The sequence below is a fragment of the Nocardiopsis rhodophaea genome (genome assembly GCF_039530945.1).
Lineage (GTDB): Bacteria > Actinomycetota > Actinomycetes > Streptosporangiales > Streptosporangiaceae > Nocardiopsis_C > Nocardiopsis_C rhodophaea.
The window spans coordinates 111,352-169,022 of record NZ_BAAAPC010000002.1; the positions used below are offsets into that span (position 1 = coordinate 111,352).

Annotated in this window: 45 protein-coding genes and 1 riboswitch (2 of these 46 only partly in view); of the genes, 23 read left to right on the forward strand and 22 right to left on the reverse strand. The window is 71.1% G+C overall.

Translation table 11 applies throughout. From position 1 onward, the window contains the following. On the forward strand, positions 1-1,151 hold the 3' portion of the coding sequence (locus ABD259_RS02435; RefSeq protein WP_344099456.1) for a sensor histidine kinase. Its footprint begins 109 nt before the window's first position; only the last 1,151 of its 1,260 coding nucleotides appear in the window; the start codon falls outside the window, past its left edge; the stop codon is at positions 1,149-1,151. A gap of 5 nt (positions 1,152-1,156) precedes the next feature. Continuing rightward, positions 1,157-1,804, forward strand: coding sequence for a response regulator (locus tag ABD259_RS02440; RefSeq protein ID WP_344099454.1), 648 nt, complete (start codon positions 1,157-1,159; stop codon positions 1,802-1,804). Between the two features lie 305 nt (positions 1,805-2,109). On the opposite strand, the gene ABD259_RS02445 is transcribed toward ABD259_RS02440, so the two are convergent. The 7 genes from ABD259_RS02445 to ABD259_RS02475 form a co-directional block, all read right to left on the reverse strand. Then, a complete protein-coding gene (locus tag ABD259_RS02445; protein WP_344099452.1) occupies positions 2,110-2,415 on the reverse strand; it encodes a heme-binding protein in 306 nt (101 codons plus the stop codon). Between the two features lie 156 nt (positions 2,416-2,571). Next, positions 2,572-3,417 (reverse strand): helix-turn-helix transcriptional regulator, encoded by an 846-nt coding sequence (locus ABD259_RS02450; protein ID WP_344099450.1) that lies wholly within the window; start codon positions 3,415-3,417, stop codon positions 2,572-2,574. A 143-nt stretch (positions 3,418-3,560) separates the two neighbouring features. Next, the gene (locus ABD259_RS02455) at positions 3,561-4,631 is read right to left on the reverse strand and encodes a DUF6177 family protein (protein ID WP_344099448.1); all 1,071 of its coding nucleotides are present in this window, start codon (positions 4,629-4,631) and stop codon (positions 3,561-3,563) included. After that, positions 4,628-5,068: a hypothetical protein gene (locus ABD259_RS02460; protein WP_344099446.1), complete on the reverse strand. Its 441-nt coding sequence runs from the start codon at positions 5,066-5,068 to the stop codon at positions 4,628-4,630. Before ABD259_RS02460 ends, ABD259_RS02455 begins: the two co-directional genes overlap by 4 nt. After that, on the reverse strand, positions 5,065-9,078 hold the full coding sequence (gene eccCa / locus ABD259_RS02465; RefSeq protein ID WP_344159893.1) for a type VII secretion protein EccCa: 4,014 nt from the start codon (positions 9,076-9,078) through the stop codon (positions 5,065-5,067). The genes ABD259_RS02460 and eccCa overlap by 4 nt, the downstream gene beginning before the upstream one ends. Before the next feature lie 182 nt (positions 9,079-9,260). Beyond that, positions 9,261-10,097: a trehalose-phosphatase gene (otsB, locus tag ABD259_RS02470; RefSeq protein ID WP_344159895.1), complete on the reverse strand. Its 837-nt coding sequence runs from the start codon at positions 10,095-10,097 to the stop codon at positions 9,261-9,263. Between the two features lie 99 nt (positions 10,098-10,196). Beyond that, positions 10,197-10,520 carry a DUF3263 domain-containing protein gene (locus ABD259_RS02475; protein WP_344099440.1) on the reverse strand — a complete coding sequence of 108 codons (324 nt, stop codon included), beginning with the start codon at positions 10,518-10,520 and terminating at the stop codon, positions 10,197-10,199. A 308-nt stretch (positions 10,521-10,828) separates the two neighbouring features. Here ABD259_RS02475 and ABD259_RS02480 point away from each other — a divergent pair, with 308 nt between their 5' ends. Further along, the gene (locus ABD259_RS02480; protein ID WP_344159898.1) at positions 10,829-12,145 is read left to right on the forward strand and encodes a S8 family serine peptidase; all 1,317 of its coding nucleotides are present in this window, start codon (positions 10,829-10,831) and stop codon (positions 12,143-12,145) included. A gap of 72 nt (positions 12,146-12,217) precedes the next feature. Next, positions 12,218-12,829, forward strand: a complete 612-nt coding sequence (locus ABD259_RS02485) for a GrpB family protein (RefSeq protein ID WP_344159901.1) — start codon at positions 12,218-12,220, stop codon at positions 12,827-12,829. Positions 12,830-12,914: 85 nt separating this feature from the next. Here ABD259_RS02485 and ABD259_RS02490 read toward each other — a convergent pair whose 3' ends face one another. Then, positions 12,915-14,357 (reverse strand): alpha,alpha-trehalose-phosphate synthase (UDP-forming), encoded by a 1,443-nt coding sequence (locus ABD259_RS02490; RefSeq protein WP_344099434.1) that lies wholly within the window; start codon positions 14,355-14,357, stop codon positions 12,915-12,917. 553 nt (positions 14,358-14,910) lie between these two features. Then, a riboswitch (SAM riboswitch) is annotated at positions 14,911-15,054 on the forward strand. 13 nt (positions 15,055-15,067) lie between these two features. On the opposite strand from ABD259_RS02490, the gene thrC reads away from it, so the two are divergent. From thrC to ABD259_RS02520, 6 genes are all read left to right on the forward strand, one after another. Further along, entirely contained in the window at positions 15,068-16,336 is a 1,269-nt protein-coding gene (gene thrC / locus ABD259_RS02495; RefSeq protein WP_344159904.1) for a threonine synthase, read from the forward strand. A gap of 122 nt (positions 16,337-16,458) precedes the next feature. Next, entirely contained in the window at positions 16,459-16,737 is a 279-nt protein-coding gene (locus ABD259_RS02500) for a MoaD/ThiS family protein (protein ID WP_344099430.1), read from the forward strand. A 335-nt stretch (positions 16,738-17,072) separates the two neighbouring features. After that, the gene (groL, locus tag ABD259_RS02505; protein ID WP_344099428.1) at positions 17,073-18,698 is read left to right on the forward strand and encodes a chaperonin GroEL; all 1,626 of its coding nucleotides are present in this window, start codon (positions 17,073-17,075) and stop codon (positions 18,696-18,698) included. 489 nt (positions 18,699-19,187) lie between these two features. Further along, positions 19,188-20,741, forward strand: a complete 1,554-nt coding sequence (locus tag ABD259_RS02510) for a condensation domain-containing protein (protein WP_344159907.1) — start codon at positions 19,188-19,190, stop codon at positions 20,739-20,741. Further along, complete coding sequence (locus ABD259_RS02515) at positions 20,735-22,165, forward strand: condensation domain-containing protein (protein WP_344099424.1); 1,431 nt, start codon at positions 20,735-20,737, stop codon at positions 22,163-22,165. Before ABD259_RS02510 ends, ABD259_RS02515 begins: the two co-directional genes overlap by 7 nt. A 2-nt stretch (positions 22,166-22,167) precedes the next feature. Continuing rightward, positions 22,168-23,607 carry a condensation domain-containing protein gene (locus tag ABD259_RS02520; protein WP_344159910.1) on the forward strand — a complete coding sequence of 480 codons (1,440 nt, stop codon included), beginning with the start codon at positions 22,168-22,170 and terminating at the stop codon, positions 23,605-23,607. 49 nt (positions 23,608-23,656) lie between these two features. On the opposite strand, the gene ABD259_RS02525 is transcribed toward ABD259_RS02520, so the two are convergent. The 3 genes from ABD259_RS02525 to ABD259_RS02535 all read right to left on the reverse strand — a co-directional run bounded on the left by ABD259_RS02525 (position 23,657) and on the right by ABD259_RS02535 (position 30,248). Then, positions 23,657-26,092: an ATP-binding cassette domain-containing protein gene (locus ABD259_RS02525; protein ID WP_344099420.1), complete on the reverse strand. Its 2,436-nt coding sequence runs from the start codon at positions 26,090-26,092 to the stop codon at positions 23,657-23,659. Between the two features lie 458 nt (positions 26,093-26,550). Then, on the reverse strand, positions 26,551-28,443 hold the full coding sequence (locus ABD259_RS02530; protein ID WP_344159913.1) for an ABC transporter ATP-binding protein: 1,893 nt from the start codon (positions 28,441-28,443) through the stop codon (positions 26,551-26,553). Next, entirely contained in the window at positions 28,440-30,248 is a 1,809-nt protein-coding gene (locus tag ABD259_RS02535) for an ABC transporter ATP-binding protein (RefSeq protein ID WP_344159916.1), read from the reverse strand. Before ABD259_RS02535 ends, ABD259_RS02530 begins: the two co-directional genes overlap by 4 nt. Before the next feature lie 166 nt (positions 30,249-30,414). On the opposite strand from ABD259_RS02535, the gene ABD259_RS02540 reads away from it, so the two are divergent. The 3 genes from ABD259_RS02540 (at position 30,415) to ABD259_RS02550 (ending at position 32,806) form a co-directional block, all read left to right on the forward strand. Continuing rightward, positions 30,415-30,987: a TetR/AcrR family transcriptional regulator gene (locus ABD259_RS02540; RefSeq protein WP_344099414.1), complete on the forward strand. Its 573-nt coding sequence runs from the start codon at positions 30,415-30,417 to the stop codon at positions 30,985-30,987. Between the two features lie 113 nt (positions 30,988-31,100). Further along, a complete protein-coding gene (locus ABD259_RS02545; RefSeq protein WP_344099412.1) occupies positions 31,101-31,829 on the forward strand; it encodes a phytanoyl-CoA dioxygenase family protein in 729 nt (242 codons plus the stop codon). Continuing rightward, on the forward strand, positions 31,826-32,806 hold the full coding sequence (locus ABD259_RS02550) for a CPBP family intramembrane glutamic endopeptidase (protein WP_344099410.1): 981 nt from the start codon (positions 31,826-31,828) through the stop codon (positions 32,804-32,806). Before ABD259_RS02545 ends, ABD259_RS02550 begins: the two co-directional genes overlap by 4 nt. Positions 32,807-33,138: 332 nt before the next feature. Here ABD259_RS02550 and ABD259_RS02555 read toward each other — a convergent pair whose 3' ends face one another. Beyond that, entirely contained in the window at positions 33,139-34,188 is a 1,050-nt protein-coding gene (locus tag ABD259_RS02555; protein ID WP_344159919.1) for a R2-like ligand-binding oxidase, read from the reverse strand. Positions 34,189-34,371: 183 nt separating this feature from the next. Here ABD259_RS02555 and ABD259_RS02560 point away from each other — a divergent pair, with 183 nt between their 5' ends. Further along, on the forward strand, positions 34,372-34,608 hold the full coding sequence (locus ABD259_RS02560) for a hypothetical protein (protein ID WP_344099406.1): 237 nt from the start codon (positions 34,372-34,374) through the stop codon (positions 34,606-34,608). A gap of 58 nt (positions 34,609-34,666) precedes the next feature. On the opposite strand, the gene ABD259_RS02565 is transcribed toward ABD259_RS02560, so the two are convergent. From ABD259_RS02565 to ABD259_RS02585, 5 genes are all read right to left on the reverse strand, one after another. Next, positions 34,667-36,313, reverse strand: a complete 1,647-nt coding sequence (locus tag ABD259_RS02565) for a DNA repair helicase XPB (RefSeq protein ID WP_344099404.1) — start codon at positions 36,311-36,313, stop codon at positions 34,667-34,669. Between the two features lie 389 nt (positions 36,314-36,702). Then, positions 36,703-37,128, reverse strand: a complete 426-nt coding sequence (locus tag ABD259_RS02570; protein WP_344159921.1) for a hypothetical protein — start codon at positions 37,126-37,128, stop codon at positions 36,703-36,705. 113 nt (positions 37,129-37,241) lie between these two features. Then, positions 37,242-37,757: a hypothetical protein gene (locus ABD259_RS02575; protein WP_344099400.1), complete on the reverse strand. Its 516-nt coding sequence runs from the start codon at positions 37,755-37,757 to the stop codon at positions 37,242-37,244. A 53-nt stretch (positions 37,758-37,810) separates the two neighbouring features. Further along, the gene (locus tag ABD259_RS02580) at positions 37,811-38,227 is read right to left on the reverse strand and encodes a CD225/dispanin family protein (RefSeq protein WP_344099398.1); all 417 of its coding nucleotides are present in this window, start codon (positions 38,225-38,227) and stop codon (positions 37,811-37,813) included. Positions 38,228-38,388: 161 nt separating this feature from the next. Further along, the gene (locus ABD259_RS02585; protein WP_344159923.1) at positions 38,389-40,935 is read right to left on the reverse strand and encodes a helicase-associated domain-containing protein; all 2,547 of its coding nucleotides are present in this window, start codon (positions 40,933-40,935) and stop codon (positions 38,389-38,391) included. Positions 40,936-41,066: 131 nt separating this feature from the next. Here ABD259_RS02585 and ABD259_RS02590 point away from each other — a divergent pair, with 131 nt between their 5' ends. From ABD259_RS02590 to ABD259_RS02605, 4 genes are all read left to right on the forward strand, one after another. Further along, a complete protein-coding gene (locus ABD259_RS02590) occupies positions 41,067-41,888 on the forward strand; it encodes an HAAS signaling domain-containing protein (protein ID WP_344159926.1) in 822 nt (273 codons plus the stop codon). 574 nt (positions 41,889-42,462) lie between these two features. Beyond that, complete coding sequence (locus ABD259_RS02595) at positions 42,463-42,846, forward strand: cold-shock protein (protein ID WP_344099392.1); 384 nt, start codon at positions 42,463-42,465, stop codon at positions 42,844-42,846. 266 nt (positions 42,847-43,112) lie between these two features. After that, complete coding sequence (locus ABD259_RS02600) at positions 43,113-43,919, forward strand: DUF3027 domain-containing protein (protein ID WP_344099390.1); 807 nt, start codon at positions 43,113-43,115, stop codon at positions 43,917-43,919. 186 nt (positions 43,920-44,105) lie between these two features. Next, positions 44,106-47,183 (forward strand): sacsin N-terminal ATP-binding-like domain-containing protein, encoded by a 3,078-nt coding sequence (locus ABD259_RS02605; RefSeq protein ID WP_344099388.1) that lies wholly within the window; start codon positions 44,106-44,108, stop codon positions 47,181-47,183. 57 nt (positions 47,184-47,240) lie between these two features. Here ABD259_RS02605 and ABD259_RS02610 read toward each other — a convergent pair whose 3' ends face one another. Further along, on the reverse strand, positions 47,241-48,743 hold the full coding sequence (locus ABD259_RS02610) for a DUF7059 domain-containing protein (RefSeq protein WP_344099386.1): 1,503 nt from the start codon (positions 48,741-48,743) through the stop codon (positions 47,241-47,243). 212 nt (positions 48,744-48,955) lie between these two features. Beyond that, a complete protein-coding gene (locus ABD259_RS02615) occupies positions 48,956-49,261 on the reverse strand; it encodes a DUF2530 domain-containing protein (protein ID WP_344099384.1) in 306 nt (101 codons plus the stop codon). A gap of 188 nt (positions 49,262-49,449) precedes the next feature. Between ABD259_RS02615 and ABD259_RS02620 the strand changes: the two genes are divergently transcribed. The 4 genes from ABD259_RS02620 (at position 49,450) to thpR (ending at position 53,808) form a co-directional block, all read left to right on the forward strand. Then, complete coding sequence (locus ABD259_RS02620; protein ID WP_344099382.1) at positions 49,450-50,937, forward strand: NCS2 family permease; 1,488 nt, start codon at positions 49,450-49,452, stop codon at positions 50,935-50,937. 279 nt (positions 50,938-51,216) lie between these two features. Beyond that, the gene (locus tag ABD259_RS02625) at positions 51,217-51,666 is read left to right on the forward strand and encodes a MarR family winged helix-turn-helix transcriptional regulator (RefSeq protein WP_344099380.1); all 450 of its coding nucleotides are present in this window, start codon (positions 51,217-51,219) and stop codon (positions 51,664-51,666) included. A gap of 191 nt (positions 51,667-51,857) precedes the next feature. Then, positions 51,858-53,120, forward strand: a complete 1,263-nt coding sequence (locus ABD259_RS02630; RefSeq protein WP_344099378.1) for an MFS transporter — start codon at positions 51,858-51,860, stop codon at positions 53,118-53,120. A 139-nt stretch (positions 53,121-53,259) separates the two neighbouring features. Then, a complete protein-coding gene (gene thpR, locus ABD259_RS02635) occupies positions 53,260-53,808 on the forward strand; it encodes an RNA 2',3'-cyclic phosphodiesterase (RefSeq protein ID WP_344099376.1) in 549 nt (182 codons plus the stop codon). Between the two features lie 226 nt (positions 53,809-54,034). Here thpR and ABD259_RS02640 read toward each other — a convergent pair whose 3' ends face one another. After that, positions 54,035-54,760, reverse strand: a complete 726-nt coding sequence (locus ABD259_RS02640; RefSeq protein ID WP_344099374.1) for a 3-keto-5-aminohexanoate cleavage protein — start codon at positions 54,758-54,760, stop codon at positions 54,035-54,037. A 100-nt stretch (positions 54,761-54,860) separates the two neighbouring features. Here ABD259_RS02640 and ABD259_RS02645 point away from each other — a divergent pair, with 100 nt between their 5' ends. Further along, positions 54,861-55,919, forward strand: a complete 1,059-nt coding sequence (locus tag ABD259_RS02645; RefSeq protein WP_344159929.1) for a hypothetical protein — start codon at positions 54,861-54,863, stop codon at positions 55,917-55,919. Positions 55,920-55,933: 14 nt separating this feature from the next. Here the strand turns inward: ABD259_RS02645 and ABD259_RS02650 are convergent, their stop codons facing one another. Together ABD259_RS02650 and ABD259_RS02655 are read right to left on the reverse strand one after the other, a co-directional pair. Further along, the gene (locus ABD259_RS02650) at positions 55,934-56,521 is read right to left on the reverse strand and encodes a Uma2 family endonuclease (RefSeq protein ID WP_344099370.1); all 588 of its coding nucleotides are present in this window, start codon (positions 56,519-56,521) and stop codon (positions 55,934-55,936) included. Between the two features lie 184 nt (positions 56,522-56,705). Next, positions 56,706-57,671: the 3' portion of a glycerophosphodiester phosphodiesterase gene (locus ABD259_RS02655; protein ID WP_344159932.1), read on the reverse strand. The gene runs 30 nt beyond the window's last position; 966 of the gene's 996 nt are visible here — the last part of the coding sequence; its start codon lies beyond the right edge, outside the window; the stop codon is at positions 56,706-56,708.

Consider the following 57,671-nt stretch of genomic DNA (forward strand, 5'->3'; position numbering starts at 1 on the left):
TCGCGGTGCTGCGACTGTTCACCGTTCGCGAGGCTGGGCACTGGAGCTGGGCGGCGCTGGCCGGCGCCGCGTTACTCGCCGTCGTGTACACGAGCGGACCTCTGGTTTTGCGCCGCCTGCCGTCCGACCGCCTCCCCGCCCGCGCCGCCGCGCGGGTGTGGCTCGCGCTGGTCACCGCTCTGTGGGCGGTTCTGCTGCTGATCAGTCCGGACTTCTCCTGGCTCGCCTTCCCGCTGTTCTTCCTCCACCTCCACCTGCTGCGCCGCTACCACGCCGTGGTCGCGGTGGCCGTGATCACCGGTGCGGTCATCGCGGTCCAGGCACTGCACGCGCGCGACATCTCCCTCGCCATGGTGCTGGGGCCGACGCTGGGGGCCGCCTTCGCGGTCGTGATCGCCCTGGGGTACGCCGCCCTCTACGCGGAGAGCGACCAGCGTCAGCGGCTGATCGAGGACCTCCGGCGCACCCAGGGCGAACTCGCCGAGTCCCAGCATCGCGCGGGCGCGCTCGCCGAGCGCGAGCGTCTCGCCCGCGAGATCCACGACACCCTCGCCCAGGGGTTGTCCAGCATCGTCCTGCTACTGCGGTCGGCCGAGGGGGCGGTGCGCGCCGACCCGGACACCGCGCTCGCCCGGATATCCGAAGCCCGCGCGACCGCGTCGGAAAACCTGGACGAGGCGCGCGGATTCGTGCGCGGCCTCGCCCCGCCCGCGTTGGCCGCCGGGGGCTCGTTGCCCGATGCCCTGCGGCGGCTGTGCTCACGCGTCACCGCGGAGAGCGGCATCGACTGCCGGTGCAGGGTAGAGGGGGAAGCTGTGCCGCTTCCCGCCGACTACGAGGTGGCGCTGCTGCGGGCGGCGCAGGCCAGTCTCGCCAACGTCGTGGCGCATTCGAGTGCGAGGACCGCGGTGGTCACGCTGGCTTGCCTGGACACCGAGGTGACCCTGGACGTCTTTGACAACGGCCGCGGTTTCGACCCGGCACTGCGGCGGCGAACGCGTCCCGACGGCACCGGGTACGGGATGCGGGGACTGCACGACCGCATCACCGCGCTTGGCGGCCGTCTCCAGATCGAATCGGCTCCAGGGGAGGGCACAGCGGTGGCCGTTGCCCTGCCGCTGTCGGCCGACAACGGGCAGGGGGAGACGTGACCGCCATGAGCCACGAGGCCGGCGGCCGCCTGCGGATCCTGCTTGTCGACGACCACCCGGTCGTGCGGCGCGGGCTGCGCGCGATGTTCGACGAGCGCGAGGACATGGAGGTCGTGGCCGAGGCCGCCGATGGCCAGGAGGCGTTGGCCACGCTTGACGCGGCCACGGTCGATGTCGTCCTCATGGATCTGCGGATGGGGCACGGCATGGACGGTGTCACCGCGACCCGTACCATCAGCGAGCGTCCGGACGCCCCGCCGGTCTTGGTTCTGACCACCTACGACAGCGATGCCGACATCCTGGCCGCGGTCGAAGCCGGCGCCACCGGCTACATGCTCAAGGACGCCCCGCCCGAGCAGCTGTGCCAGGCGGTCGCCGCCGCGGCGCGCGGGGAAACCGCCCTGGCCCCGAACGTGGCCGCGCGCCTGATGGGCCGCCTTCGCTCTCCCCAACCCGCGCTCAGCGCACGTGAGATCGAGATCCTGGGGCTGCTGGCGCGCGGGCTGTCGAACCGGGCGCTGTCCCGCGAGCTGTTCATCAGCGAGGCCACCGTCAAGACCCACCTGGTGCACATCTACGACAAGCTCGGCGTCGACAACCGCACGGCGGCCATCTCCGCCGCCTTGGAGCGCGGCATCATTCGCCCGCGCTGAGTGCACGCCGTTCTGGTGTCGGCGGGGGTCAGCCGGCCACGGGATAGTAAGAAATGTGTCAGCATCTGCGGTCGTATGATTCGCCTTTTGGCGATAATTGTCCGCGATAAATGAGCTACCCGAACAACAATCCACAGCCGTACCCATCCTGCGGCTGGAGGCGACGGGCCGCCTGGCCCCGCTGCGGGTCCGGTCTCCTACGCTCCCGGCCACAGGCGGGTTCGCCACGTTCGGCCGAGGGCAACCCGACCAATAGACCGCGCCCCCGCTCGGACCCTCGGTCCGAGCGGGGGCGCGGCGCCGCGTCAGCTCGACTGCGGCTCGGCACGCTCTCCCTTGAACAGGAAGGTGGGGCCGTAGGCGTAGGAGTCGACCATCTCGTAGAACTTCTCGATGGTCGGGTTGTTGCAGTGCTCCTCGAACGCCTCGCGCGACGTGTAGACCTCGTCCAGGTAGAAGCGGTTGCGGTTGTTCTCGTCACGGATGACCTCGAAGCGCAGGGTGCCCGGCTCATTGGCCAGGGAGCCCTCGGCGTCGAACAGGCCAGCGGCGACGAAGTCCTCGCGCTTGCTCGGCGGGACGTCAAACTGGACGAGCACGTGGTACGTCATGATGGATTCCTTCGGTGGTTGATTCTTGCTTTTCGTCGACTGATGTCCTCAGCGACTACAACCACTCTGGCCGGAAAATACAGGGCTGCACAGGCCGAGCTTTTCCAATGAACGGGAATCCTAGTACCGGCCATCCTGGTAATGGCATTACCCCCATCAGGGGGCGGCGTACTTGGCCGCCAGCAGGCGCAGATCCGCGGCCGCCGACGTTCCCGGTTCGGGCAGATAGGCCACGACGGCCTGGTCCGGGTCATCGGGCAGCTGCAGTGTCTCGAACGATACCTGCAGGATGCCGACCAGCGGGTGGAAGAGCGGTTTGGGCCCGTGGGTGACATCCCGCACGACGTGCTGGGACCACATGCGGCGGAAGTCCTCGCTTTGTGAGTTCAGTTCCTCGATCAGTTCCGCCAGCCGCGGGTCGTCGGGGTGGCGGCCCGCGTCCAGCCGCACGAACGCGACGGTGTCCTCGGCCTTCTCGTGCCAGCGGATGTAGCGCTGGCGCGCCGAGGTGTCCAGGAAAGTGAGCCGGGCGAGGTTCCTCTCCTGACGCGACAGCGCCGGGAAGTCGGCGATCACGATGCGCGCGAGTTCGTTCCAGGCGAGGATCTCCAAACGGCGCCCCACCACATACGCTGGCACGTTCTCTAGGGCGTCCAGCAGCGCCCGCACCCCCGGGCGCACTTTCTGCTGGTGTTCGCCCACCGTCCGGACGTCCTCGCCGCGCACCAGCGCATACAGGTGCGCCCGCTCGAACTCGTCCAGCCGCAGCGCTTTCGCGACGGCGTCCAGCACCTCCGGCGAGGCGTGCCCGCCGCGCCCCTGCTCCAGCCGCACGTAGTAGTCGATACTGATCCCCGCCAGCTGGGCCAGCTCCTCCCGGCGCAGCCCCGGAACACGGCGCCGCCCACTGAACCCCGAGCTCCGGACCAGCCCCACGTCCTCTGGACTGAGACGCGCCCGCCGCGATCTGAGGAATTCCTTCAGTTCCCCTTGCCGGTCCACCCCTCACACCCCTCTCGATCCCACAATGCCGCGCGGCCGTCACCGCGGTCTACGGTGCCCACCGCCCATATCCGGGATGCCGGGGAGGAGGACCGCTCTCTCCCCTGGTCACGGGCCTGTTCGGCATCACGGCGGGTGATGTTCTACCTGCTTCCTGCCCCCGCCGGGGTGAGATGGTTCATGACGGAACCGAAAAGCTGCCACCCCTCGGGGGCCGTGCCCTCGCCGAGGGGAAACCACACAGCGGGCCTGGCGCGCGGGCCGACCAGGTAGCCCCGGGCCGGTGACTCCAGAACGTGGTCCAGGCCCGTTTCGGCGACGGGCTCGGGGCCGAGAGCCAGGCCGACCGGCGTGGGGACGGACGGCGTGCGCGGTTCGTAGGTCAGATCGGGGCGGCCCGGGAGGCGGTGCACGGTCAGGTTCCGCAGGCCGCCCTGGGAGACGAGGTCCTCGACGATGTCCTCCAGCCGGTGCAGGGCGGGTTCCTCGTCCTCGGCGTAGGCGACCGCGAACGTGATCTTCTCCTTGACTCCCGACACCACCCGGGAGACGCGCTGCGTGCCGACGCTGGGGCGGGCGTCTCCGCCGGGGCCGACGAAGGTGAACCAGGTCGGCTGGGGTGCTCTACGGCGGCACATCGCGGTGAGAGCCGTGCGGTCCCACGCGCTGAGGGCGGGTTCGCTGGTGCCCCAGCCAGCCGGCGTGGTCGTCGTCAAGGTCCGCGACAGTGTCTCGGCCGCCGCTCCCAGGACGAGCGCGTCCGCGGCGGGGCGCACCACGGTGACGTCGATGATCAGGTGGGAGCCGAGGACGGCCGACTGGTGGAGGAAGGTCGGTGAGGAGGCGCTGGCAGTGGCGCTGTCAGCGGCGCCAGCGTCCGGTCGCGGAACGTGCGGGGCGCCTGTCGGGACGTACCCCGACGTCGCATCCCAGACCAGGGGGACCCCGGAAAGGCCGTCGTAGTGGCCCCCGGAGCCATCGGGCTCCTCGACGACCCAGCGGGCCCGCGGTCGGCTCAGCAGGGTCCGCAGCGGGAACGTGAGTCGCGCCCCCACCGGGGTCACCACCTGCAGTCCCCTCCCCTCTCCAGCGAACGTCGCCACGGCGTCCGACAGCCACGAGGAGAAGGGAACGAGGGGACGGTCCTGGGACACCAGGATCGTCGTGTCAGTAGCGAGGTCGACCGCGGGATGGTCTGCTGGGTGGAGCGTCACTGCGTGTTCTTCCCGTTGGTGTCGATGCGAGGGATGGCGTGATCCGCGGCCGGGCCTCCTCCGGCCGGACGCGGAAGGGACGACCAGACCGTCCCGCCGAGCCGGTCCACCAGGGAGTCGGCGAAGCGGTGGGCGAGTGCCGCGGTGTCCGTCGCGCCGCGGGCCGCGCTCGACGCCCGGACCTCGACCCACCAGCACGGCTCAGGCATACGCGCGGCCGTCTCGGCCCCGAGCAACCGCTCCACCTCGCCGGGCACGTCCACACGCTGTGCCGCCTCGATGCTGACCAGCGGGGCGCCGTCGTCATCCCGAAGCTGGACGACCGCGCCGCCTCCCGCACCCCGCACCCGCAGGTCGGGTCCGGCGTTCACCATCGCGTCGACCAGGGCCCGCATGTCCGGGTCTCGTCCTACCAGAGCGATCACGTCGTAGGTCAATGGTGTTCCTCTTCCAGAACGGCCGTTTGCATGAGCCGCGGGGACGACTCCCCGCGCCGGATCCAGCGGCCCCGGCCCGGAGGCTGCCGGTTGGCGTAGATGCGCGGGAAGAGCTGCCCCTCGCCGCGGTCGCCCGACATGAGCAGCGCACTGGTGCCGATCTCCCGCATCGATTGGACGAGAGGGTCGTACAGGCCGCGTCCGGCCCCTGCCACACGGCGGGACACGACAAAGTGCAGCCCGATGTCGCGCCCGCTCGGCACGAACGGGACGAACGCGGCCAGAGGCTTCTGCCCGGCCGTCGTCAGCACGTCATAGTCGTCGACCAGGACGACGATCCGGGGGCCAGCGATCTCCCCGTCTCCCGCGTCCGCCTGCTGCGCCGCGGTCTCGTCGGGCAGTCGCCCCTCCAGCTCCTTGGCCACGCCGCCGGCCAGCCCCGCACACACCCGCGCGCTGCTCGCGTACCCGCCCAGGTAGGAGTCGGGGACCACGTCGCGCAGCGTCCGCCGCGGGTCCATCACCGCGAACACCAGTTCCGAAGAGCTGTAGCGGGCCATCAGCCCCCCGGCGACCAGGCGCAGCAGGTTGGTCTTCCCGCACTCCCCGTCCCCCAGAACCAGGAGGTTCTGATCGTGGTCGAACAGGTCGAGAAGAACCGGTTCGTGCGCGCGCTCGTCGACGCCGATCGGGACCAGACGGGGTTGTGTGTCCGGCCGCGGCAGGGTGTGCGCCGGTAGGCGGCGGGGCAGCACCCGGACCGGCGGGGCGACCGGCCCGCGCCACGCTCCGCTGATCTCCCGCGCCGCCTTCTCCACGACCTCGCCCAGGTTCCGGTCGTCCGGCTCGCCGTCGATGCGGGGGAGCGCGACCTGGCCGAAGAGCTTGCCGTCGGTGAGGGCCCGCCCCGGAGCCTTCGCGCTGATCGTCTCCGCCAGCTTGCGGTCCACGGAGGAGTCCGACGGGTCGTTCAGCCGCAGCTCCACCTTCTGCCCGAAGTTCGACTGCATGGCGATGCGCACGTCGTTCCAGCGCAGCATCGCCGCCACCACGTGGATGCCGTACCCGCCGCCACGCTGCAGCAGGTCGGAGACCATGTCGTTGATCTCGTCGAAATCGCTGCGGATCGCACCGAACCCGTCGACGCACAGCACGACGTCGGCGCACGGCAGCTCGGGCACCTCGCCGCGGGCGTGCATCCGCCGCAGTTGCTCGATGGAGTCGATGCCGCGCTCCCGGAAGACCTCCTCGCGCCGCTCCAGCATGCCGTGGATCTCCTCGACAGTGCGGCGCACGCGCTCAGCGTCGGTCCGTCCGGCGACGCCGCCGACGTTCGGCAGCCCGGACAGCGCCTGCAGGCCGCCGCCGACCAGGTCGAGGGCGTAGAGGGCGATCTGGCTCGGTGTGTGGGTCAGCGCGATGGACAGCGCCATGGTGCGCAGCAGCGTGGTCTTGCCCGTCTGCGGCCCGCCGATGATGGCCAGGTGGCCGCCCGACTCCGTGAGGTCGAGTGCCCACAGCCCCTGCCACTGCTTGGCGGCGTCGTCCAGCAGCCCGACGGGCACCTGCAACGGGCGCAGGTCGTCGGGGACCGGCAAGCGCATCCCGGCGCCGTCGTCCCGCGCCGGCCCCGTGGCGGAGTCGAGCGTGGTGGCCGTGGGCAGCGGCGGCAGCCAGACGTCCCGGGTCGGCGCGCCGTGCCGGGCCAGCTGCCCGACCATCACGTCCAGCAGCGTCGGCCCCACGGTGCGCTGGGGCAGGACCGTGTCCTCGGCGGCGGCCGACGAGGTGGGTTCCGCCGCCTCCGCTCCCGTGGCGTTGTAGGCGGTGTAGGCGCGCACCGGGGGGGTCTGCTTGCGTTCGGCCTCCTCCTCGGCGGCGACCGGGCCCCGGTAGGGGCCGGAGACATATCCGGCCTTGAAGCGCTGGTAGACGGTGGTGTCGACCTTGAGGTACCCGAATCCGGGCAGCGACGGCAGGTGGAAGGCGTCGGGGCTGTCCAGGACGGTCCGGCTTTCCTCCTCGGAGAAGGTGCGCAGCCCCAGCCGGTAGGAGAGGTAGGTGTCCAGCCCGCGCAGCTTGCCGCCCTCGATCCGCTGGCTGGACAGCAGCAGGTGCACGCCGATGCTCCGGCCGATCCGCCCGATGGACAGGAACAGCTCGATGAAGTCGGGCCGGGCGGTCAGCAGCTCACCGAACTCGTCGATGATCACCAGCAGGTGCGGCAGCGGCGGCAGGCCCGGGTCGTGCTTGCGCTTGTGGGCGTAGTCACCGATCCCGGCCACGTTGCCGGCGTCGCGCAGCACCTCCTGTCGGCGCTGCACCTCGCCCGACAGGCTCGTGTAAGCGCGCTCGATCAGCGCGGCGTCGTCCTCCAGGTTGGTGATGACCCCGGCGACGTGCGGCAGCTCCGCGAAGGGCGCGAACGTGGCACCGCCCTTGTAGTCCATCAGCACCATGCTGACGTCCTCGGGGGGATGCGCCGCGGCCAGCGCCGCGACCAGCGTCCGCAGCATCTCGCTCTTGCCGGAACCGGTGGCGCCCACGCACAGCCCGTGCGGCCCCATGCCGAGCTGGGCCGCCTCCTTGAGGTCGAGGATGACCGGCTGCCCCAGGTCGTCGACGCCGATGGGGACGCGGAGGAAGGCGCGTTCGCTGCGCGGCGCCCACAGCCGCTCGACGTCCATGTCGCCCGGGTCGCCCACGCCCATCATGGTCGGGAAGTCGACGCTTCCGCCTTCGGAAGCGGTCTCCTCGATCGACTCCCGGGAGAGGCGGAGCGGGGCGAGCATCCGGGCGACGCCAAAGAGAGACGCGGCGGTCACGTCGTCGACGGTGCCGGCGAGCACGGGCGGGTCGGCGACACGGAGGTCTTCCATCCGCACCTGGTCGCCGGAGACCGTCAGCCGGATACTCACATCGCCGGGCTCGTGCACCTGCTCGGACGCGAGGTGGATGACGGTCGCGCCGAGGGCGGAGGGCGGCACCGCGTCGTCTGGCCGGGCCAGCTCGCTGGCGACCTGGCCGTGCGTGTCGTGGACGACCACCAGGCGCCGCATCATCGCATACGCCTCGCGCTTGCCCATGCCGCGGCGCACCTCGGCCGCGAAGTCGTTGCGTGCGCGCAGATCGTCGGCGAGCAGCGCACCGAGCTTGGCCGGCGTGGCGGCGATGAGCCGCGCGTTGACGCCGCTGTCGCGCCGCTGCTGGTCGAGGGCGTGGGGCAGCCACTTGACCCAGTCCCAGTCCTCGGCTCGCGATGTCGGGTGCATCACTGCCAGCGCGGCGTCCTCCGGGGCGTGGAACACGCTGAACTGGGCGAGCAGGGCCCGCATCAGGCGCATGGCGTCCGCACGCTCGCCGATCACGCTGACGTTGCCCACCATGTCGAGCGGCACGGTGAACGGCATCTCCGGGATCCGCTCGAAACGGCGGATCGCGCCGCGGGCCTCGGAGAGCATGAAGGGGTCGGTGGGGGCGAGCGCCGTGCCCTTCTCCGCCAGCCGGAGCAGGCGTCCGGGCATGGTGCCGGTGCCGACACGCACCCGGAGGAAGTCGCGGTCCCTGCGGCGGCGCTCCCACAGGCGGGTCGGGTCGTGGACGGCGTCGTAGAGCGCCTCGGGCGGCGGGTCCAGTTGGCGGGCGTGGGCCCGGGTCTCCTGTTCCCACCGGCTCAGGTCCTCGCGGAGCTCCTCCAAGTATTCGAGGTAGAGCTCCCGCTGGTTGCGGCGCTGCCGGGCGGCCTGGCCGCGACGGGAGAAGAGCATGCCGACGGCCGCGAGCGCGGCGACGACGAGGACGATCGCGCCGAGCGCCATAAAGGCGGGGTTGCGCAGCACCATCATGATGGTGAGCGAGCCCATCATGCCGACCATCGGCAGGATGCTCATGAGCGGGTTGGTCTGCGCGTTGCCGTCGGGGAGGGTGGGCGGCGCCTCGACCTCGTGGGGTTCCTGCTGAGGAGGCGGATGCACGGTGCGGGCCGGGCGATGCACGATGCGGATCGACACCTACACTCCTCCTCATTACGGACCGTCCAGATCCTAATGCCCACGAGTGGCGGCCAGCAGCGATGCGCTGGCCGGGTGCGGACCGTCGCGGAAGCGGCCCCCGCGGCCGCGTGGCTGAATACGGCGGCGCCGAAGAGCCAGAGGCGCCGTCCGCCCTGACGCGCCGTGCGGTGCTGCGGTGCTCAGTCCCGCGGGGCGGCGGATTCCAGGGCGGTGCGTAGGGAACCGAGGAGGTCGGCGATGCCCGGTGGGCCGTCGACGATCAGGTCGGCGCGGTCCGCCAGGGCGGTGACCTCGTCGGAGCCGCTGCAGACGGTGAGACCGGGCACGCCTTTCTCGCGCAGCTGCTCGACGGCGTCGAAGGCGGCGAGGTCGCCGAGGTCGTCGCCCGCGTACAGGAGGGATGTGGCGCCGCGTTCGGTGGCGAAGCGGGTGAGGGCCGTGCCCTTGTCCATGCCGGGCGGGCGCAGTTCGATGACCATCCGGCCCGGTTCGACGGTCAGGTCGGCGCGTTCGGCCAGGGCGGTGAGGGGAGCGCGCAGCAGGGACAGGGCTGCGTCGGGGTCGGGTGTGCGGCGCGTGTGGACCGCCAGGGCGTGGCCCTTGTCCTCGATCCAAGTGCCCTCGGGTGCGTCGTACCTCCGCAGTAGGTCCGGGAGCTCCTCCCGGACGAGCTGGACGCCCGCGGGCGGCTCGGGCGCGTCGAGGTGTCCGGCCTCCCAGCGTTCGCGGCCGTACTGGCCGAGGACGACGACCCCCTCGATGTTGTCGAGACCCCCGTACTCCACCGCCAGCCCGGCCGGGCGGCCGGTGATGATGACCACCGACGCGACCAGGGAGGACAGCCGGGCCAGTTCGGCGGTGGCGCCGGGGTACGCGCGGGCGTCGCGCGGGTCGGGGACGATGGGGGCGAGCGTGCCATCGAAGTCGAAGGCGAGAACCGCGCGCGACGGTTCGGCGAGCAGCCGGTCCAGCGCGGCGGAGCCCTCGGTGGTGCGGGGGCGTGGCACGGTCGTCATAGCGGCCTTGGCCTTTCGCGACAGGGTGTCGGTGGTGAGGTGTTTTGACGTCCGCGGGGAAGAGGCGGGGACCGGGCCGGGCCCGTGGCGGCGCGTCGACTAGAGCTGGATTCCCAGCATGCGGGCGGTCCGCTGGCGGCGCCGATGGGCGCGGAGGCGGCGGAGCCGCTTCACGGTCATGGGGTCGAAGGCGAGCGCCTCGGGACGATCCACGAGACCGTTGAGGAGTTGGTAGTAGCGGGTCGGGGAAAACCCGAACTCATCGCGGATGGCCTGTTCCTTGGAGCCTTCGAGCTTCCACCACTGGCGTTCGAAGGCGAGAATACGCTGTTCGCGGTCGGCGAGTTCGGGTCCACCGGTGGATGCCGCCGTCTCCGTCGGGATAACGGACGGTACTTCATCGAATGGACCGGGATTAGACATTGGGCGCCTCCTCGTCCGGATAGGCGCGACTCATGGTAGCGAGTCCGCGGTGGAACGGAAGAGGGGATCCGGGAGGACTCACTCCCGGGGGTCACACTTCTCTGACCTTTGGAAGCGGCACCTGGATCACGACTCGCGTGCCCCCGGGCGATCCTGGTTCCCATCGGCTCCCAGCGGTGTGCAGGAGGCGTCACGCGCAGACCTCCGTCCCATAACCGGTACATGGCAGAATTACCACCGCTCGTCCGCACAGCGGAGGCCGCGCGCGCGATCCACGACTGTCACAGGGGGACATTCTCATGCGCCCGATGCGCCCGAACACCATCGGCACACCCGCTGCGCTGGGAGTGTGCGGGGCGATCCTCACCGCTCAGCTGGCCGCTGCGGCTCCGGTCGCCGCTGACACGGTGGCCGACCTCCGTCCCGAGCAGTGGGGCCTGGAGGCCATCGGCGCGTCGAAGGCCTGGGATGTGAACCGGGGCAGCGGTGTCCTCGTGGGCGTGCTGGGAACCGGCGCGGACAGCGGGCACCCGGACTTCCGCGACAGCGTCACCGTCGGCACCGACTTCACGGTGGAACAGGGCGGCGCGGACGAAGACGCGGACGAGGACGCAGCGGCTGACGCTGCCTTTGGCGCGTCGGGCACCGCGCTGGCCGGGATCATCGGCGCGCGCGGGCACGGCCGGGAGCACAAGGGCGGGATGCTGGGCGTCGCGCCGGAGTCGCAGCTGCTGTCGGTGCGCGTGCGGCAGGAGAGCACGGATGGCGCCGAGGGGGCTGATGGCGCCGCCTCCGCACGGGCGGACGGCGACGTCGATCCGGCCACGGCCCTGGAGAAGGGCATCCGCTACGCCGTCGGCGAGGGCGCGCAGGTTATCACCCTCCCTGAGGGTATGGGCGACGCCGCGGGCGACGCGGACGTGCGGGAGGCCATCGACCACGCGGTCCGCGTCGGCTCGCTGGTGGTTGTGCCTGCCGACGCGGGCTACCCCGCGGACTCCGAGGGCGTGCTCGCGGTCGGGGCCGCCGACCGCCAGCTGCGGCCGATGAGCGGGGCGGACGCCGCGGCAGGTGCGCCGGCCGCCGCTCCCACCAAGAGTCCGGCGGCCGGTCTGATCGCTCCGGGCGACCAGGTGGAGACCATCACCTCCGGCACCGGATACACGAAGGTCAGCGGCGACGACGCGGCCGCCGCGTTCGCCGCGGGGACGGCCGCGCTGGTCCGCGCCGAGCACCCGCAGCTGCTCCCGGACCAGGTCGCCGAGGCACTCGTCGAGGGCGCCGAGTCCGGTGGCGTGCTGAACGCGCCGGGCGCCCTGTCCGCGTCGGACGGAGCGGCCAAGGACATCCCGCTCTACGACGAGGATCTCGCCGACGACGGCGGGGACGGGCTCCCGGTGCCGGGGTGGACGCTGTGGGCCGGGACCGCGGTGCTGCTGCTGAGCCTGGTGGTCGCCGGGGTGGTGCTGCTGCGCCGCTCCATGGTCAACCCCTACGGTCTGCGGCCGGACCCGGACTCCCGGGCGGCGGCGGAGCAGTGGTCGCGGCAGCAGGCGCTGGAGGCCGAGGTCGAAGCGGCGTCGGCCCCTGGTCGCCGCCGCCGCAGGGGTCGACGCAAGCGCTGAGCTGGGCACGGGGTCCGATCGGTGGGGCAAAAGCCTTGACGGAGCAGGGCACGGCACTGAAGGCTTCCGTCCATGTCCCCCCAAGAATCACCCCGTACCTTCGACTCGCCTCCGCTGCCCGCGCGCGGTGAACCGAGCGTCGAGACCGCCCCTGCCTCCCGCAACCTCCTCGTCGACGGGCAGGTCCGGATCGACGACTACGACCCCAAGTGGCCCTACCTGTTCGAACGCGAGGCCGAGCGGATCCGCGAGGCCTTGGGCGAGCGGGTGCTGCGCCTGGAGCACACCGGCTCCACGTCGGTGCCGGGACTGGCCGCCAAACCGTGCGTCGACATGCTGCTCCTCGTCGCCGACTCCGCGGACGAGGACGCCTACGTGCCGGATCTGGAAGCGGCCGGATACGTGCTGGTCGTCCGGGAGCCGGACTGGCACGAGCACCGCTGCTTCAAGGGCCCGGACGTCAACGTCAACCTGCACGTCCACACCGTCGGCGACCCCGAGGCCGACCGCATCCTGGCGTTCCGCGACCGGCTGCGCGCCGACCCCGCCGACCGTGCCGAGTACCAGCGGGTCAAGCGGAGCCTCAGCGAGCGGAAATGGGAGCGGATCCAGGACTACGCCGATGCCAAGTCCGAGGTCGTGGAGGCGATCATCGGCCGCGCCATGGCCGAGCGCGGCGCCTGAGCCCGGCCTGAGCGTGTTATGTCGCGCCCCTCCGTTGATATCGCCGAGATCAACGGAGGGGATGGCGCGACGGTTGGTGGGCAGGTCAGTGGTCGAGGGCTTTGAGCTGCTCGGCGAACCACCGCTGCGGCGACATGGCGGTCGCGCGCTCCACCAGGCGCTCGCAGCGCGACCGGCGCTCCTCCTCGGGCATGGTGAGCGCGGTGTGCAGGGCCTCGGCGGTCTCGGACACGTCGAAGGGGTTCACCAGGACCGCGTCGCCCCCCAGCTCGTCGGCGGCGCCGGCCTCGGTCGACAGCACGAGGGCGCACCCGTCGTGGGACAGCACCGGCCCCTCCTTGGCGACGAGGTTCATGCCGTCGCGGATGGGGTTCACCAGCAGCACGTCGGCGAGCTGGTAGGAGGCCAGTGAACGCGGGTAATCGTCGTTGACCTCCAGGATCAGCGGAGTCCACTCGGCGGTGCCGAACTCGGCGTTGATCTCCTTGGCGACGCGCTTCACCGATTCGGTGTACTCCCGGTACTCGGCGACGTCGCCGCGGCTCGGGTAGGCGAAGGCGAGGTGGGTGACCCGCCCGCGCCAGTCCGGGCGGGTGGTCAGCAGCTCGCGGTAGGCCTCCAAGCCGCGGACGATGTTCTTGGACAGCTCGGTGCGGTCCACGCGCACGATGAGCTTGGTGTCGCCGACGCGTTCGCGCAGCGCCGCGCGGCGCTCGGCCACGTCTTCGGCCGCGGCGCGCTCGCGCAATCCCTCGGCGTCCGCCCCGAGCGGGTGTACGGCGACCTCGATCACCCGGCCGCCGTACTCGACGGTGCGCTTGGCCCAGTCGACGTCGGCGCGCAGGAACGCCTCGCAGCAGCGCAGGAAGGCGTCGGCCCAGCGTTGGCTGAGGAAGCCGAGGTGGTCGGCGCCGAGCATGCCTTCCAGCAGCTCGCGGCCGATCTCGGTGGGCAGCATCCGGAAGTACTCGGGCGGCGCCCACGGGGTGTGTGAGAAGTGCGCGATCCGCAGGTCGGGGCGGCGTCCGCGGAGGAGTCGCGGAACCAGCGCGAGGTGATAGTCCTGCACGGCCACGCGCGCGTTGTCGGCGGCGCCGGTGAGCAGGGCCTCGGCAAAGGCGGAGTTGTAGGCGCGGTAGTCGTCCCACTGGGAGCGGAACCCGGTGGCGTAGGCGGGCTTGTTGGGGGTGTCGTAGAGGAGGTGCTGGACGAACCAGAGGGTGGAGTTGGCCACCGCGGTGTAGGCGTTGGCGAAGACGTCGGGCGGGATGTCGAGCATGCGCACGCGCATTCCGCCGAGGTCGAAGCCGGCCCGGTCCAGCCGCCCGTCGGGGGCGCCGCCCGCGGCCTTGCGGTCGGCGTCGGAGAGGGCCGCGCACACCCACAGGGTGTCGGTGTCGGCTGCGACGGAGCTCAGTCCGGAGACCAGGCCGCCGCCTCCGCGTCGGTAGTCGAGGGACCCGTCGGCATTGACCGAGAAGGACACCGGCCCCCTGTTGGAAGCGACGAGGATCTGCGCCTTGTCCACCTGATCAACCACCTCTCGCGCGAACGGCGTAAACGGAATGAGTCCATCGAATCGTACGAAACGGGATGAAGCTCAGTGAAACGGGTGGATGTACATATATAGGAAAGCTTTTGTCGGTGCACGACCATCTTGCAACGGACGGCCGTACGCGAGGACGACCGCCCGTGGGTGTCCCTAGGTCTCGCCGGTCGCGACGGCGCGCAAACCCGCGTTTGCTCTTGCCCGAATTCGGCGAAAGGGCGAACGGCGTCGGTCGTCGGCACATACTCCCACGGGGCATCCGACCGGCGTCGGGCGGGTGCGGGGGCGCGACACCTTGGGTGGCGCGGGGAGTCGAGGTGGAGGGGGAAGGAACAAGGGCTGCGGATGGCGCGGGCGCGGAGCCGTGGCAGGTCCGGGACGCCAGCCTCGGTGGCGGTGGACAGGTCGTCTCACCATGTGAGCTGATTGATGTTATCCAGGTCACCCTCCATGGAAAGGCGGTGCGCCCGTCCGTTACAGTTGCCAGCGGATCCCCACCGGGTCCACCGACAACGTCGTGACAACTTCATATTGCTCATCCAGAGGGGTGGAGGGACCGGCCCTGCGAAGCCCCGGCAACCATCTCGGTGTGCGTTTCTCGCTGTAATCCGCGAGGCGGCCGAGGCAGGTGCCAACTCCGGCCCGTGGCCAGATCGGTCACTGGGGAAGATGAGGGGAGACGCCTCGCAATGGCGATTGCCGCCACTGAACACGAAGCCGCCGCCACCGCTCGCTCCTTCGGCCCCGCCGCCGCACTGTCCTGCCGGGAGTGTGGAGAGCGCTACGGCCTCGGCCCGCGCTTCGCCTGTGAATTCTGTTTCGGCCCGCTGGAGATCGCCTACGACTTCGGCGCCGTCACCCGCGAGTCCATCGAGCGCGGGCCCAAGAACATCTGGCGCTACGCCGGCCTGCTCCCCGTCCCGGCCGACGTCGCCTCGCTGCCCAACATGAACCCCGGCCTGACGCCGCTCGTCCGCGCCGACCGCCTAGCCGCCGAACTGGGACTAGAGTCGCTGCACGTCAAGGACGACTCCGCGAACCCCACGCACTCCTTCAAGGACCGCGTGGTGGCCATGGCCGTCGAGGCGGCGCGCACCTTCGGCTTCCACACCCTGTCCTGCTCCTCTACCGGCAACCTCGCCGGAGCCGTGGGCGCCGCCGCGGCCCGCGCGGGGTTCTCATCCTGCGTGTTCATCCCCGCGGGCCTGGAGGAGGGCAAGGTGGTCATGGCCGCGGTCTACGGCGGCAAGGTCGTGGCCATCGACGGCAACTACGACGACGTCAACCGCTTCTGCTCGGAGCTCATCGGCGACACCGCGGGCGAGGACTGGGGATTCGTCAACGTCAACCTGCGGCCTTACTACGCCGAGGGCTCCAAGACGCTGGCCTACGAGATCGCCGAGCAGCTCGGCTGGCGGCTGCCGGAGCAGATCGTCATCCCGATCGCCTCGGGATCCCAGCTCACCAAGATCGACAAGGGGTTCCGCGAGCTCATCGCGCTCGGCCTGGTCGAGGACCGGCCCTACAAGGTCTTCGGCGCGCAGGCCACCGGCTGCTCCCCGGTGGCCCAAGCCTGGGAGCGGGGGCACGACGTCATCCAGCCGGTCAAGCCCGACACCATCGCCAAGTCGCTGGCGATCGGCAACCCGGCCGACGGGCCCTACGTGCTCGACATCTGCAAGCGCACCGGCGGGGCCGTGGTGCACGTGAGCGACGCCGAGGTCGTCGACTCCATCAAGCTGCTGGCCCGCACCGAGGGCATCTTCGCCGAGACCGCCGGGGGCGTGACCACCGGTGTGCTGCGCAAGCTGGTGGCCGAGGGGGCGCTTGACCCGCGGGCCGAGACCGTCGTGCTGAACACCGGTGACGGCCTCAAGACACTGAACGCCGTGGACTCCGGCGTCACCGCGACCATCAAGCCGTCCCTGGACGCGTTCAAGGACGCCGGGCTGCTCTGACCCCGCCGTCCCGTTCCCGTGTCCGAACCGCGCGCGGCCGTCCGGGCGGCCCCGCCCACGTCCCCCGCCGTCTCACGCTGATCCCGTCGGCGAATCACACCTGATCAGGAGTTTCCACAACCATGAGCGTCAGTGTTCGCGTCCCGACCATTCTCCGCACCTACACCAAGGACGCCGCCGAAGTGACGGCGGAGGGCGCCACCCTCTCCGAGGTCCTGGCCGACCTGGAGGCCAACTACCCGGGGATCCAGGCGCGCATTCTCGACGACTCCGGCAAGATCCGCCGGTTCGTCAACGTGTACGTGGGCGACGAGGACGTCCGCTTCGCCGACGGGCTGGCGACCGCCACCGCCAATGGGGTGCAGATCTCGATCATCCCGGCGGTCGCCGGGGGCTGCTGAGCCCCTTTCGCGTCGTCCCAGGAAACCGCGCCCTCCTCCCCCTTCGGCGGGCGCGGTTTTCGCGTTTTTCAGGGGCCTTCCCAGGGGTGCGACATGCCGGTTGACCTGCGGGAAACCCGGTTTCCGCGGTCTCGCCGAGTCGTTTGCACTCGACCATGGAGAGTGCTAAAAAAGGTGTCGTTAGCACTCTGGCATGATGAGTGCTAACCCCGGATCGAGACGATGAGGCCGCGGTCTCCGGCAGTCGGGTTGTCGGGCGAAGCCGTGGTCGTCCGTCGCGGGCGTCGCTCTCGTTCCCTCGCGTATCAGCCCGGTCACGGGAGGACAAGAACTCTATGGCAGCCAAACTGATCGCGTTCGAAGAGGAAGCCCGGCGCGGCCTCGAGCGCGGCATGAACACGCTCGCGGACGCCGTCAAGGTCACGCTCGGCCCCAAGGGCCGCAACGTCGTCCTTGAGAAGAAGTGGGGCGCCCCGACCATCACCAACGACGGTGTCTCCATCGCCAAGGAGATCGAGCTGGAGGACCCCTGGGAGAAGATCGGCGCCGAGCTCGTCAAGGAGGTCGCCAAGAAGACCGACGACGTCGCCGGTGACGGCACCACCACCGCCACCGTGCTGGCCCAGGCGCTCGTACGCGAGGGCCTGCGCAACGTCGCGGCCGGTGCCAACCCGGTCGGCCTGAAGCGCGGCATCGAGACCGCCGTCTCCCGCATCAGCGAGGAGCTGGCCAACCTGTCCAAGGACGTGGAGACCAAGGAGCAGATCGCCTCCACCGCCTCCATCTCCGCCAGCGACGCGCAGATCGGCGAGGTCATCGCCGAGGCGATGGACAAGGTCGGCAAGGAAGGCGTCATCACGGTCGAGGAGGGGCAGACCTTCGGTCTGGAGCTCGAACTCGCCGAGGGCATGCGCTTCGACAAGGGCTACCTCTCCCCCTACTTCGCCACCGACCTTGAGCGCATGGAGACGGTCCTTGAGGACCCCTACATCCTCATCGTCAACTCCAAGATCTCCAACAACAACGAGTTCCTCCCGGTCGTGGAGAAGGTCCTGCAGGCCGGCCGTCCGCTGATGGTCATCGCCGAGGACATCGAGGGCGGCGCGCTGCAGACCCTCGTCGTCAACAAGATCAAGGGCGTGTTCAAGTCCGTGGCCGTGAAGGCCCCGGGCTTCGGCGACCGCCGCAAGGCCCAGCTCGGCGACATCGCCGTGCTGACCGGCGGCCAGGTCATCACCGAGGAGGTCGGCCTCAAGCTCGAGAACACCGAGCTCGACATGCTGGGCCGCGCCCGCAAGGTCGTCGTCACCAAGGACGAGACCACCATCGTCGACGGTGCCGGTGACGCCACCGCCATCTCCGGCCGCGTCAACGAGATCCGTGCCGAGATCGAGCGCACCGACTCCGACTACGACCGCGAGAAGCTCCAGGAGCGCCTGGCCCGCCTGGCCGGCGGTGTCGCCGTCATCAAGGCCGGTGCCGCCACCGAGGTGGAGCTCAAGGAGCGCAAGCACCGCATCGAGGACGCGGTCCGCAACGCCAAGGCCGCCGTCGAGGAGGGCATCCTGCCCGGTGGTGGCGTCGCGCTGCTGCAGGCGGGCGTCCCGGTCTTCGAGAAGCTGGACCTGTCGGGCGACGAGGCCATCGGTGCCGACATCGTCCGCCGCGCCATCGAGGAGCCGCTGAAGCAGATCGCGATCAACGCCGGCCTTGAGGGCGGCGTCGTCGCGGAGAAGGTCCGGGGCCTTGAGGCCGGTGTCGGCCTCAACGCCGCCACGGGCGACTACACCGACCTGTTCAAGGACGGCGTCATCGACCCGACCAAGGTCACCCGCTCCGCGCTGCAGAACGCGGCCTCCATCGCCGGTCTGTTCCTGACCACCGAGGCCGTCATCGCCGAGAAGCCGGAGAAGGCCGCTCCGGCGGCTCCGGACGCCGGCATGGGCGGCATGGACTTCTAAGACCCACGGCGACCCATGGGTCCGAACATGTCCAGGTACGCGTAACAACGCCTGCGACGATCGGGCGGCTCCCCTTGCGGGGGCCGCCCTTTCGCGTTTTCAGATGCGTGTGACGTGGACAACCTCAGAAAAATGATGAAATCAGACTTATCTCCTACTAACATCGGGCGAGCAGCGGCACCCGAAAAGGTGTTTTTCTGGATATCGCTGTCCGAAGGTGCCTCCAATGATGTGGGTCTTATTCGATCCCGATGAATGAGCGACCGTCTTGTTAACGACATATTGCGCGGGCGTGAATTCCATTGGCTCGGATGTCTCACAAGCCCCCTGACCTCGGGCGATGTCCTGTGTGTGTAGGTATGTCAGGCGATGCTGATCCATGCCTGCACGCGGCGCTGGACTGCGACGCGTTCCTTCGGTGGATGCCATTCCATTGGTTTTTCTTTTGCGTTTCTTTGCTATCGTTCCAGCAAGGCAATCGGGGGCCAAATGAAGTTCACCGAGATTTCTGATATCGACGTCGAACCGGGTGCGCTCACTGAGTGGCGGCCCTGGTGCGGTCCCGATGGGAGCCGGTGGAGAACCGACGAACGGCCGCCCTCCTACATCCAGGAGGAGCACGTGCGGAACAGGTTGGCGGGGCAGCGCAAGGGCCGGGCCTCGCCCTCGTGGCTGGCGACCGTGTTCGACCTGCCCGGCCGACTCGACGCGGCGGCGTTCCGCACCGCCCTCCTCACCTGGATCGACCAGCACGAGACCCTGCGCAGCGGCCTGCGCGTCGAAGGAGACCACATCAGCCGCGTCACGCTCGACAAGGGAGCGGTCGACCTGCGGGGGACACCGGTCGGCGAGTACTCCAGCGGCGCTGAGCTGGCCGAGCGGATCGAATCCTTCTTCGACCGGGAGACCGACCCGCTGGCCTGGCCGTCCTACGGGTGCGCCACGATCTCCCGCGCGGGCTCCACGACGGTGTGCCTCGGCTTCGACCACTCCAACGTCGACGGCTACTCCATCCTCCTCATCGCCCAGGAGATCCGCTGGCTGTACGCGGCGGCGGTGGTGGGATCCCAGCCCGACCCCACCGACGTCGGCAGCTACATCGACTTCTCCCACATCGAGCGGGCGGGCGCCGCCGAGGTCGACGCCGACCACGCGGCCGTCGTCCGCTGGCGCGACTTCCTCATCGAGAACGGGTGGAAGCTCCCCGAGTTCCCGGTCCCCTCCTACCTGGGCGGCGACGCGCACACCGACTCCCCGGGGTGCGTCGTCCACGGCACCAACGGCAGCAACGGCGGCAACGGCAGCAACGCCGACAGCGTCGGCGGCCCGTGCGACGGCCTCTGCGACGACATGTCGGTTCCCCAGTTCAGCGGCGATGACCTCATCCTCGACGCGGACCAGGCGTCCGCCTTCGACGCCGCTTGCCGCGAGCACGGCGGATCTCCCCTCGCGGGAATCCTGACCTGCCTGGGGATGGCGGGGCGGGAGAGCCTGGACCAGGACGAGTTCCGGGCGCTGACCATCTTCCACACCCGCAACCACCCCAAGTGGGCGCGGTCGCTCGGGTGGTACGTGGGGCTGGCGCCCGTCCACTTCCCCGTCGCCGGTCCCGACACCTTCCCCAAAGTCATGGCGGGCGCCAAGGACGCGGTGAAGGCGGCGAAGCCGTTGTCGGAGGTGCCGTTCGCGCGGGTCGTCGAGCTGCTCGGTGCCCGGTTGGAACCCCGCTTCGTCGTGTCCTACGTGGACATGCGACTGACGCCGGGGGCGCGCTACTGGAAGGAATGGCGGATGCACACGGTGCGCAGCCGCAGCCACCATCCCCATGAGGTCTACCTGTGGATCAACCGCGGGTTCGACGGCACCCGGCTGAGCTACCGCTACCCGGCCATCGGCCCCCGCGCGTCGGCGACGCGGCTCTACATCGACCGCGCGGCGGCGGAGATGCGACGCGTCGCCGCAGGCGGAGACCTCACCGAATCCCCCCGTCCCGCTGCCGGAGTCCCGCCGGTGGCCGTCGATATGGAGGCCGCATCATGCTGATGACACGGATGGTCGAGTACAGCCCCGAGCCCGGTGAGCTCGTGGAGTTCGAGGTGCAGGACACCGCTGGGAGTGAGTGGACCGAACATCCGGAGCCACCGTCGTGGGTCCAGCAGCACCACACCGGGCTGTGGCTGGCGAACCAGGCCGCCGGACGGACCACCTCGCCGTGGGTGTGCATCGCCTTCGACCTGCCCGGCCGACTGGACACCGACGCCATGGCGGCCGCGTTGGAGACGTGGGCGCGGCGCCACTCCACGCTGCTCACCTGGTTCGCCGCGGACGACAGCGGGCTAAAGCGGTACGCGATGCCGCCGGAGTCCCTGGCGATCCGCCCGGTGTCGCAGGGCGAGGTCGAGTCGTCCACCGAGATCCGCACGCACCTGCGGGAACGGCTCGACACCTCGGTCAACCCGATGCAGTGGCCGCCGTTCGCCGTGACGGCGGTGCTCCGGGACACCACGTCGACCCTCGTCTACGCGGTCGACCACTCGCACTGCGACGGGCTGTCCCTGATGCTCGTGTTCGCCGAGCTCCGCGCGCTCTACCAGGCGGAACTCGACGGGACCGACCCCGGACTGCCCGAAGTCGGCAGTTATGTCGACTTCTGTGCGGTCGAACGGGAGCGCCTCGCCCAGATCGGCCCGGACACGCCGGGCGTCGACCGCTGGCTGGAGTTCTGGCAGGAGGGCGGCGACCAGGCGGTCCCGCTGGACCTCGGCACCGAACCGGGCAAGACCTACCCGTCGCTCATCATCGAGGAGGACGTGCTCACCGCGGTCGAGTCGGACGTGTTCTCCCAGGTCTGCAAGGCGAGCGGCGGCGGGAGCACCGCCGGGCTGCTCGCGGCGCTGGCCATCTGCGGCTACGAGCTGAACGGGAGTTCGAGCTACCGCGGCCTGACCGTGGTGAACACCCGGGACGAGACGCGCTGGTTCGGGGCCCAGGGGTGGTTCATCAACGTGGTGCCGATCACCTTCCCGGTCGCCGGACGGAAGGCATTCAGCGAGGTCATCGGTGAGGCACAGCGGGCGTTCAGGGAGGCGCGGGCCATGGCCGGTGTGCCGCTGCCGCGCGTCGCAGAGCTGTACCCCGACCTCGCCGCCCAGTTCGTTCCCGGCGCCGCCCCGCCAATGGTGTCCTACCTCGACCTCCGGCACGCTCCGGCGTCGGCGGACTGGCCGGCCGCGAATCTGCGCATCATGGCCCCGCCGGGGGAGACGCGGGAGGTGTCGATGTGGCTCAACCGCGCGTGGGACCGGACGTTCCTCAACACCAAGTACCCGGACACCGAAGTGGCCCGGACCAACGTGCCGATCTTCCTGGAGCGTCTCCACCACGTGCTGCAGGAGGTCGCCCGGAACGGCGACTACTCGATCAGCGACCGGGACGCGGCAGCGGCACCGGCCGACCGGGTGGTGTAGGCGTGCGGGTCACCACACTGGACCGGTACGACCCGGCTCCCGGCCGCGTCGTGGAGTTCGTGCCGTCGGCGGCGACCCTGGCCGCCGCCGACGGCACGCCCGCCGCACCGGTGCCGCCCTCGCTCAACCAGCGCTTCCACCTGGAAACGGAACGGCGCCAGGAGGACGGTCCGCGGCACTGGCTGGCCTGCGCGTTCGACCTCGAAGCCGGCGCGGCCGTCGACCCGGAGGCACTGCGGAAGGCCTTCGTCTTCTGGGTTCGGCGCCACGAGACGCTTCGCAGTGGCTTCCGTCCCTCTCCGGACGGGACGGCCATCGAACGCTTCATCCTGCCCGCCGAGGACTTCGACCTGGAAGCACGCGACGGAGGGGCGTACGCCACCACGGACGCCCTCCGGAACCGGCTGTCCCACCGGCTCGACGAGGCCTGCCGCGCTCTCTCCTGGCCGTCCTACCTGTTCGCGACCGTCCTTCGGCCGAGCGGCGCCACCGTGTTCTGCGGTTTCGACCACTGCAACGCGGACGCCTACTCTCTGGCGATCGCCGTGCGCGAGCTGGGCGAGTCCTACCGGGCGTTCGCCTCCGGAACCATGCCCGACCTTCCCGCGGTGGGCAGCTACGTGGACTACTGCGCCCACGAGCAGGAGGCGGTGGGCTCCCCACCGGACCGTGACGATCCGATCGTGCGGCGGTGGGCCGAGTTCTTCGCCGCCTGCGGCGGCACGACCCCGACCTTCCCCCTTGACCTCGGTCTCGCCCCGGGGGAGCGGCGCCCCCAGGGGACCGACACGCGCCACCTCCTGGACGGACCCAGCGCCGACGAGTTCGAACGCGTGTGCGAGGAGACCGGCGGCAGCCTCTTCTCCGGTGTCCTCGCCGCCGCCGGGCTGGCGGCCCACCGCCTCGGAGCCGGTGACGAGCTCCGATTGTGCGTCCCGATGCACACCCGCCACGACGAGCGGTGGACCAACGCCGTCGGCTGGTTCACCACGGTCGCCCCGGTGACGCTCGACATCAGCGGGGCGATCCCCGCCAAGGAAGCGGGCGGGATCCCGTGTTCGGACGCGTTCGCCACCCGCGTCCACGCCGCCCGGGCGGGTTTCCGCGCCGCGCGCGACCTCGCCCAGCGGCCGGTCGCCCACGTCCTCGCCGCCCTCGGGGAGGAGTTCACCCGCACCAGGGACGACGTGTTCATGCTCTCCTTTGTCGACTACCGCCCCGTCCCCGGCTCCGAACACCACGCGGCCGCCAACGCCCACCACCTCAGCGCCGTCACCATGGCCGACGACGCCCAGTTCTGGGTCACGCGGACGCACGAGGGCCTGTTCCTCCGTTCGCGCTACCCCGACGACCCCGTGGCGGAGAACGCCGTTCTGTCCTTTGCCGACGCCTTGGCCGCGGCGATGGCCATCCGCGTTCCGGAGCCGTCCGGCGTCCGGTGAGAACGCCGCCCGAGAGGAGGGGCGTCCTCACCGAAGTCCACCCCCGCGGTCAGGTACCGGCGTAGGCCGCGAGGTGTTCACCGGTGAGGGTGGAGCGCGCGGCGACGAGGTCGGCGGGTGTGCCCTCGAAGACGATGCGGCCGCCGTCGTGGCCGGCGCCGGGTCCGAGGTCGATGATCCAGTCGGCGTGCGCCATGACCGCCTGGTGGTGTTCGACGACGATCACCGAGATGCCGGAGTCGACGAGCCGGTCGAGCAGGCCGAGAAGCTGCTCGACGTCGGCGAGGTGCAGGCCGGTGGTCGGCTCGTCGAGGACGTAGACGCCGCCCTTCTCGGCCATGCGGGTGGCCAGCTTGAGCCGCTGCCGCTCGCCCCCGGACAGCGTCGTGAGCGGCTGGCCGAGGGTGAGGTAGCCGAGCCCCACGTCGGCGAGCCGGTCGAGGATCTTGTGCGCGGCCGGTGTCCGCGCCTCCCCGGCACCGAAGAACTCCTCGGCCTCGGCCACCGACATCGCGAGCACGTCGCTGATGTCGCGGCCGCCGAGGCGGTATTCCAGCACCGATGCCTCGAACCGCTTGCCCTCGCACTCCTCGCAGGTGGTGGTGACACCGGCCATCATCGCCAGGTCGGTGAAGATGACACCGGCACCGTTGCAGTTGGGGCAGGCGCCCGCGGAATTGGCGCTGAACAGCCCCGGCTTCACGCCGTTGGCCTTCGCGAACGCCTTGCGTATCGGGTCGAGCAGTCCGGTGTAGGTCGCCGGGTTGCTCCGTCGCGAGCCGCGGATCGCGCCCTGGTCGATCGATACCACACCCGCGTCGGCGGGGATCGACCCGTGCACGAGTGAGCTCTTGCCGGAGCCCGCGACCCCGGTGACGACAGCGAGCACCCCGAGCGGGACGTCGACGTCGACGTCGCGCAGGTTGTGCGTCGTCGCGCCGCGGATTTCCAGCGTGCCGGTGGGCGTGCGCACCGTCTCCTTGAGGGCGGTCCGGTCGCCGAAGTGGCGGCCGGTGAGGGTGCCGCTGGCCCGCAGCTCCTCGACGGTGCCCTCGAAGCAGACGGTGCCGCCCGCCGTACCGGCGCCGGGGCCGAGGTCGACGACGTGGTCGGCGATCGCGATCGTCTCCGGTTCGTGCTCCACCACCAGCACCGTGTTGCCCTTGTCGCGCAGCCGCAGCAGCAGGTCGTTCATCCGCTGGACGTCGTGCGGGTGCATCCCGATCGTCGGTTCGTCGAAGACGTAGGTGACGTCGGTCAGCGACGAGCCGAGGTGGCGGATCATCTTGGTGCGCTGCGCCTCGCCGCCCGAGAGCGTGCCCGACGGCCGGTCGAGCGAGAGATAGCCCAGCCCGATCTCCACGAACGAGTCGAGGGTCGCGCCCAGCGCCACCAGCAGCGGCGCCACCGTCCCCCGCGCGTGGCTGACCCCACCGTACGCGCGGGCGGTACCCCCCGGCTCGTCCAGACCGCGCACCCACCCGGCCAGATCGCTGATCTGCATCGCGCAGGCGTCGGCGATGCTGATCCCGCCGATCTTCGACGACCGGGCCGCCTCGTTGAGCCGCGTGCCCTCGCAGTCGGGACAGGTGGTGAAGGTGACCGCCCGATCCACGAACTCCCGGATGTGCGGCTGCATCGCCTCCCGGTCCTTGGAGAGGAAGGACTTGTGGATCTTGGGGATCAGCCCCTCGTAGGTGAGGTTCACGCCCTGGACCTTCACCTTGGTCGGCTCCCGGTAGAGGAAGTCCCGCATCTCCTTCTCGGTGTACTCGCGGATCGGCTTGTTCGGGTCGATAAAGCCCGACTCGGCGTAGACCCCCACGGTCCACCAGCTGTCGGACTTCCAGCCGGGGATGGTGAACGCGCCCTCGGCGATCGACTTGGAGTCGTCGTAGAGCTGGGTCAGGTCGATGTCGGAGACCGTGCCGCGGCCTTCGCACTTCGGACACATGCCGCCGGTGCGGCTGTAGGTCTGTTTCACGGTCTTCTTGGCACCGCGCTCCACGGTGACAGCACCGCTCGCCCGGACCGAGGGGACGTTGAAGGCGAACGCGCCGGGCGGGCCGATGTGCGGCTCACCGCGTCGGCTGAAGAGGATGCGCAGCATCGCGTTGGCGTCGGTGGCGGTGCCGACCGTGGAGCGGGGGTCGGCCCCCATCGGCTGCTGGTCGACGGTGATCGCGGTCGTCAGCCCGTCGAGGACGTCGACCTCGGGTCGCGCCAGCGTCGGCATGAAGCCCTGCACGAAGGCGCTGTAGGTCTCGTTGATCAACCGCTGCGACTCCGCGGCGATCGTGTCGAACACCAGCGAGCTCTTGCCCGATCCGGAGACGCCGGTGAACACGGTCAGACGGCGCTTGGGGATCTCGATGCTGACGTCGTGGAGGTTATTCACGCGCGCGCCGTGGACGCGGATCAGATCGTGGGTGTCGGCGACGTGCGGCGCGGGCGAGTGCGTGTCCGTCCTTGCGGCGGGGCTCATCGTGTCTCCCATCTGCTACGTGGGGCCGTCCGTCGTGGTCGCGGCACTTGCGACCTGTTGGACGGCCCAGCGCTTCTCCTGGATACGGAGCAGGTCCCCCGCGGGATCACGGAGGGCGCAGTCGCGAACGCCGACCTGTCCCTCGCCGACGCCGTGGCCGCGGCGATGGCCGCCCGCGCCCCGGAAGCGACAGGCTATAGGTGAGAAGTGACAGTCCATAGGTGAGAGGGGCACTTCGGCCCGGCACCTGACCGCCTGCGGGTCGTGCTCGACAGAACGCCGTCGTGGTGGCGCTCAGCGATGGATGCGGATTCGCCAGATGCTAACCGACTCTGATCGCACTGTGTAGTACACGAGCAGGTCGCGTGTGATCAGCCGATAAGCACGGGGGATCCCGCCAGACGGCTCGGACCTGAAGATTCTGGAGGAGCTCAAGGTTCTCCAGGCGCTTCCTCGCATCACATGTTCGGATGCTGAGCGCTGTCTCCATGCCAGGTGCGCCAGAGCGAGGCGTAGGAACCGTCGCGGGCCAGCAGTTCGTCGTGAGTGCCCAGCTCGGTGATACCCCCGTCTTGGACGACCGCGATGCGGTCGGCGTCGTGGGCGGTGTGCAACCGGTGGGCGATCGCGACGACCGTCCGGCCTTCGAGGACCGCGTTGAGCGAGCGTTCCAGGCGGTGGGCGGCCCGTGGGTCGATCAAGGACGTGGCCTCGTCGAGGATCAGGACCCGGGGGTCGGCCAGAACCAGGCGGGCCAGGGCCAGCTGCTGAGTGTGGGCCGGGTCGAGTTCAAGGGCACCCGTTCCCACCCGGGTGTCCAGTCCCTCGGGTAGGTCACGGATCCACTCCGCGCACTCGGTCGCCTCCAGCGCCGCCGAGATCTCTTCAGGTGTAACCGCGCCGTCGCAGGCCATGGCCACGTTGTCGCCGAGTGTGCCCCGGAAGACGTGGGTCTCCTGGGTCACCAGCACGACGCGGCGCCGCTGTTCGTGCGAGGGCAGGGTCGACAGGTCCGCGCCGCCGACGAGCACGCTGCCGGAGGTCGGCGCGTGAATCCCGGCGATCAGTTTGCCGAGCGTCGACTTTCCCGCGCCACTGGGGCCGACCATGGCAAGGCGTTCGCCCGGCCGCAGGGAGAGGTCGACCCCGGGGAGCACTTCCACGTCGGGGCGGTAGCCGAAGTGAACATCGCGGAGCTCGACCCTCCCGGAACCGGTCGATGCGCTGGTGGCCGGTGACGCGGCGGCCGCGCGCGGAGGCGTCGAGCCGGGTGGCTTGCTCCCCGCCCCGTCCGCGGCCGCCAGTCGGATGCCCAGCAGGCGGCGCATCGCGGCGAAGCCGTACATCAGGGCGTCCAGCTGCATGATGAGCCGGTCAAGGGGCTCGATGAGCTGGTAGACGAACAGCGTCGCGGCGGTGGCCTGGCCCAAAGTCACGATGCCCTGGGTGTACAGCCAGCCTCCGGTGAGGAACGTGGCGGCCACCGGGAGCCCGTATCCGAGGTCCAAGGTCGGATACCAGACGGAGCGGATCCACAGGGTGTAGCGCTCGGCCGCGTAGGCACGGCCGATGTTCCGGTCCCCGCGTGCGCGCATCCGGTCGGCGCGCCGCAGGGCCTCGACGGTGTGGGCGCCCTCCACGGTGTCGGTCATCCCCTGGACCAGGTCGCCGTAGGCGGCCAGCTCGCGTTCGTAGCCTGGTGTCGCGCGCCGCAGGTACCAGCGGGTCCCCAGCCAGAACACCGGCACCGCCGTGAGCGCGGGCAGCAGGAGCAGGGGGTGCACCGTCCCGACGGCCACGACCGTGAGGGAGCAGGTGACCAGCGCGATGATGGCCTCGGGGAGGCTGGAGCGCACCACGTACGCCAGGTGGCCGGCGTCGCGGCCGGTGCGTGTGACCAGGTCGCCGCTTCCGGCGCGCTCCACCGTCGCCAGCGGCAGGCGCAGCACCGAGCGCATGAACTCCTCGCGGAGTTCGGCGATGAACGCCTCGCCGAACCGGATCGACGCTGCGACCGATCCGTAGGTGAACACGGCGTGCACCACCATGGCGCCGGCGATCAGGGCGACCGTCGCGTCAATGCGCGCGGTGGTCGTACCCGAGCGGACCGCGTCGATGATGGTGCCGAGCAGCCAGGGCGCGGCCAGCCCCGCGAGTGCGGCGATCGAGTGCAGAAGGATAACGAGCGCCAACGTCCGCCCGTGGGCGCGCAGCGCCTCGCCCAGTCGCGCGCGTACATGAGCGCTGTCGGCGGTCGGGAGGATCGTGCGGTGCGGGGGGTGCTCCCCGTGTTCCCGGTGTTCCTGGCGTCGCTCGGGTGCCGTACCGGTGCCGGGCTCGGTGCCGATCATCTCTTCTCTCCTGTGCTGGCGGGGGCGGCCCGGCCGGTGTCGGGGCCGTCGCCGTTGACCGTCGCGGAACGCAGGACCGCCGTGCGGTAGCGCGGTTCCTCGTGCAGCAGGTCCCTGTGCGTCCCTTCGGCCACGACGCGTCCGCCGTCGACGAAGAGCACGTGGTCGGCCCGGTCCAGGAGCAGCGGGCTGGTCGTCAGGACGGCGGTGGTGCGCCCCTGGCGTGCTGCACCCAGGCGGGCCGCGATGGTCGACTCGGTGTGCGCGTCGACCGCCGAAGCCGGTTCGACCAGGATCAGCACCTCGGGGGCGGCGACCAGCGCGCGGGCCAGCCGCAGCCGCTGCTGCTGCCCGCCGGAGAACTCGCGGCCGTGGTCGGCGGCATAGCCGTCGAGCCCGCCCGGAAGCGCGGTGACGATGTCGTCGGCGCAGGCCGCGTGGATAGCGGCGTGCAGCTCCTCCTCCGTCGCGCCGCCGTCCGGCGACAGCTCCTCGCGCAGTACTCCGGAGAACAGCACCGCGTTGTTGGTACCGACCAGGATGCGCTCGCGGACCTGGTCCAGGGGGAGGTCGCGCAGGCGGACCGCGGACGCCTTCTCGTCCTGGTCTCCTGCTCCCGTGCTGCGCATGGTTACCTCGGCGTCGTGATCGTCGCGGTAACGGCCGAGCCGGTCGGCGATCAGCGCGGCCTGCGCGACGTCGGTGCACGCGATCCCGGTGAGCTGTCCGGACCGGACGGTGACCCCGCTGCCCGCGTCGTGCAGGTGGATGTCGCCCTCGGGGGCAGTCGCCGGGTGCTCCGGTTCGGGCAGGTCGTGGGGGAGGGACAGGATCTTGACGATGCGCCGCGCCGAGACGTGTGCGCTGATGATCAGGTTCGCCGACTTCATCAGGCCGTGGACCGGCAACATCAGATACGCGGTGTAGCCGTAGAAGGTCACCAGCTGGCCCGCTGTGATCCCGCCCGCGAGGGCGAGACGTGCGCCGAACCAGATGATCCCGGTGACCAGGAGCCCGGGGAGAAGCACTTGGAGCGCGCGCAGCCCGGCCGTCAGCCACCCGACGTGGACACCGGCGGCGCGGGCGCGCTGCGATTCGGCCGCGTAACGTGTCTCGGACATGTGCTCGCCGCCGATACCGCGCAGGACCCGCAACCCCGCGACGATGTCGCCGGCGCGGGTCGCTACCTCGGCTTGAAGATCACGCTGCCTGCTCTCTCGCTGGTGGAGGGGGCGCATCAGGGGGCCCGAACACAGCACGATCAGCGGCACGCCGATCAGGACGGCCAACCCCATCGGCACCGACGACCGCAGCACCAACGCGCTGACCAGGGAGATGGTGAGGAACGAGGCGAAGATGCGGGCAGCGTGCTCGAACACCTCCCCGATGTCGTCGATGTCGGTCGTGCCGACGGCGACGACATCGCCGGTCGGCAGCCGCCGCGCGAGTGTGCTGCCGAGCCGTGCGGAGTCACGCGTCACCACCTGCACGGTGCGGTAGGCCGCGTCGTACCAGTTGTACGCCTCGGCGCGGTGGCTCGGCACGATGAGCACCGCCATGCCCGCGCCCATCCCCGTGATCGCTCCCGCCCACAGGAGCAGCTGCCCCGGATCACCCGAGGTCAGGCCGTCGTCCACGGCCGCGCCGAAGACGGCCGGCAGGAGCGCTTGGAGCGAGAAGTAGACGGTGACGTAGGCGGTGGAGATGAGAAGGGCCCACCACTGCTTGCGCGCGAGCCACAGCAGGTACCTTCCGGCCGATCGATGGTCCGGGACGCCTGGGTCACGCTCGGGAAGGGCTCGCACAGTTGACGCACGCTATCCGTGCGCCTTCCGCCACCGCCACTGGTTTTTGCCCGGCCGACGGCCCGGAGGGCGTGGATGTCCTGCGCTGATCCGGGTCCGATGGCCGGGTGCGGCCGAGGAGGGAAAATCCCTTGTTGGCGCAGGACGGTCGGCCTATCTTTAGGCCGTGCAGCCGAGAACCAGTGCGGTCGGCCGAAAGCGGAGGCGTTGTATCGAGGCGGCCCGGCGGGCGCAGATCATCCAGGCCGCCACCGAGACCGTCGCCCAGGTCGGAGACGCACAGGCGTCGCTGTCCCGTATCGCGCAGCACGCGCGTATCAGCAAGAGCGTCATCTCCTACCACCTCGCGGGCAAGGACGAACTGCTCGAACAGGTGGTGGCACAGATCTTCGACGAGGGGTGGGCCCTCATCGAACCCCGCCTGGTGGCCGCACGCACCGAGGCGGAGCCCCCGCGCGTCTACATCGAGGTGGAACCCGACCACTGGGAATCGAACCGCACCCGATTCCTGGCCATGGCGTCCATCGTCGACGGCCACCGCACGAGCGACGGGAAACCGCGGTTCACCGACAAATGGGAGGAGACGGTGACGGTCGTCGAGGATCTCCTGCGCACGGGGCAGGAGAACGGGGAGTTCCGGGACTTCGATCCCCGCGTCGTCGCGGTCACCCTCCGGCAGGGGATCGGCGGTGCACTCGGCCAGTGGGCGAGAAACCCCGAGCTGGACCTCACGGCGTAGGCGGCGGAGTTGATCACCCTTTCCGAATGCGCGATTCGAAAGTGAGACCGAACCGGAGCGCCTTCCCGGAACATCCGAACGACCGCGGACGCCATCCGAGAGGAGAGACCGTCGTGCGAGTCGAACGACATCCGTCACCTGCTCTGCTCGAATCGGACATCACCGAGTACCGCGAGGAAGGGGTCGTCCGCGTCCCCCGTCTCCTCTCCGGTGAGTCCCTGATCCACGCCCGAGAGGCCGCGTGGGAGGCGTACCGGTACGAAGCCGAACCCTGGTGGGACGACAGGGGCATGACCGTCCTGCGGGGCGCGGGCGACTGGCGGTCCGACCGGACGCTGCGCGACCTGGTCCTCGGCCCTCTGGGACAGGCGGCCGCCGCCTTCGTGGGTGGACCAGTGCGCCTGTTCACCGGCGGATTCCTCTTCCTGGATCCGCACCGCGACACCCCGACCGTGCGGCACAGCGACGCTCCCTACGACCCCTACGACGCAACGGAGACGGTCACCGCATGGGTGGCCCTCTCCGACGTCCCCGAGGAACGGGGCTGCCTCTCCTTCCTGCCCCGCTCACATCGCGACCGCGGACTCGTGCCCGTCCTCCGCGGCCCCTCCGTCACCCTGCCGCTGGCCGCGGGCGACGGCGTCTTCCACAACGCCCGCACGGTCCGCTGGGCCGGCGGCAACACGACCGGAGAACCGCGCATCGTGGTGCTTGCGAGATACATGGCAGCGGACGCGACCTACAACGGCCGACCCGACGCGATCACCGATCCGCTCGGCCTCGCGGCCGGACACCCCCTCGGCGGAGAACACTTCCCCCTGATCAACAGGAGCCCTTCATGAGTGAACGGCACGCCGGCCCCCAGGCAGGCGGCCCATCCGGAGGCACAGGCGGGGCCCGGAAGGACGACGACGCGGGGCCCTGGCTCTGGGGCCTGCCTCCGTTCGCCAGGACCGCCATGTGGCGCGCGGCCCCGGGCCACCCGCGCGACGGGCGCCCCGACCTCGTCTGGCGGGTCGCGGCCGTCTTCGTCGCCATCACCCTGCTGTGGACCGCCATCGGGTGGACGGTCCGCGCCACCGTCGGCCCGGACTACAGCCTCCTCTCCCACGGGCTGTCAGCGGTGCTCACCAGCCTGCTGGTGATCCCGATGGTCGTGCTGGCCCGGCGCCACCTCGACCGGCGCCCGTGGAGCGGCCTCGGCCTCACCCGCCTGTCAGCGGGGTGGCGCCACCTGCTGCTGGGTATGGCGGTCTGGCTGGTGCCCGCCGGTTTCGGGACCGCCGTGTGCGTGGCGCTCGGCTGGACCGAGATCACCACGCGTGCCTCACCGCCCGAGGTCCTGGCCTCCACCGCGCTGCTGGCCGTCCTCGTCCTCTTCTACGAGGCGATCCCCGAGGAGCTGGCCTTCCGCGGGTACCTGCAGCGCAACCTGTTGACCGAGATGAGCCCGGGCGGCGCCGTGCTGGTCCAGGCGGGGCTGTTCTGCCTGTTCGGCAGCGTGGTGTGGGCGATCCTCGGCGAGCAGACCGTCGACGTCGCCCGATCCCTGATCCTCCTCGCGGCCGGGATCGTCCTGGGCTGTATCCGCGTCGTCAGCCGGAACACGTGGGCGTGCGTCGGCTTCCACCTTGCCTTTCAGGTCGCCGCGCAGATCCTGCTCACCCCGGCGCACGGCCAGTTCGCCGTCAGCGACCCGCTGCCCCTCCAGCTGGTCGCCTTCGGGTTCCTCCCGTTCGGCCTCGCCGTGCTGCTCTACCAGATCTTCCACCCCGCGCCGGTCAACTGGCGCATGCCGGAGCCTGACAGGAAGCCCTGAGGGGGACGGGCCTCAGGGGGAAGAGGTCGGTGCCGATGCCAGGTGGAGGTAGGCGACAAGAGGTCCAGTGTCAACTATCAGCATCGTTCTCGCCGATCGCCGTCCGGACGATGTCCTTGGCGCGTGCAGCGAGATCCATCTCGGGGCCGTCGAAGGACCTCAGAACCCGAAATCGACTTCGGGGGCTCTTGACCAGACGGAGCGCATGGCGCCGCAGCTCTTCAGCCTGCTCAGGTTCCAGGTGATCGATGAGCTCGTGGAGTTCTCTGTAGTCTCGTGCCGCCGTTATCGCAGTCTCCCTCTCCTCGCGTTCCGATGATAGTCATCGCGACCTAATCCGATGGGGAGATCGATGGGGTGGTCCACTGTCCTGCGCGGTCCTCGGCGCCGAAGCGCTCCTCCAGTTCCTCCGGTGAGGCGTCGGTGTCGACGCGGGACACGGGCATCCCCCGGGCCGTCGCGATGGCGCCCAGGCGGCGCGTCGCCCGGTCCCTGGCGTAGCGCCGCAGCTCGCCGTCGGTGAGGGCGTCCCTCGCCTCCCTCGGGACGAGCTCCTCGTCGCCGTGCCCGACCGCCTCGATCAGGTGCGGCATCAGCTCCTCCAACCGCTCCTCGGCCACCTGCCAGTTGGTGTCGTCGGCGGCCACGTGCCGTCGGCACGTGAACGTGCCCCACGCCATGTGACGGCGCTCGTCGTCGCCGATAAGCCGGATGATCCTGCGCATACCCGGGAAGATCCCGCGTGCCGCGCACAGGTGGTTCCAGACGTGGTACCCGGTCAACGCGAGCGAGCCCTCGATGACGTGGTTGTAGGTGACCGAGGCGCGGACCTGGTTGCGCGGGCTAGGGTCGCTGTCCAGCGCCCGCAGCGACGCCGGCAGCTCCTCGTAGAACAGCGCGCGGTAGCCGGGGTTACCGTCCACGAACGCGTGCAGGTCCTCGGTCACGCCCAGCGCGTCCAGCCAGATCCGGAAGGCCTGCACGTGTTTGGCCTCCTCAAACGCGAACTGGGTGAGGTACATCTCATCGCCGATGCGGCCCTCGGTGGCCATCGCCTGGATGAAGGGCCGGATGTCCTCGGTGACGGCCTCCTCGCCCGCCACGAACCCCGCGCACAGCCGCAGGACGCGCCGCCGCGCCTGGTCCCCGAGCCCCTTCCAGTCGTCGGCGTCCTGGCTCAGGTCGATGTCGGCGGGGTTCCAGAACTTCGCGTTGCCCTTGGTGAACAGCCGGAGCGGAAACGAGTCCCAGTTCAGACCGCCCGAACGCACGGAGTGGAAGCCGTCGCGGTACGGCTCGGCGGTGTCGGCGGGAGCGGGGGAGCTCGCGGAGTCGGCCGCGCCGGTGGGGCTGCCGGACGTGCGAGCGGGGTGATCGGCCATCAGGGTACCTCCGTAGGGGGTCCGGAGCCTCCAACATGCGGTCGCGGCCGCCGCGCTGTAAAGGGCGCATCCGAACCCCGCCCTATCAGCGCCGCTCACGTCGCCGGGAAACGGTACCGTCGTGGTGTGCCCCCCTCCGGGCGCACGGTTTGGTGCTGTTCGACTCTCGAACCGGGAGAAACGTTGTTCTGTGGCGATCTGAGCGGCGACAACTACACAGCGTGCGTCGCGCAGATGCAGCTCTTCGCTGTGGCCTCGCTGATCCCCGCGATGCTCGCGATGATCCTGATGGTCGCCGCCTTCGTGACCCCCGCGATGCGCCAGAGGCCCGAGCTGCGTGTGCGCACGCTCCTGTACTCGCTCATCGCCTGGGGGCTCGCCGGGTTCACCTACATCCTCGGTGGGCTGCCCTCGGTCTGATGCCGTCTGACGGCGCTGCGGCCCGGCAGGCTCGGGTGGACCCGCCAGAAGGGGCGGGTCAGATCTCCTCGCCCGCCAGGACGTCGCCGGCGTCGATGATGCGGTACGCGTAGCCCTGCTCGGCGAGGAAGCGCTGGCGGTGTGCCGCGTACTCCTGGTCGAGGGTGTCGCGGGCGATGATCGCGTAGAAGCGGGCGGTGCGCGCGTCGGACTTGGGGCGGAGCAGGCGGCCGAGCCGCTGCGCCTCCTCCTGCCGGGAGCCGAACGACCCCGACACTTGGATGGCCACGCCAGCCTCGGGCAGGTCGATGGAGAAGTTGGCGACCTTGGACACGACCAGGGTGCGCAGCTCGCCGGAGCGGAACGCGTCGAACAGCCGCTCGCGCTCCCTGACCCTCGTCTCGCCCTTGATGACCGGGGCGTCGAGCTCCGCGCCGAGCTCGTCGAGCTGGTCGATGTAGGAGCCGATGACCAGCGTCTGCTCGCCCTCGTGGCGCCGCGTCAGTTCGCGGACCACCGCGGTCTTGGCGGAGGTGGAGGAGCAGAACCGGTACTTGTCCTCGGGCTCGGCGGTGGCGTACGCCAGCCGCTCGGACTCCGACAGGTCCACCCGGATCTCCACGCAGTCGGCCGGGGCGATCCACCCCTGGTTCTCCATCTCCTTCCACGGAGCGTCGTAGCGCTTGGGCCCGATCAGCGAGAACACGTCGCCCTCGCGGCCGTCTTCGCGCACCAGCGTCGCGGTCAGGCCCAGGCGGCGGCGCGCCTGGAGGTGGGCGGTCATCCGGAAAATCGGGGCGGGAAGCAGGTGCACCTCGTCGTAGATGATCAGACCCCAGTCGCGGGCGTCGAACAGCTCCAGGTGGGTGTAGGCGCCTTTGCGGCGCGCAGCCATCACCTGGTAGGTCGCGATGGTGACGGGACGGATCTCCTTGCGGGTCCCGGAGTACTCGCCGATCTCGTCCTCGGTGAGGCTGGTGCGGCGCAGCAGCTCACCGCGCCACTGGTGCACCGCGACGGTGTTGGTGACCAGGATCAGCGTGGTGGCCTTGGCCAGCGACATCGCCGCCGCTCCGACGAGCGTCTTCCCGGCGCCGCAGGGCAGCACCACGACACCCGACCCGCCCGCGTAGAAGCCCTCGGCGGCCTCCCGCTGGTAGCCGCGCAGCTGCCAACCGTCCTCGGCGAGCTCGATCTGGTGCGCCTCGCCGTCCACGTACCCAGCGCTGTCCTCCGCCGGCCAGCCGAGCTTGAGAAGCGCCTGCTTGAGGTTGCCGCGCTCGCTCGGGTACACGGCCACGGTGTCGGGCTCGATCCGCTCGCCGAGCATGCCCTTGATCTTCTTGGCCCGCACGACCTCCTCCAGCACGGCCCGGTCGAGGGCGTGCAGCACCAGCCCGTGGGCGGGGTGGGAGAGCAGCCGCAGCCGCCCGTAGCGGTCCATCGTCTCGGCGATGTCGACCAGCAGCGAGTGCGGGACGGGGTAGCGGGAGTACGCGATGAGGGCGTCGACGACCTGCTCGGCGTCGTGGCCCGCGGCGCGCGCGTTCCACAACGCCAGCGGGGTGATCCGGTAGGTGTGCATGTGCTCCGGCGCGCGTTCCAGCTCGGCGAAGGGAGCGATGGCGCGGCGGCAGTCGTCGGCCAGGTCGTGGTCGACTTCCAGCAGCAGGGTCTTGTCGGACTGGACGATCAGGCAGGACACGCGTACCTCGCAGCAGGGATGGAGAAGGCGGGCCGAGCCTCGGTGCGGCCTCGCGGGCCAGGCCCGCCACCCAGGGTACGCGGGTCGGCTCGGACCGCGCGGCGGCCCGCCGCGGCGGCGGGCCACGTCCTGGCCACGGATGCACTGGCCGTCCCCGGTCCGCGGTCAAGGCCCGGGGTTTCCGCTCGGCCGGCCGGGCTCCCGGCGGTTCCCGGCGTGGCGATGGCGTCGAACGCGTCCGCGATCTGCCGCAGGCGGGTCAGGGCGCATCGGCGACGTCGGCGGCGGTTTTTTTCCGTCCTCCTCCCCCATCGCTGGCGAGGTACGTGGCAAGCCGCCCGATGCGGTCGACGCCCTTCTGGCCGGCCGCGCGCCAGGGGCCCGGCCGGTCAGGTGTCCGTGGCGATCGCGGAGGCGAAGAAGGCGGCGCCGATGAGGATCAGGCCGAGGTGGATCCCGTTGCTGATCCACGCGTACTTGGTGAACTTCCGGGCCTCGTCGGGGCTGGTGGTGCGCTTTCCGAGCGCGAGCGCCACCATGATGACGCCGATGACGTTGGTTCCCTGGCAGATCAGCATGGTGATGACCGCGACGACCATGGCGCCGATCAGGCCGCCCGTGCTCGGCGGTTCCCCGGCCGTCCCCGGGCCCGGGTACGGCCACGGGTACCCCGGGGGGTAGGACGGGGCCCCGTAGGGGGTCTGCGGGTGGCCCTGCCCCCATGCCGCGTCGGCCGGGCCGCCGGGGGGCGGGCCGTACCCGCCTGCGGGGCCGTTCCCGTACCCCTGCTGCGGGTCGGTCCACTGTGCGCTCATCTTCTACGGCCTCCGTCGAATCGTCAGGCGCTGTCCGTGTCGGGGTTCCGGCCCTGCCACCGTTGGACGGCTGCGGGGAGCGGACCGGTTGCGGCCGTATCCGGCCAGCCGGGTCACGCCGTTCCGACCGGGGCGAACATCAGGGAGACGATGATGACCACCAGGGCGATGTAGGTGAGGGTGCACGCCCAGGTGTAACCGATGTGGCGTTCGACTTCGGCCGGATCAGCGGTCTTGGTCAGCCCCATGACTCCGAAGACGATGCCGGGGATGTTCATCAGGAGGAAGAGCAGGGGCTCACCGATCACGAGAAAGACTATCGGGAACGCGAGCGTCAGGACCGCACCGACGAGAGCCGCCACCGCGCTGCCCACCCGCGCCGGAGGGCCGCACGGCGGAGGGCCGGGCACGCGCGGCGCTCCCGGGGCGGCCGGCGGCTCGAATCGGGGGTAGGGGCGCGCCGACGGGGACGACGGCGTCCAGGCCGTGGGCCCGCTGCCGGCCCGAGAGCCCGGTCCGGCGCCGCTGTCGGCCCCGCCAGCCTGCTCCCACGGCCCCGTCCCGGGGCGGGCGTCCCAGTAGCGTGGCGCCCGCGACCACTGCTCGTCCATCGTCTCCCTCCCGCTCACGGCGTTTCCCCCTCCCATTCCCGCTCCGTCGACGCGCCCGCGGGCCGCGCCGCTCACCAGTTGCGCACCGGGGCGACCCCCTCCACCCAGGAGCCGGCCTGGGTGAAGATCCACAGGGAGAGGACGAGCATCACGGCGAACATGACGGCGGCGGCGCCCAGGGAGTACCACGAGTAGCGGGTGAGGGTCTCGGCCTCCAGGTAGCGTCCCTGGTCGCGCTTGTGTGCCGCGCGGACCGCGAAGACGATTCCGATCACCCCGAAGATCCAGTTGGCGCAGCACAGGAACGTCATCGCGTGCAGGATGAGCGCCATGGTGGAGCTGCTCGCCCCGGTCGGCGCCCCCGCCGTGTACTCCCGGCCGCCGTCCCGAACGGTGGCGTCCCCTCCCCGCTGCCGGGCCTGCTCACGGTTGATCCGGTCGTCGTCCCGGGGGGAGGACGCCCCGGGTGGCAGCGACTGGTTGCTCATGGCGTTGTGCCGTCCCTCTCCGCGAATCCGTTGGCCGTGGCGCCGCCTGGCGCGATCGGAGCACCGGGCGACCGGTCGCGCGTCCGTTTGACGGGGGGTCGGGCGCGCAGGGGCGCCGTCTCCTCATGTGTACCGCCGCGGGCGAGCGGATACACCGTCTCCTACTCGGCGTCTCCGGCCGAATCGGTCACCGGTTGCCCGTCGCCCCGTGCTTCGGACGCGTCGGGGAGCGCGGATTGTTGCGCCGCGTCGAGGTCGGCCACCCCGGTGATCCGGTGCACGGCGAACCGGTGGACGGCGGCCCGCGTGGCGTCGTAGCCGGTCATGTAGCCGCCGTCGACCCGGGCGGGTTCCACGATCCGGCTGCTCGCGCGGCCGTCGGTGTCCATATAGCCGATCCACACCCGGCGCCCCTTCTCGGCGGCCGCGGTGAGTGCCGCGAGCGTCGCGGCGGTCGCGGAGCGCGGCGGCGCGGCGTCCGGTGCCGGGACGGGGTGCCGTACCGCCGTCGCGGCCTCGTCGCCCGCGCGGACCGCCCGTACGGCCGCCATGCGCAGCGCCGGCCCCACGGCCGGGGGCTCGTCGAGCTCGCGCGCGAGCGACCGCTCTTCGGCCCGGCGCGCCTCCGGCCCGGTGAGCCGCATCGCGCCCGACCCGTCCTCGGGCACGGGGTGGTAGCCGAGCTCGTTCAGCCGGTCCAGCAGCGTGGCGCGGGCCGCCCGGCTGGCGACGACCGTGGGCGCGAGCCGCACCAGCATCAGGTCGCCGGTGCGGCGGTCGCCGAGCAGTTCGTCCAGCACCGTGGGCTCGTCGCAGCGCAGGTAGCTCGACGCGGTGCCGACGCGCAGCCGCCCGTGCCTGCGCGCCACATCGTCGATGAGGTAGCGCAGCGCCTGCGGCACAGGGGTCTGGGAGTGGCGTTCGAGGAGGGCGGTGATGTCGGCGGCGCCGCGTCCCGCGTCCAGTGCGCGGCGCAGGGAGGCGTCGGTGAACCGGTAGACGGTAGCGGCCCCGGTGGACTCCACGTCGGCGGCCAGCGCCAGCTCCCGCGCCAGATCCGGCACGAGCGGACCCGGCGCGACAGCGGTGAGGTCCCCCTGGACCAGGATGTGGGCCAGCGGCGTGGGCAGCTCCGCGGCCAGGAGCTCGACGGCGCGGGAGTGGTCGCACTCGGCGACCGGCGTGGCGCTGTCGGCCGCCTCGTCCAGCAGTGCGCGGGTGTGCGGAGCGATGACGCCGCGGCCGGTGAGGCCGAGCAGGGCGGCCTCCCGCAGCGCGGCCTCGATGAGCTCGGTCGTGCCCGGCCCCTGGCGGCGCGGGCGCAGCCAGGTCAGGAAGCCGACGACGGCTTCGGTGGTCGGCGCCGTTCCCTCGGGGGCCGTGGCGAGCGCGTGCAGCACCTCGCGCCGGATCTCCGGGGCCGAGCGCCGGTCCAGGCCCTCACCGAGGACGCTGCGTGACCGCCCCCGCGCGTCCGCCGACGCGCTGAGGGACGCGACCCGGGTCGTGCGCAGCCACGCCTCGGCCAGCCGGAGCCAGCGCCGTTCGGGGTCCGATCTGCGCCACAGGTCGTAGCCGGGGGTGGGCAGCCACTCGCCGCCCACCTCGGCGTCGGCGGCCAGCAGTCCGGCGGCGTGGGCGGTCTCGATGAGCAGAGCGGCGGTCGGCCCGTCGGTGTCCAGGCTCTGCGCGGCCCGGCGCAGGTCGCGCACGCCCAGGCCGCCGCTGCGCAGCACGCCGGGGGGATCCGCGGCCCAGCGCTCCAGCAGTTCCTCGATCGAGCGGATGACGGTGAACGCCTGCCCGGCGGCGGCCCGGGTGGCGCGGTCGGGGTCGACCCGCGCGCCGGTGAGCGGTGGCGGATCGGTCGCGATGTGCTGGAACAGCCGCCCGCCCCGCAGGGCCAGTCCGACCTCCCGGGGGAGGGTGACGGTGTCGGGGGAGGTGGCGACCAGGAGGCCGCGCGCGAGCAGGCGGTCGATGGGGGAGGCGGCCGTCGCTGTGGCGATGTCTCGGTCGGCGCCTGACGACACCGTGCCGTCGGGGGGTCCCCACGCGAGTCGGTCCAGGACCTCGCGGGCCCGCGGGCCCGCATCGGTGATCGAAGCGGAGAGCCGTTCGGGGGTGGCGGCCGCGGCGATCCGGGAGGCGGGATCGCCCGCGCCGCCGGGATCCGCGGTGCCGGTGTAGCCCGTGGGCAGGCCGAGGTCGGCGGCGAGCCGGTCGAGACGGTCGGCCGAGAGGCCGCCGAGCAGGACGCGTAGCGGCGGGCCGAGCCCGGCCGGCCGGGTGAGGATGTCGCGCAGCACCGACACCGGGCGCAGCCGGTCGCCGTCCACCCAGACCAGCGCGGCGCCGTGGAGGCGGGACAGGGCCTCCTCCAGCCGCTTGTCCGGGACGTCGAGGGCGGCGGCGAGCTGGTCGCGGCCGACCCCCGGCGTCGCGCTCGCCCGGTCGTCGCCGAGCGCGACCAGGCCCTCCAGGACACACAGCGTGAAGCGGTCCAGCTGGTCCAGGACGCGCAGGACAGCGGGTCGCGAGACGGCGCGGGCGGCCAGCGCGCCGATATCGGCGGGGACGGGGCTGATGAGATCCGGGCGCGCCTCGAACAGCGCGGCCAGCTCGGTGTCGGACAGGTTCCGCAGCCATGAGGTGAATGTGGGCAGCCGCCCCTCGGCCGCACGCCCCGCATCGGCGTCGTCGATCATCGTTCATCACGCTATGCCATCCCTCTGCCATCCGCGCGTTCGCGGCCGCGCCGGGACAGGGGCGCGGGCCGGGGGTCGCGGTCGACGGAGATTTCCTGGGCCATGGACGATCTTGGGGCACTATGGGGCGTATGACTGAGCCGGAGCGTGCGGAGCAGCTGGTGCTGGCGTACCTCGCGCGGGTCGGGGACGCCGCGTATGGCCGACTCCCCCACCGGCAGCGCACCAGGTTCGTCGGCGATCTGCGCGGGCGCATCAACGCGGCCTGTGCCGCGGCCGACGCGCGCAGCCCGGAGCGGGTGCGGCGGATTCTGCGCGAGTTCGGCGATCCGGAGGACGTGGTTCGGCGGGCCTGCCAGCGGAGCGCGGGCGCGGGCGGCGACGAGGTGGACGGGGCCGCACCCGGTGGTCCCGCGGACGGGGGTGACGCGGCCGAGAGCGCGCCCAAGGAGGGGGGATGGGCGGGGTCCGAGCGTCCCATGCCCGCCCACCGCGTCCACCGGGATCCGCCGCCGTGGCGGGGCGGTCCGGACCGGAGCTGGCTGCGCGGCGCGTCGAGCGGTCGCTCCGGCGCTGGCGCGGGTGTCTCCCGCGACGGGGGACCGGGGCCGATCGAAGCGGTCCGCCGTTTTCCGGCGGAGGCACTCACCATCGGTATCTACCTGCTCAGCGGTCTCATCGGCGGTATCGCGGTCCTCTGGCTGCTGGGTGCCGTGCTGGCGGTGCTGAGCCGGGTCTGGTCGCGCGCTGACCGGTGGGTCGCGGTCGTGGTCCCGATCGCCGCGACGGTCGCGGGCATGGCGCTGTGGCGGGGGGAGGCGCCCTATGTCGACCAGTTCATCATGGCGTCGCTTGCGGACACGGGCGCGATCGGGCTGCGCGTCGCGGCGGTCGCGTGCGGGGTATACCTCGCCGTGCGGCTGACGCGTCTGACGCGGCTCGCCGGGGTATAGGCAGCCGCGAGGGCGCTGTCGCAGGGCGGGATCGCCTGGTGGCGGGCGGTAACGGTCATCGACCGGCAAATCCTCAGGAATATCGTGGTTGACCTGCGCATTTCTGTGAGTGGCGGGTGAGACGTCGGGTAATGATGTCCATGCGTTCCGTTCCGGTTTGGTCCGGGTTGCGGGCGCGATTGACGCGCATGCGACGACATCGGCGTGCCGCGTCAGCGGCATTGACGGCATCCTGGTCCCGCCGGGTCCCGTCCCATAACTCCGCAACCAGCGGCGACGGGGATCGTTGTCAATGGAGAGGCCCGGAGATCCGCGTCCGGGCCTCTCGTACGCCCGCTCCGGGGAGGCCGTGAACTCCGTTGGGTTGGCCGGTTATGGCCGTTTCTTTGCGGTGATTTGCGGCTTTTCGCGGCGGTTAGTCTCTCGCTCGATACGCTCTGTGGGCACTAGCCTTAAAAGGTCCCTATGGGAAGATAGGGCGCAAGGAGGCCAAGCGGACATTCGGTGCTGAACGCGGCCGATCCGCGCGGCCTCCTTCCTATTGGTCCGACGGCGAGAGCGTGAGGTCACACACGTGCCCACCGGCAAGGTCAAGTGGTACGACAGCGACAAGGGTTTCGGTTTTCTCACCCGTGATGACGGCGGTGAGGTCTTCGTGCATTCCTCCGCGCTGCCGCAAGGGGCCACCTCCCTGCGCCCCGGGCAGCGCGTGGAATTCGGTGTCGTCGAAGGGCGCAAGGGGGCACAGGCGCTCCAGGTGAAACTTCTCGATACCCCCCGCTCGGTCTCCAAGGCCCACCGCAAGAAGCCGGACGAGATGGTGATTATCGTCGAGGACCTCATCAAGCTCCTCGACGGCATCTCCACGTCCTACCGCCGGGGCAAGCACCCCGACCGCCGCGAGGCGGCGAAGATCGCCCAGGTGCTCCGCGTCGTCGCCGACGACCTGGAGGCCTGAGAGTTCCCCGCCCCCGGGCGGCACCCGAGCGCCGGTGCCTCCCGCGGCCGAGCACGTCACCCCGCGAGTGGAATCCGTGCCCCCGAGGCACACCCGCCCATCGACAGGAAAGGCAACCACGTCGGCCCGCCCGATGCCCGGATAGGGTGAGCCCCGCCACTTTTTCGGTGGCGGGGCGTGCCATGACGCCCTCAAGTCGGCGTAACGGTCGACTATCGATCGGTGTCATGGTCGAGTCGGGGGTCGCAATCAGCGAAAATGGAACTGTGAGCCGTAGCCGTCGTTCTCCCACACCAGACAAGGCCTGCATCGAAGCGGTCGATTTGGCCCGCTCTGTGGCCGCCGAGATCGGGCGGCCGGAGTGGATCGGCGACCACCTCGCCGCGCACGTCGAGGGTGATCGTCTCGTCACCCATATCTTCGACTGCCTCGACCCCGCCTACCCCGGGTGGCACTACGCGGTCACCGTGGTGCGCGCCGCGCGCGCGAAGAGGGTCACGGTCAACGAGGCCGTGCTGATCCCCGGCGCCGAAGCCCTCATCGCGCCCGAATGGGTGCCCTGGAAGGAGCGCCTGCGCCCGGGCGACCTCGGCGTGGGCGACCTGCTGCCCACCGAGGCCGACGACGCGCGCCTCATGCCCGGCTTCGCCCAGGTGCCCGAGGGGGAGCTCGACGAAGAGGGCGTCGACCAGCAGATGCTTTGGGAGCTGGGCCTGGGCCGGGTCCGCGTCCTGTCGGAGCTCGGCCGCGAGGCCGCGGCCGAACGCTGGTACAACGGCGACGCCGGACCGCGTAGCCCGATCGCCGCCTCCGCCCCCGCCAAGTGCGCGACCTGCGGATTCATGACCCCTCTCGCCGGTGAGTTCCGGCAGATGTTCGGCGTGTGCGCCAACGAGTTCGCGCCCGACGACGGCAGGGTCGTCTCGCTGGACCACGGCTGCGGCGCCCACTCCGAGGCCGCGCGCCCCGCCCCCCGCCCCGAGCCGGTCGCCCCCGTCGTCGACGAGCTGGGCTACGATCACATCGTCTTCGACGACACCACCGAACTGGAGCTCGTCTCCGCCGACAACTGACGTCTCCGCCCGCCGCCGCATCGCCAGCCGCCGAGGTCGCTCCGCGTGATCCGGCGGGTGTACCGCGGGCGGAGTCGGCCCTGGCCCGCCTCCCTCCCCAGCTCAACCCCAGCCGGAAAACCTCTTTCTTAAACGTCCCCTGGGTCGCGTACCGTAGTGCCGCACCTACTCTTAAGAGGTTGATTCATGTCCCAGACATCGGACGACCCGTTCGGCACGGCCGAACTTCGCCGACGTGTCCTCGATGGCTGGGCCGACGCACCGGCGCGCTTCCGTGAGGACGCCAACGCGGAGGAGGACTACGCCCTCGGCGGCTACCGCGACCGCGTCGTCGTCGAACTCGCGCAGAACGCCGCCGACGCCGCCCGCCGCACGGGCAGCCCCGGTCGGCTTCTCCTCCGGCTCAGCGACCACCAGTTCATCGCGGCCAACACCGGCGCCCCGCTGACCGCCGCCGGCGTGGAGTCCCTCGCCACGCTGCGCGCTTCCGCCAAACGCGACGACGCCGCCTCGGGCGGCTCCACCGGGCGCTTCGGCGTCGGTTTCTCCGCCGTGGTCGCCGTCAGCGACGACGTCACCGTGGCCTCGCACGAGGGAGCGGTGCGTTTCGACCGCGCCGACGCCCGCGCCGAAGTCCGCGCCCTGCTGCTCGAACCCGGTCGCGCCCAGCCCGAGCTTGGCGAGGAGTTCGAGCGCCGCGGAGAGCAGGTGCCGCTGCTCCGGCTGCCCTTCGCCTGCCAGTCGCCCGTGCCCGCGGGCTACGACACCGCGGTCACCCTCGTACTCCGCGATGACGACGCCCGCGACCGCCTGCGCACCCAGCTCGCCGAGACCAGCGAGGCGCTGCTGCTGGCCCTTCCCGACCTCGCCGAGGTACGCGTCGACACCGGCGACACCGAGCGCGTGCTCACCCGCGAGTCCGGCCCGGGCGCGGACGGCACCGGCGAGGTGATCACCCGTGTCCGCGACCGCACGGGGGAGCACCTCACCCGATGGCGCACCGTCACGCGCTCCGGCCGCTTCGAGCCCTCCCTGCTCGCCGACCGCCCCACCGAGGAACGCGCGCGGCTCGACTGGACGCTGACCTGGGCCGCCGCCGTGACGCCCGATGGCCACGTCGCCGAGCTCCCCTCCGGCGTCGAGCGCGTCGTGCACGCGCCTACCCCCAGCGGCGACGAACTCGCCCTGCCCGCGCTGCTCATCGGGACCTTCCCGCTCACCCCCGACCGCCGCCGCATCGCCCACGGCCCAGCGGCCGAGATGCTCACCGGCGAGGCCGCCGAGGCCTACTGCGACCTGCTCTGCTCGTTCGACGCCCGCCCCGCCCTGGACCTCGTCCCGGTCACCGCGCTGGGACGCGGCGAGTTCGACGCCAGGTTCCGCGCCCACGTCGCCAAGGCGCTGCCGGACACCCCCTTCCTGCGCACCAGCGAGGGCGACCCCATCCGCCCGCGCGACGCCGTGCTGCCGGAGGGCGGCCCGGAGGTCACCGCGGTGGTCGGCGCGCTCGTCCGCACCGCCCTGCCGGGCCACTGGAACCCGCGCCACCCGGGGCTGGCCCAGCTGCGGGTGCGCCGCGTCGGCTTCGCCGAACTGGCCGACCTGCTCGCCGACCTCGACCGTGAGCCCAACTGGTGGGCGCGGCTGTACGCCGCACTGCGCGCGGCCGGGCGGCAGGGCGCCGACCTGGGCGACCTCGGCGCGCTGCCGGTCCCGCTGTCCGACGGGCGGCTGGTGCGCGGCCCGCGCTCCCTGCTCGTACCGGTGGGCGATCTCTTCGGCGCCGACCAGATCGACCCGCGCACGCTGGACCCGCTCGGCCTGCGGATCGTGCACCCCGAGGCCGTCGACCCGCTGCTGGTGCGGCTCGGCGCCATCGAGGCCAACGAGGCGGCGGTGCTCACCGACCCGCAGACCCGCGCGGCCGTGGAGAACTCGCTGGAGGCGGACAACCCCGAGGAGATCGCGTCGGCCGTGCTGCGGCTGGTGTCCGCCTCCGGGACCAGCACCGACGACGCGCCCTGGCTGGCCGAGCTCGCCCTGCCGGACGACGACGGCGGGTACTCGGTCGCGGGCGAGCTGCTCCTGCCGAGCAGTCCTCTGCTGGACATCTTCACCGACGACGCGCCGTTCGGTGTGGTCTCGACCGACGCCGTGGAGCGCCACGGTTCCGACGCCCTGCGCGCGGTCGGCGTGCTCGACGCCTTCCACCCGGTCCGCGCCGAGGACGTCACGCTGGGCGCCGCGCTCGAACACGACGATCTTCCGTTGGACGGCCTGGAGGAGTGGGCCGAGGAGGTCGCCGAGCGGACGGGCGCCGCCGACATCCCGCCCGTGGTCCCCGAACTGGTCGGCGTCGCCGACCTGGAGTTCGTCCGCGAGGACCGCTGGCCGCAGGCGCTGGAGCTGCTGAACGGGTCCCGCACGCGCGGCGCGATCGTCGAGCCGGCGCGGGTGCTGCGCGGCGACGGTCGCGCCGTGGACGTTCCCTCCTACACGGCCTGGTGGCTGCGCACCGGCGCGGTCCTGGACGGTCGCTGCCCGGTGGAGTTGCGGACCCGCGACGCCGCCCCCGCGCTCACCGGCCTCTACGACCCCGCCCCCGAGAGCCTCGACCCGGCGTTCGCCCGGGAGATCGGCGTGCGGTCGAGCCTGGAGGCCCTGATGGCCGAGCCGGACGGCCCTGATGACCTGCTGGAGCGGTTGGCTGACCCGCAACGCCACGTCGAGCGCCGGGCGCTGCGCGAGATCTGGACCGCCATCGCGGCGGTGGACCCCGACCGCGTCTCCCCGCCCGAGCGCATCCGCGCGGTACGCGGCGGCGCCATCGTGGTGGCCGATCCCGAGGAGACCGTGGTCGTCGACGCCCCTGACCTCCTGCCGCTGGTGGACGACCGCCCCGTCGTCCTCGTCCCCGCCGAACACGCCGTGGCGATGGCCGACGTCCTCGACATCGCCCTCGCCAGCGAAGTGATCCCGGGCGAGGTCGCCTCAGCGGGCGAACTCCGCCCGATCCCCAAGGCCGTGGGGCTTTTCCTCGACGTCGACGTGCACACCTACCTGCACCACGACGAGCTGCGGGTCGATGGTGTTCCCGTGGAATGGCGCTGCACCGGGGGCGCCCTGCATGCCGCTACCGCTGACGGTCTGGCCCGGGCGCTGTGCTGGAGTGCTGGTCATTGGTCCAGCCGTCACCTCATCGCGGCTGTTCTCCGCGATCCCGCCGAGGCCCCGGCCCTCCTGGCCGAGACCGACCTCGACTAGCGCCTCGCCCGCCCTTCCTCCTTCGATATCGCCGAGATCAACGGAGGGAGGGCGGCGTCACCGCGTTACGCGGAAGAAGCCTTCGGTGATCAGCGAGCGCAGCACGTCGGGGGTGCGGGCGCGGACCGCGGCGGCGTCCTGGTCGGTGAGTTCGGCGATCGCGTCGAGCAGCGGGCCGACGGGCATGGTGCCGTCGCAGACGCTCGCCAGCGCCGCCTCGATCGTGCCGACCTGGGCCACACGGTGCAGGCCGCCGCGCTGGCGGAGCAGGATCTTCTCCGGATCCGGCGCGCCCGGCGTGCCGATCCGCTCCTCCACCACGTGCGGCGCCAGCGCCACGTGCGCTGACAGCAGGGCCGCGTCGGTCAGGCGGCGGGCGGTCATCGCGCCGTCGACCACATCGGGCAGGTAGCGGCCGACCGGCTGCTCGATCTCGTGGCGCAGCTCCTCCACGCGCACGGCGGCGTCCTGGGCGGCATCGTTGCGCACGGAGATCCAGCCGAAGCCGATCCCCGTGACGCCCTCCCGCTCGAAGTAGTCCAGCCAGGCGTCGTAGCGGCGGGTGTACTCGGGGGTGCCGTGCTCGCAGGAGTCGCGCAGCCACAGCTCCACGTACTCCGCCGGGTCCTGCACGTCGCGCTGGACCACCCAGCCCGAGCACCCGGTGCCCGTGACCCATCCGCCGACCCGGTCGCGCCAGTCCTCGTCCTTGACGTGCAGCCAGTTGGCCAGGATCTGGATCCAGCCGCCATCGGTGAGGTGGTCGGGCGCCTGCCGGATGATCTCCGCGCACACCGCGTCCCCGGACAGGTCGGACTCGCGGTAGGTGTAGCGCGCCGAGCCGGGCGTGATGACGAACGGGGGATTCGACACGATGAGGTCGAACCGCTCCCCGGCGACCGGCGCGTAGAGCGAGCCCTGGCGCGTGCTCACGTTGTCCACACCCGAAAGCGCGCAGCTGATCTCGGCGAGGTGCAGGGCGCGCGGGTTGACGTCGGTCGCGCACACCTCGGCGGAGCGACCCGCTAGGTGCAGCGCCTGTACGCCGCAGCCGGTGCCCAGGTCGAGCGCGCGGTCCACGGGGCCGTCGACGATCAGCTTCGACAGCGTGGCCGAGGCGCCGCCCGCGCCCACCACGTGGTCCGGGCGCGGGCTGCCGTGACCGGGGCGGACGGTGGGGTCGGAGACGACATAGCCAGCGCGGGCGCCGCCGTCGCGCCCCTCGTCCACCTCCCACGGCGTCAGGTGCACCAGGGCGTGCACTTTTCCGCCGTCCACGGTCAGGAGCCCGGCCTCGGCGAGCTCGGTGACGGGGAGGATGCCGCGCGCGGCCTTCTCCGGGATCGGCTCGTGCAACCACCACAGGCGCAACAGCATCCCCAGACGTTCCTCGCCGCCGGTGGCGCGCAGGGCGGGGACGAGCTGCTCGCGGGCGAGCGCCCGGGCGGCCGTGTCACCGAGCCGGTCGCGGACGCCGGAGACGGTGTAGTCGGCGTCGATCAGGATGTGTCGCAGGCGGTCGGCGAGACGTCGTGGGAAAGGGCGGAGCGATTCAGACACCCGCCCATTATCGAGCAGAAACGGCGGAGAAGTGTGAGTGGTACGCCGGGCCGAAATTCACCGTCGCGCCCGTGTCTCCCGGAGCGCCGAGCGGGCGGGCCTGCCGTGTGCCAGGGCGTGGAACAGCCGGGCGCGGGACAGCCGCACCCGAACCCGCCGCTGAGTCGGGCCGACGGGCGATCGAGATCACGTATGGCGGCGATCACGCGTGGTCACGAGTCCTCCCGCGGTGCCCCGTCCTGTTCCTGTCGCCCGGCGCGCTCGCGGCGCCTGGCCGCGCCGCGCTCCTCGGCCTCCCGGCGTTTGCGCTGTAGGCGGGGGATGTAGAGGAAGGCGAACACGCCCAGCGCGATGCCCACGGCGCAGACCCAGACCCACCAGCGCTCCGACTCGGGCAGCTTCTCACCCATCGCGACCAGCACGACGAGAGCGACGAACCATGCCGCGGTGCCCAGGGCCGTGGGCACGCGGTAGTCACTCTCCATGACTTCGGGGTCGGGCTGACGGGGTTTACGCACGGTTTCAGGCTAATCGATCGGGGGGTCACCGCCGTCGAAGCGAAACCCCGGGTGTTCGTATGTTTCTCTGAATCATGGATGATTCCTCCGGTTACGAGTTGTAGGAAGACTCAACTACGCTGACGTCGTCATCGTGCCCAAACAGGGCGAACTTCTCGGCTTAACCCGAACAGGGCAGGTTCAACCGCGTGAACGCACCGTCCAGATCCACAGCACTGCAGTCACCCTCGGCGCACAGCGGAGGTTTCAAGGCACGCCTCGACGGCTACTTCGGGGTGTCGGTCCGGGGCTCGAACTTCCCCCGGGAGATCCGCGGCGGCATGGCGACCTTCTTCGCCATGGCCTACATCGTCGTCCTCAACCCCCTGATCATCGGAACCGCGCCGGACAAGAACGGCGACACCCTGGGCATCCCCCAGGTCGCGGCCGTGACGGCGCTGGTGGCGGGGATCGTCTGCGTCCTGATGGGCGTCGTCAGCCGCTACCCCTTCGCCATCGCGGCGGGCATGGGCCTCAACGCGGTGGTCGCCTATGTCCTTGCCCCGGTGATGACGTGGGCCGACGTCATGGGCCTGCTGATCATCGAGGGCGCCATCCTGCTGGTCCTCGTGCTCACCGGGTTCCGGACCGCCGTCTTCGCGATCATCCCCGGCGATCTGAAGGCCGCCATCTCGGTCGGCGTGGGCCTGTTCCTCGCCCTGATCGGCTTCGTGAACGCCGGGTTCGTCCGCCCGGGCGAAGGCACACCGCTCCAACTCGGCACGGGCGGCCTGGACGGCTGGCCGATCCTCGTCTTCGTCGTCGGGCTACTGCTCACCATCGGGATGATGGTGCGCCGGGTCAAGGGCGCGATGCTCATCGGCATCATCTTCGCGACCATCCTGGGCATCGTGCTGGAGACGGTCGGCAGCATCGGCCCGCGTGCGGGCGCGGACGGCGAGGTCGCCAACGAGGTCGGCTGGTCGCTCACGGTCCCCTCGATCCCCACCTCCCTCGGCCAGCTGGTGTCCGTCCCGGACCTGAGCCTCGTGGGCCAGTTCGACCTGCTCGGCAGCTGGTCCAGCGCGGGTGTGATCACCGTGGTCATGCTGCTGTTCACCCTGCTGCTGGCCGACTTCTTCGACACCATGGGCACCATGGTCGGCGTCGCCAACCAGGCCGGGCTGACCGACAAGGACGGCAACATGGCCCACACGCGCGAGGTGCTCGTCGTCGACGCGATGGGCACGATCCTCGGCGGCGTCGGCTCGGCGTCGGTGAACACGGTCTACGCCGAATCGGCAGCCGGCGTCGGCGAGGGCGCGCGGACGGGCATCGCCCCGATCGTCACCGGCGCGATGTTCTTCGTGGCCATGTTCTTCACCCCGCTCGTCGGGCTCGTCCCCTTCGAGGCGGCCACGCCGGTGCTGGTCGTGGTGGGCTTCATGATGATGACTCAGGTCACCCGGATCGACTTCAGCGACCTGGGCATCGGCATCCCGGCCTTCCTGGCGATCGTGATCATGCCCTACACCTACTCGATCGCCAACGGCATCGGCGCCGCGTTCATCGGCTACGCCTTCATCCGGCTGGTCCAGGGCCGCTGGCGGGAGCTGAACCCGCTGCTGTGGGTCGTGGTCGCCATCTTCCTGGTGCACTTCGCCGAGTCGCCGATCAAGGCGGTCCTGGGGATCTAGGCGGCGGTTGGGCCCTGCGGCCGCTGGGCGGCCTTGTCGGCGATCAGTCCCCCTGCCGCACCCCGTGATAATCACGGCGAACGTCGTTGATTCTGCCCGATTCGCCCTCGCGAACCCCGCGATCATCCCGCGGAGCGCGGGGCAGTCCGGGCAAAAGCGTGCGCGGGGTGGCCGCTTCTCCGCAGCGAAGGGAAACCCGGTCAGCCGTGATCCCCGGGGGAACCGCGGGAGAAATAGGGTGCGGCGCGACATCGTTAGCAAAGGTAATGAGTGATGCTAATGATTCGATCACCTCTCTCCCAGCAGACCCGGACGGACGCCGGGCTGGCGGCGGTGCTCCGGGTGGCGGTGGGGCGGCTGGCGCGGAGGCTGCGGGCGCAGCGTCCCGACGCGAGCCTGTCGCTCGGGCAGGGCGCCGTCCTGTTCACCCTCGCGCGGCACGGGCAGATGACCCCCGGTGCGCTGGCCGAGCACGAGAAAGTGCAGCCGCCGTCGATGACCCGGATCATCGCGGCGCTGGAGGCACGCTCGCTGGTCCGCCGGACGCCCCACCCGGACGATCGCCGACAGCAGCTGGTGGACCTCACCGACGAGGGTCGGGCCGTGGTTCGGGAGGATCAGCGCAGCCGCGAGATGTGGCTGGCGCGGCGCCTGGCCGAGCTGCCGCCCGAGGACAAGGAGACGCTGCGCGCCGCCGCCCGGATCCTGGAACGGCTGAGCCAGGCGTGACGGGCGCGGTCGACGGGACCGCCCCCGCCCCTGTCGCATCGGCGGAGTCCGCGGGCTGCGCCGATGCTCCTTCATTACCGGCCGCGGCCCGGACCAGTGCCCTGGCGGAGGGCGACAGCGCGAGCCCGGGGGAGGAGGCCCGGTTCCCCGCGCCCGGGCGTCCCGCTTCGGGGTCCCGCTCGGGGACCGGGATGTTCCGCTCGCTGGCCAACCGCAACTACCGGCTGTTCATCTCCGGCCAGGTCGTCTCCAACACCGGCACCTGGATGCAGCGCATCGCCCAGGACTGGCTGGTACTGGCGCTTAGCGACGGCAGCGGAGTCGCCCTGGGCATCACCACCGCCCTGCAGTTTTTGCCCATGATGCTGCTGGGCCTGTGGGGCGGGACGCTCGTCGACCGCATGTCCAAGCGCCGCCTGCTCATCGGGACGCAGGCCGCCATGGGCCTACTGGCTCTCGGCCTCGGCGTACTCACCGTCGCGGGCTACGCGCAGGTGTGGCACGTCTACCTCTTCGCCCTCGCCCTCGGAGCGGTCACCGTCCTGGACAACCCGGCTCGCCAGTCGTTTGTCGAGGAGATGGTCGGCCGCCGCGACCTGCCCAACGCCGTCGCTCTGAACAGCGCGAGCTTCCAGCTGGGGAGGGTCGCCGGACCCGCCATCGCCGGGCTGATGATCGCCGCCGTCGGCAGCGGCGTGGTCTTCCTCGTCAACGCGGTGTCGTTCGCGGGGGTCATCCTCGGCCTGGCGCTGATGCGCCCGACTGAGCTGCACGTCACCGAATCGGTCCCGCGCGCCAAGGGTCAGATCCGGGAAGGGCTCAGCTACATCCTGGGCCGCCCCGACCTGCTCCTGCTGCTCGGCATGACCGCGTTCGTCCAGCTCTTCGGCGCCAACGTGCAGAACCAGATCGCGCTGATCACCAAGAACGAGTTCGAGACCGGCCCCGCCCCCTACGGGATCGCGGCCGCCGCGCTCGCTGTGGGCGCCCTGACCGGGGCGCTGCTGGCGGCCCGCAGGGAGCGGCCCCGGCTCAGCGTCATCCTGGCCGGCGCCTCCGTGTTCGGCGCCCTCCAGATCGTGGCCTCGCTGATGCCGGGCTACCTGGGGTTCGTGCTGGTGCTCTTCCCCACGGGCATGGCGTTCATGACGTGGACCACCTCCCTCAACGCGCACTTCCAGCTCAGTGTCGACCCGGCGCTGCGGGGCCGGGTCATGGCCATCTACATGCTCTTCTTCCTCGGTATGACGCCGGTTGGGGCGCCCATCGTGGGATTCCTCGCCGACGTGTTCGGTCCCCGGACCGGACTCGCGCTCGGCGGGACGGTGAGCGTGGCCGTTGTGCTCCTCGTCGCCGTGCTGCTGGCGCAGCGGCTGGGCGTACGGGTCCGGCTGAGCCCCGCGTGCCGTCCGTTCCTTCGGGTCACCCGGGCCCCGGCGGCAGAGGACGCCTGACCCTTCCCGCCACTCCGACGTTCCCGGGCGCCCCTGGCGCGCCGAAACGGCACCGAGGCGCGGGAAAGCGTTCCAGGTGGGAACAAAAAGGGCAGATAACGCCCGATCAGCGGCGGCGGCGACCCGATGGAGGTGGCGGATGCGGCTTTTCCTCGCGATCGATCCCCCGGACGACCTGCTGGAGCGTGTGGCCGAGGCGGCCCACGCGCTCCGGTCCGACGGTGACGGGCTGCGCTGGAGCCAGCCCGCCGACTGGCACCTCACCCTCGTCTTCCTCGGTGAGATCTCCGACGAGCGGCGGTCGCTCCTGGAGCAGCGCTTCGCCGCCGAGCTCCGGCACCATCAGCCCCTCTCCCTCGCGGTGCGCGGGGCGGGCACCTTCCCCGGCGACGACACCCGGGCGCGCGTGTTGTGGGCGGGGTTCGAGGGCGACATCGGCGCGCTCGGCCGCCTCGCCGCTGACCTGCGCCGCGTCGCCCGCAAGTCCGGGGTGCCGATCGAGCACCGTCCCTACGTGCCGCACCTCACGCTCGCGCGCAGCCGCGTCCCCGCCGACGTCAGCCGCCACCGCTGGGTCCTGCGCTCCCTGGCCACTCCGTTCTGGACGGCGGACAGCGTACGGCTGCTCCAGACCATCCCCGGCGGGTCTCCCCGGTACCGAACCGTCGCCACCTGGCCATTAGGCTGAAACGGCCCCGCACACCCCACAGCAGACGAGTAAGGCCGGACCAATGAGCATGCTCACCAACAACCGCAAGCAGCGCTGGCTCCTGCCCGTTGTGCTCGCGGCGATCATGCTCATCGTCGTGGTCGGCTCGCTGCTGGGCTGACGGCGGCACGGTCGCGCCGACCCCCTGCCGCTGCCCGCGGCCGCCGCGGCCGCCGCGGACCACCGGCCAGCCGCGCGCCGTGCCTCAGGCCGTGGCCGCGACACGCGCGACCGCACGGGCGACAAGGTCGGCGTTGTCCGCCGCCTCCGCGCCCTCCGGTGTGCGCAGCGTGTCCTCCAGTCCGATGCGGATGTCGTGCCCGGCCTCGATCGCGGCGTCGAGCACCGGCCAGGCCGTGTCGTCCTGCCCGTGCAGCAGCCGCGGAAGCTCGATACCGGCACGGTCGAGGATGGCGGCGATGGCCGACGCGTTCTCCAGCGCCGCCTGGGTTGTGGCCTGCGTGGGCTCGATGAGGACCGCGCTGAACTCCTCGGCCAGGCCGCTGGCGGCCAGAATGCGGGCCGCCTCGACCGTCCACACCCCGGCCTCGACCCGCACCCGGCGGTCCAGCAGGAGTCGGGCGACCTCCACCGACCCGGGCTCGTGCAGGTTCACCGTGGCCGAGTCCGGCAGCGCGCCCCAGCGCTGCACGACGTCGTAGCGGCGCCATGGGTCGGGTTCGGCCGAGAGGGCGGTGGTCACACTGATCGGCACCCCCGGGACGGCCGCGCGCAGGCGCTCCAGCAGCGGCGTGAGGACCTGGGGATCCAGTGCTTCGGCGCCCCGCTTGTCCCGCGGGTGGACATGGATCTCGTCGGCGCCGCTGTCCACGGCCGCGCGGGCATCCTCGGCTACCTGGTCCATCGAGATCGGCAGGGCGGGATGCGCACCCGGACGGCGGTCACCGTTGAGGCAGGCGACGATTCGCATGGTCTTCCTCTCGCCTCGGGTGCTCGTCGTATGCGGAGCATGCCCACAAGGCGTGGGTTGCAAGCCATGGTGCTTGCGGTGCGATGGGAAGATAGCGGACATGAGGAAACGCGCCGTGCTGGCCCTCCCCATCATCTGCGCGGTGTTCTCCGCGACGCCCGGCGCCGCTGACGTCACCCCCGCACCGTCCGGACCCTCGCCGGAGGAGTCGGGCGGCAGGAACGTCCCCGAAGGCTCCGAGATCCGCTTCCGCATCGACGACCCGCGGATCCGGGAGTCCAGCGGCCTGGCGGCGTCCCGGCGGCACGAGGGCGTGTTCTGGACCCACAACGACAGCGGCGACTACGGGCCCGAGATCTACGCGGTCGACGAGGACGGACGCGTGCTCGCGACGGTCACCCTGACCGGGGACGGTGTGGAAGCGCGCGACTGGGAGGCCATCGCGATCGGCGAGGACGACGACGGCACACCCGCGATCTACGTCGGGGACATCGGCGACAATTTCAACGGCGGCTGGCCGAACGTCCGCGTCTACCGGATTCCCGAACCCGCGCGGCTCACCGACCAGGCCATCGCGGCAACGACGTTCACCTTCACCTATGAGGACGGTGGCCGCGACGCCGAAGGCATGATGATCGACCCGCGCGACAACCGGCTCTACGTCATCAGCAAGGAGATCGGCGGGGGTGTCTACGCGGCCCCGGACGCCCTCGACCCCGAGGGCGGCAACACCCTCACCCGCATCGACTCCGCCCCGCTGTACCCCACCGACGCCGCCTTCGCCCCCGACGGCTCCCAGTACGCCATCCGCACCTACTGGGGCGCCACCATCTACGACGCCACCGACGGGGTCGACGGCCGGATCGTCGACCGGATCAGCCTCCCCAAGACGGAGCAGGGCGAATCCCTGACCTACCTCCCGGACGGCAGCGGCCTGCTGGCGGGCTCGGAGGGCGCCTCCAGCCCGGTCTGGTACGTCCCGCTGGCCGGTCTCGCCTCCGCGGCCCCCGAGCCCTCCGGTAGCCCGGACTCACCCGAGGCCGAGCAATCTCCCACCGAGGCGGAGTCAGGCGGCGGCGCCGCCCTCCTCATCGGCTCGGGCGTCGTGGTCGCCGCGGTGCTCATCGCGGGCATCGTCATCCTGGTCCGACGGAGCTGACGAAGCCGGCCGATCTACTCCGGACGGGGGAAGCGCTTGGTGTCCACCTCCAGGTCGAACGGTTCCGGCAGGTAGAGAGGATCGCCGAACCTCACCGTGGTGCGCTTCAGGTATGCGCCGTCCTTGGGGGTCTCGTAGAGGAAGGATGCCGCTCCTTCTTCCGCCCAGCTGTCAATGAGGAGGTAGAGGGGCACGGGGGCGTGAGCATAGCCCCGAAGCTTTTTCCTGCGATCGGCCTCGGCACTGCTCTTCGACACGATCTCGACGACGAGCAGAGCGTCCTCCGCAGGGTGCGGGTTGGAAGGATCACCTTCGACGGCGTCTTCAGGGATCACGACGAGATCCGGAATGTACACCTCGCCCAGGGCGGGAATCCCCACACCGAGAGTTTGAAACACGCCAAGGTCGTCCGGCGCTGCCTTCGTGAGGGTCCTGTGGAGAAGGTGCGCAATGAAGTTATGCGGCTTGGACGGCGGAGCCATTATGGTGATCTTCCCATCGACGATCTCGGCCCGCCAGCCGTCGGGCACATCCAGCTCTAGCCAGGTGCGCAGCAGTTCGTCGGCCTCAAGGAACCCCCCGTCCGGGGTGGCTTCCGCCATAGCAAGACTCATTTCGCCACTCACCTCCGAGCCGGAAGCGTAGTGAACACCGCTCCGGTTTTCCCGTCGTTTCCACAGAATAGAATCAGACCGCGACGAACGCACGGGTCGGGAGTTCGAGCCTCGGACTGATCGTGGGTTATATGCCAGCGACGGGACCGTTGCCCGACCCCACCAGGCCGGGTCACCCCTCCTGCATGTAGATCTCGCGGGCCAGGAAGGCGTGGCGGGAGTGGTCGCTGAAGACGCCGTCGACCCCGGTCTGGAAGAAGAGCTCGTACTCGGCGGCGAAGCCGCCGTAGGCCCTGGCGTCGTCGCTGGAGCGGAGGCTGGCCGGGAGGAAGTGGTTCTCGCTGCGGAAGGTGTAGGGGTGGACGAGGAGCCCAGCCTCGTGGGCGTCGTCGACGAGGGTGGTGGGCTCGGTCAGGTCGCCGTTGGCGTCGCGGCCGATGATGGAGTTCTTGTTCGGGCCGATGGCGTGGGCGAAGGTCGCCACCTCGGCCAGGCCCTCGGGGGTGAGGTAGCGCTGCCAGTGCTCCTCGGTGCCCATCAGGAAGACCAGCGGCAGCTCGTTTTCGGCCAGCTTCTTCAGGCTGTCGGCCTCGAAGGACTGCAGGAAGACCGGGACCTCCGGCTCCGGTCCCGTCAGGCCGTGCTCGCGCAGGGTCGTGATCAGCGGCGGCTCCAGGTCCAGGCCGATCGAGACGTGGTACGCGGGGTGCTTGGTCTCCGGGTAGATCCCGATCGGGCGGCCGAGCTCGCCGGTGAGCCGTTTGGCCAGCGCGATGATCTCCTCCAGGGTGGGGATCTCGTACTCACCGTTGTGCGCGGCGTTATCAGGACGGATGTCGGGGATGCGCTCGGTGGCGCGCAGCGTCTTCAGCTCGTCGAGGGTGAAGTCCTCGGTGAACCAGCCGGTGTGCTCCTCGCCGTCGATGACCCGGGTGGTGCGGCGATCGGCGAACTCGGCGTGCTCGGCCACGTCGGTGGTCCCGCTGATCTCCGGCTCGTGCCGCGCGACCAAGCGACCGTCCTTGGTCGCGACCAGGTCGATCTCGATGAAGTCGCCGCCGACGCGGGCCCCCAGCTCGTAGGAGCCCAGGGTGTGCTCGGGGCGGTGGCCCGAAGCACCGCGGTGCGAAATGATCTT

What these genes read in the sequence shown, in the direction of transcription:
- ABD259_RS02625 (WP_344099380.1), top strand. Translation starts at nt 51,217, where the DNA reads ATGATTCGATCACCTCTCTCCCAGCAGACCCGGACGGACGCCGGGCTG.
- groL (WP_344099428.1), top strand. Translation starts at nt 17,073, where the DNA reads ATGGCAGCCAAACTGATCGCGTTCGAAGAGGAAGCCCGGCGCGGCCTC.
- ABD259_RS02485 (WP_344159901.1), top strand. Translation starts at nt 12,218, where the DNA reads ATGTCCCCCCAAGAATCACCCCGTACCTTCGACTCGCCTCCGCTGCCC.
- ABD259_RS02585 (WP_344159923.1), bottom strand. Translation starts at nt 40,935, where the DNA reads ATGATCGACGACGCCGATGCGGGGCGTGCGGCCGAGGGGCGGCTGCCC.
- ABD259_RS02640 (WP_344099374.1), bottom strand. Translation starts at nt 54,760, where the DNA reads ATGCGAATCGTCGCCTGCCTCAACGGTGACCGCCGTCCGGGTGCGCAT.
- ABD259_RS02650 (WP_344099370.1), bottom strand. Translation starts at nt 56,521, where the DNA reads ATGGCGGAAGCCACCCCGGACGGGGGGTTCCTTGAGGCCGACGAACTG.
- ABD259_RS02445 (WP_344099452.1), bottom strand. Translation starts at nt 2,415, where the DNA reads ATGACGTACCACGTGCTCGTCCAGTTTGACGTCCCGCCGAGCAAGCGC.
- ABD259_RS02630 (WP_344099378.1), top strand. Translation starts at nt 51,858, where the DNA reads ATGTTCCGCTCGCTGGCCAACCGCAACTACCGGCTGTTCATCTCCGGC.
- ABD259_RS02645 (WP_344159929.1), top strand. Translation starts at nt 54,861, where the DNA reads ATGAGGAAACGCGCCGTGCTGGCCCTCCCCATCATCTGCGCGGTGTTC.
- ABD259_RS02590 (WP_344159926.1), top strand. Translation starts at nt 41,067, where the DNA reads ATGACTGAGCCGGAGCGTGCGGAGCAGCTGGTGCTGGCGTACCTCGCG.
- ABD259_RS02570 (WP_344159921.1), bottom strand. Translation starts at nt 37,128, where the DNA reads ATGAGCGCACAGTGGACCGACCCGCAGCAGGGGTACGGGAACGGCCCC.
- ABD259_RS02530 (WP_344159913.1), bottom strand. Translation starts at nt 28,443, where the DNA reads ATGATCGGCACCGAGCCCGGCACCGGTACGGCACCCGAGCGACGCCAG.
- ABD259_RS02500 (WP_344099430.1), top strand. Translation starts at nt 16,459, where the DNA reads ATGAGCGTCAGTGTTCGCGTCCCGACCATTCTCCGCACCTACACCAAG.
- otsB (WP_344159895.1), bottom strand. Translation starts at nt 10,097, where the DNA reads ATGACGACCGTGCCACGCCCCCGCACCACCGAGGGCTCCGCCGCGCTG.
- ABD259_RS02480 (WP_344159898.1), top strand. Translation starts at nt 10,829, where the DNA reads ATGCGCCCGAACACCATCGGCACACCCGCTGCGCTGGGAGTGTGCGGG.
- ABD259_RS02555 (WP_344159919.1), bottom strand. Translation starts at nt 34,188, where the DNA reads ATGGCCGATCACCCCGCTCGCACGTCCGGCAGCCCCACCGGCGCGGCC.
- ABD259_RS02440 (WP_344099454.1), top strand. Translation starts at nt 1,157, where the DNA reads ATGAGCCACGAGGCCGGCGGCCGCCTGCGGATCCTGCTTGTCGACGAC.
- thpR (WP_344099376.1), top strand. Translation starts at nt 53,260, where the DNA reads ATGCGGCTTTTCCTCGCGATCGATCCCCCGGACGACCTGCTGGAGCGT.
- ABD259_RS02580 (WP_344099398.1), bottom strand. Translation starts at nt 38,227, where the DNA reads ATGAGCAACCAGTCGCTGCCACCCGGGGCGTCCTCCCCCCGGGACGAC.
- ABD259_RS02605 (WP_344099388.1), top strand. Translation starts at nt 44,106, where the DNA reads ATGTCCCAGACATCGGACGACCCGTTCGGCACGGCCGAACTTCGCCGA.
- thrC (WP_344159904.1), top strand. Translation starts at nt 15,068, where the DNA reads ATGGCGATTGCCGCCACTGAACACGAAGCCGCCGCCACCGCTCGCTCC.
- ABD259_RS02515 (WP_344099424.1), top strand. Translation starts at nt 20,735, where the DNA reads ATGCTGATGACACGGATGGTCGAGTACAGCCCCGAGCCCGGTGAGCTC.
- ABD259_RS02475 (WP_344099440.1), bottom strand. Translation starts at nt 10,520, where the DNA reads ATGTCTAATCCCGGTCCATTCGATGAAGTACCGTCCGTTATCCCGACG.
- ABD259_RS02525 (WP_344099420.1), bottom strand. Translation starts at nt 26,092, where the DNA reads ATGAGCCCCGCCGCAAGGACGGACACGCACTCGCCCGCGCCGCACGTC.
- ABD259_RS02510 (WP_344159907.1), top strand. Translation starts at nt 19,188, where the DNA reads ATGAAGTTCACCGAGATTTCTGATATCGACGTCGAACCGGGTGCGCTC.
- ABD259_RS02550 (WP_344099410.1), top strand. Translation starts at nt 31,826, where the DNA reads ATGAGTGAACGGCACGCCGGCCCCCAGGCAGGCGGCCCATCCGGAGGC.